Origin of the sequence: Xanthomonas sp. D-36-1, from assembly GCF_017746155.1 — a bacterium.
In the GTDB taxonomy this organism is placed as follows: Bacteria; Pseudomonadota; Gammaproteobacteria; order Xanthomonadales; family Xanthomonadaceae; genus Xanthomonas; species Xanthomonas cissicola.
Genome location: NZ_JAGHWR010000008.1, coordinates 57,185 through 114,855, shown reverse-complemented (window position 1 = coordinate 114,855; position 57,671 = coordinate 57,185). Strand labels below are relative to the sequence as shown.

At 65.7% G+C, this 57,671-nt stretch carries 42 protein-coding genes and 3 pseudogenes (1 of these 45 cut by a window edge); 20 read left to right on the top strand and 25 right to left on the bottom strand.

Annotation, left to right across the window (positions count from 1 at the left end):
* Window positions 1-1,056: the 3' portion of a phospholipase D family protein gene (locus tag J7367_RS03135; protein ID WP_057662387.1), read on the top strand. Its footprint begins 519 nt before the window's first position; 1,056 of the gene's 1,575 nt are visible here — the last part of the coding sequence; its start codon lies off the left edge, out of view; the stop codon is at window positions 1,054-1,056.
* 256 nt (window positions 1,057-1,312) lie between these two features.
* Here J7367_RS03135 and J7367_RS03130 read toward each other — a convergent pair whose 3' ends face one another.
* From J7367_RS03130 to rlmJ, 10 genes are all read right to left on the bottom strand, one after another.
* On the bottom strand, window positions 1,313-2,440 hold the full coding sequence (locus J7367_RS03130) for a chemotaxis response regulator protein-glutamate methylesterase (protein WP_033481043.1): 1,128 nt from the start codon (window positions 2,438-2,440) through the stop codon (window positions 1,313-1,315).
* Entirely contained in the window at window positions 2,437-3,243 is an 807-nt protein-coding gene (locus tag J7367_RS03125; protein WP_003488107.1) for a protein-glutamate O-methyltransferase CheR, read from the bottom strand. Before J7367_RS03125 ends, J7367_RS03130 begins: the two co-directional genes overlap by 4 nt.
* 4 nt (window positions 3,244-3,247) lie before the next feature.
* Complete coding sequence (locus J7367_RS03120) at window positions 3,248-4,531, bottom strand: EAL domain-containing response regulator (RefSeq protein WP_007971661.1); 1,284 nt, start codon at window positions 4,529-4,531, stop codon at window positions 3,248-3,250.
* Window positions 4,532-4,557: 26 nt separating this feature from the next.
* Entirely contained in the window at window positions 4,558-5,073 is a 516-nt protein-coding gene (locus tag J7367_RS03115; protein WP_005913227.1) for a chemotaxis protein CheW, read from the bottom strand.
* 10 nt (window positions 5,074-5,083) lie between these two features.
* Window positions 5,084-7,240 (bottom strand): methyl-accepting chemotaxis protein, encoded by a 2,157-nt coding sequence (locus tag J7367_RS03110; protein WP_057662391.1) that lies wholly within the window; start codon window positions 7,238-7,240, stop codon window positions 5,084-5,086.
* 66 nt (window positions 7,241-7,306) lie between these two features.
* Window positions 7,307-9,316, bottom strand: a complete 2,010-nt coding sequence (locus tag J7367_RS03105; protein WP_057662394.1) for a chemotaxis protein CheA — start codon at window positions 9,314-9,316, stop codon at window positions 7,307-7,309.
* Window positions 9,317-9,334: 18 nt separating this feature from the next.
* The gene (locus J7367_RS03100; protein ID WP_003488096.1) at window positions 9,335-9,664 is read right to left on the bottom strand and encodes an STAS domain-containing protein; all 330 of its coding nucleotides are present in this window, start codon (window positions 9,662-9,664) and stop codon (window positions 9,335-9,337) included.
* A 475-nt stretch (window positions 9,665-10,139) separates the two neighbouring features.
* A complete protein-coding gene (gene mfd / locus J7367_RS03095; protein ID WP_057662397.1) occupies window positions 10,140-13,604 on the bottom strand; it encodes a transcription-repair coupling factor in 3,465 nt (1,154 codons plus the stop codon).
* 646 nt (window positions 13,605-14,250) lie between these two features.
* The gene (locus J7367_RS03090; protein WP_003488532.1) at window positions 14,251-14,793 is read right to left on the bottom strand and encodes a GNAT family N-acetyltransferase; all 543 of its coding nucleotides are present in this window, start codon (window positions 14,791-14,793) and stop codon (window positions 14,251-14,253) included.
* A gap of 390 nt (window positions 14,794-15,183) precedes the next feature.
* Window positions 15,184-16,092: a 23S rRNA (adenine(2030)-N(6))-methyltransferase RlmJ gene (gene rlmJ, locus J7367_RS03085; RefSeq protein ID WP_057659985.1), complete on the bottom strand. Its 909-nt coding sequence runs from the start codon at window positions 16,090-16,092 to the stop codon at window positions 15,184-15,186.
* A 187-nt stretch (window positions 16,093-16,279) separates the two neighbouring features.
* Between rlmJ and creB the strand changes: the two genes are divergently transcribed.
* Both creB and creC read left to right on the top strand, forming a co-directional pair.
* Window positions 16,280-16,984: a two-component system response regulator CreB gene (gene creB, locus J7367_RS03080; RefSeq protein ID WP_007962840.1), complete on the top strand. Its 705-nt coding sequence runs from the start codon at window positions 16,280-16,282 to the stop codon at window positions 16,982-16,984.
* Between the two features lie 48 nt (window positions 16,985-17,032).
* Window positions 17,033-18,481: a two-component system sensor histidine kinase CreC gene (gene creC / locus J7367_RS03075; RefSeq protein ID WP_057659962.1), complete on the top strand. Its 1,449-nt coding sequence runs from the start codon at window positions 17,033-17,035 to the stop codon at window positions 18,479-18,481.
* 128 nt (window positions 18,482-18,609) lie between these two features.
* Here the strand turns inward: creC and J7367_RS03070 are convergent.
* A pseudogene (locus tag J7367_RS03070) lies at window positions 18,610-19,422 on the bottom strand (C1 family peptidase).
* Between the two features lie 421 nt (window positions 19,423-19,843).
* Between J7367_RS03070 and creD the strand changes: the two are divergent.
* The 7 genes and pseudogenes from creD to J7367_RS03035 form a co-directional block, all read left to right on the top strand.
* A pseudogene (gene creD / locus J7367_RS03065) lies at window positions 19,844-21,160 on the top strand (cell envelope integrity protein CreD); the annotation flags it as partial.
* 10 nt (window positions 21,161-21,170) lie between these two features.
* Window positions 21,171-21,590: a hypothetical protein gene (locus J7367_RS03060; RefSeq protein ID WP_007962836.1), complete on the top strand. Its 420-nt coding sequence runs from the start codon at window positions 21,171-21,173 to the stop codon at window positions 21,588-21,590.
* Entirely contained in the window at window positions 21,587-22,237 is a 651-nt protein-coding gene (locus J7367_RS03055) for a GNAT family N-acetyltransferase (protein WP_176214996.1), read from the top strand. Before J7367_RS03060 ends, J7367_RS03055 begins: the two co-directional genes overlap by 4 nt.
* A 124-nt stretch (window positions 22,238-22,361) precedes the next feature.
* Window positions 22,362-23,246 (top strand): carbon-nitrogen hydrolase family protein, encoded by an 885-nt coding sequence (locus tag J7367_RS03050; RefSeq protein ID WP_057659960.1) that lies wholly within the window; start codon window positions 22,362-22,364, stop codon window positions 23,244-23,246.
* Window positions 23,247-23,265: 19 nt separating this feature from the next.
* On the top strand, window positions 23,266-24,357 hold the full coding sequence (locus J7367_RS03045) for a DUF3616 domain-containing protein (protein ID WP_057659958.1): 1,092 nt from the start codon (window positions 23,266-23,268) through the stop codon (window positions 24,355-24,357).
* 68 nt (window positions 24,358-24,425) lie between these two features.
* Window positions 24,426-25,829, top strand: coding sequence for a glutamate--tRNA ligase (gltX, locus tag J7367_RS03040; protein WP_057659956.1), 1,404 nt, complete (start codon window positions 24,426-24,428; stop codon window positions 25,827-25,829).
* 13 nt (window positions 25,830-25,842) lie between these two features.
* The gene (locus tag J7367_RS03035) at window positions 25,843-26,349 is read left to right on the top strand and encodes a transcriptional repressor (protein ID WP_017157169.1); all 507 of its coding nucleotides are present in this window, start codon (window positions 25,843-25,845) and stop codon (window positions 26,347-26,349) included.
* 321 nt (window positions 26,350-26,670) lie between these two features.
* Here J7367_RS03035 and J7367_RS03030 read toward each other — a convergent pair whose 3' ends face one another.
* Complete coding sequence (locus J7367_RS03030) at window positions 26,671-27,312, bottom strand: TetR/AcrR family transcriptional regulator C-terminal domain-containing protein (RefSeq protein ID WP_057659954.1); 642 nt, start codon at window positions 27,310-27,312, stop codon at window positions 26,671-26,673.
* Between the two features lie 106 nt (window positions 27,313-27,418).
* On the opposite strand from J7367_RS03030, the gene J7367_RS03025 reads away from it, so the two are divergent.
* From J7367_RS03025 to J7367_RS03005, 5 genes and pseudogenes are all read left to right on the top strand, one after another.
* Window positions 27,419-28,639, top strand: a complete 1,221-nt coding sequence (locus J7367_RS03025; RefSeq protein ID WP_057659952.1) for an efflux RND transporter periplasmic adaptor subunit — start codon at window positions 27,419-27,421, stop codon at window positions 28,637-28,639.
* A gap of 14 nt (window positions 28,640-28,653) precedes the next feature.
* Window positions 28,654-31,797 (top strand): efflux RND transporter permease subunit, encoded by a 3,144-nt coding sequence (locus J7367_RS03020; RefSeq protein ID WP_057659950.1) that lies wholly within the window; start codon window positions 28,654-28,656, stop codon window positions 31,795-31,797.
* Between the two features lies 1 nt (window position 31,798).
* A complete protein-coding gene (locus J7367_RS03015; protein ID WP_057659947.1) occupies window positions 31,799-33,304 on the top strand; it encodes an efflux transporter outer membrane subunit in 1,506 nt (501 codons plus the stop codon).
* A pseudogene (locus J7367_RS03010) lies at window positions 33,297-33,972 on the top strand (TetR/AcrR family transcriptional regulator). The gene J7367_RS03015 and the pseudogene J7367_RS03010 overlap by 8 nt, the downstream one beginning before the upstream one ends.
* Before the next feature lie 96 nt (window positions 33,973-34,068).
* Window positions 34,069-34,539 (top strand): cupin domain-containing protein, encoded by a 471-nt coding sequence (locus J7367_RS03005; RefSeq protein WP_057659945.1) that lies wholly within the window; start codon window positions 34,069-34,071, stop codon window positions 34,537-34,539.
* A gap of 68 nt (window positions 34,540-34,607) precedes the next feature.
* On the opposite strand, the gene J7367_RS03000 is transcribed toward J7367_RS03005, so the two are convergent.
* Window positions 34,608-35,516, bottom strand: a complete 909-nt coding sequence (locus J7367_RS03000) for an AraC family transcriptional regulator (protein ID WP_057659943.1) — start codon at window positions 35,514-35,516, stop codon at window positions 34,608-34,610.
* 225 nt (window positions 35,517-35,741) lie between these two features.
* Between J7367_RS03000 and J7367_RS02995 the strand changes: the two genes are divergently transcribed.
* Window positions 35,742-35,945 (top strand): hypothetical protein, encoded by a 204-nt coding sequence (locus J7367_RS02995; protein WP_003488570.1) that lies wholly within the window; start codon window positions 35,742-35,744, stop codon window positions 35,943-35,945.
* A gap of 323 nt (window positions 35,946-36,268) precedes the next feature.
* Here the strand turns inward: J7367_RS02995 and J7367_RS02990 are convergent, their stop codons facing one another.
* Complete coding sequence (locus J7367_RS02990; protein ID WP_057659941.1) at window positions 36,269-37,183, bottom strand: LysR family transcriptional regulator; 915 nt, start codon at window positions 37,181-37,183, stop codon at window positions 36,269-36,271.
* 101 nt (window positions 37,184-37,284) lie between these two features.
* Between J7367_RS02990 and J7367_RS02985 the strand changes: the two genes are divergently transcribed.
* Both J7367_RS02985 and J7367_RS02980 read left to right on the top strand, forming a co-directional pair.
* On the top strand, window positions 37,285-38,502 hold the full coding sequence (locus tag J7367_RS02985; RefSeq protein WP_057659939.1) for an MFS transporter: 1,218 nt from the start codon (window positions 37,285-37,287) through the stop codon (window positions 38,500-38,502).
* A 155-nt stretch (window positions 38,503-38,657) separates the two neighbouring features.
* On the top strand, window positions 38,658-39,689 hold the full coding sequence (locus J7367_RS02980; protein ID WP_057659937.1) for an aldo/keto reductase: 1,032 nt from the start codon (window positions 38,658-38,660) through the stop codon (window positions 39,687-39,689).
* Between the two features lie 80 nt (window positions 39,690-39,769).
* On the opposite strand, the gene J7367_RS02975 is transcribed toward J7367_RS02980, so the two are convergent.
* From J7367_RS02975 to J7367_RS02950, 6 genes are all read right to left on the bottom strand, one after another.
* Complete coding sequence (locus J7367_RS02975; protein WP_057659936.1) at window positions 39,770-40,366, bottom strand: hypothetical protein; 597 nt, start codon at window positions 40,364-40,366, stop codon at window positions 39,770-39,772.
* A 1-nt stretch (window position 40,367) separates the two neighbouring features.
* Entirely contained in the window at window positions 40,368-42,188 is a 1,821-nt protein-coding gene (locus J7367_RS02970) for a S8 family serine peptidase (RefSeq protein ID WP_057659933.1), read from the bottom strand.
* Window positions 42,189-42,296: 108 nt separating this feature from the next.
* Window positions 42,297-42,905 (bottom strand): hypothetical protein, encoded by a 609-nt coding sequence (locus J7367_RS02965; RefSeq protein ID WP_057659931.1) that lies wholly within the window; start codon window positions 42,903-42,905, stop codon window positions 42,297-42,299.
* A 1-nt stretch (window position 42,906) separates the two neighbouring features.
* On the bottom strand, window positions 42,907-44,685 hold the full coding sequence (locus J7367_RS02960; protein WP_081027540.1) for a S8 family peptidase: 1,779 nt from the start codon (window positions 44,683-44,685) through the stop codon (window positions 42,907-42,909).
* A gap of 855 nt (window positions 44,686-45,540) precedes the next feature.
* The gene (locus J7367_RS02955) at window positions 45,541-47,922 is read right to left on the bottom strand and encodes a TonB-dependent receptor (protein ID WP_057659927.1); all 2,382 of its coding nucleotides are present in this window, start codon (window positions 47,920-47,922) and stop codon (window positions 45,541-45,543) included.
* Window positions 47,923-48,312: 390 nt separating this feature from the next.
* On the bottom strand, window positions 48,313-50,376 hold the full coding sequence (locus tag J7367_RS02950) for a TonB-dependent receptor (protein WP_057659925.1): 2,064 nt from the start codon (window positions 50,374-50,376) through the stop codon (window positions 48,313-48,315).
* Window positions 50,377-50,538: 162 nt separating this feature from the next.
* On the opposite strand from J7367_RS02950, the gene J7367_RS02945 reads away from it, so the two are divergent.
* Entirely contained in the window at window positions 50,539-50,955 is a 417-nt protein-coding gene (locus J7367_RS02945; RefSeq protein ID WP_057659922.1) for a MerC domain-containing protein, read from the top strand.
* Between the two features lie 295 nt (window positions 50,956-51,250).
* Complete coding sequence (locus J7367_RS02940; protein WP_008571876.1) at window positions 51,251-51,433, top strand: 30S ribosomal protein THX; 183 nt, start codon at window positions 51,251-51,253, stop codon at window positions 51,431-51,433.
* 125 nt (window positions 51,434-51,558) lie between these two features.
* Here the strand turns inward: J7367_RS02940 and J7367_RS02935 are convergent, their stop codons facing one another.
* The 5 genes from J7367_RS02935 to J7367_RS02915 form a co-directional block, all read right to left on the bottom strand.
* A complete protein-coding gene (locus J7367_RS02935) occupies window positions 51,559-52,599 on the bottom strand; it encodes a zinc-dependent alcohol dehydrogenase family protein (RefSeq protein WP_017158554.1) in 1,041 nt (346 codons plus the stop codon).
* 72 nt (window positions 52,600-52,671) lie between these two features.
* The gene (locus tag J7367_RS02930; RefSeq protein ID WP_057659920.1) at window positions 52,672-54,057 is read right to left on the bottom strand and encodes a chloride channel protein; all 1,386 of its coding nucleotides are present in this window, start codon (window positions 54,055-54,057) and stop codon (window positions 52,672-52,674) included.
* A 177-nt stretch (window positions 54,058-54,234) separates the two neighbouring features.
* Entirely contained in the window at window positions 54,235-55,533 is a 1,299-nt protein-coding gene (locus tag J7367_RS02925) for an ectonucleotide pyrophosphatase/phosphodiesterase (protein WP_057659917.1), read from the bottom strand.
* Window positions 55,534-55,569: 36 nt separating this feature from the next.
* Window positions 55,570-56,115: a methylated-DNA--[protein]-cysteine S-methyltransferase gene (locus J7367_RS02920; RefSeq protein WP_057659916.1), complete on the bottom strand. Its 546-nt coding sequence runs from the start codon at window positions 56,113-56,115 to the stop codon at window positions 55,570-55,572.
* On the bottom strand, window positions 56,112-57,575 hold the full coding sequence (locus tag J7367_RS02915; RefSeq protein WP_057659914.1) for a DNA-3-methyladenine glycosylase 2: 1,464 nt from the start codon (window positions 57,573-57,575) through the stop codon (window positions 56,112-56,114). The genes J7367_RS02920 and J7367_RS02915 overlap by 4 nt, the downstream gene beginning before the upstream one ends.
* Window positions 57,576-57,671 lie beyond the last annotated feature (96 nt).

Below are 57,671 nucleotides of genomic sequence, written 5' to 3'. Positions count from 1 at the left end.
GTGCTGCGCATGTTCAGCATCAACCGCCGCATGCACAACAAGGCCTGGATTGCCGATGGCCGCATCGCGGTGGTGGGTGGGCGCAACGTGGGCGACGAATATTTCGATGCGGCGCGCGACACCAATTTCATGGATATGGATGCGGCGCTGATGGGGCCAGCGGTGGGCCAGGCCGAGCAGGTATTCGATGCGTACTGGAATAGCCCCAATGCCTTGCCGCTGTCTGCGCTGGTTACCGCAAAACCGCAGGCACTGGAGGCCTTGCGTGGCAGCCTGGACGCCGGCATGGCATCGGTGCGCGCGCATCCGTATGTGGAGCGGCTCAAGCGCTCTCCAAGCGTGCGCGAACTGATGCAGGGCGACCGCCCGGTGCACTGGGTGTCGCAAGCGCGTATCGTCTCCGACCCGCCGGAAAAAGCCGAAGGTGCGCCGCCGCAAGCCGACTGGATGACGCCAGTGCTGATCGGCGAAATGGCGCACGCACAGCGCGGGCTGAAAGTGATTTCGCCGTATTTCGTGCCGGGCGACGAGGGCATGCGCTGGATCGGCAATCTGCGCCAGCGCAACGTGCGCGTGAGCATTCTGACCAATTCGCTGGCAGCCAACGACGTGGTGGCAGTGCACAGCGGTTACGCCGGTTATCGCGTGCCGCTCCTGCAGCAGGGCGTGCGCCTGCATGAGCTCAAGCCGATGGGCAAGCCGGACGGCAGCCTGTTCGGTTCCAGCGGCGCCAGCTTGCATACCAAGGCGTTTGTCGTGGACGACAGCAGCGGTTTCATCGGCTCGTTCAACCTGGACCCGCGTTCGATGAACCTCAATACCGAAATGGGCCTGTTGTTCAACGACCGTGTGGTCACCGCGGAGCTGGAGCGCCTGTACAACCACAAGGTCAGTGCGCCGGTGAGTTACCGCGTGACCCTGGACCAGGGCGAACTGCGTTGGCACGATGATGCCGCGCAGCCGCCCGAGGTGTGGTCGCGCGAGCCGGCCGCGAGCGTGTGGCGACGTGGTGCAGCAACGGTGATGGGCTGGCTGCCGCTTGAGTCGCAGCTGTAGGTCCGCTCAGGGTGTTGCCCTCATCCGCCCTTCGGGCACTTTCTCCCGCAGACCGGAGAAGGGAATGTGGAGATCTTCATGGACGGAAGAGATGCGCGCGTCGATCCTGCGCAGCGCAGTGGTTGCGTTGGAACAGACGCAGTGGTTGTGCCCAGCACAGGCACTGGCTCTGTCGAGCAGATGCGCAGGGTCTGTCGCGCAGAAGGTGCAGTGGTTCTGGCAGCACGTTTGGCGCGCGACGTGGACGTCTGTCGCGTTATTGCAGCTGCGTCACGATCTCGCGCGCCATCGCGCCCAGCGGCAGGATACGGTCCGCGCCGCCGCGCTTGATCGCTTCCTTGGGCATGCCGAACACGATGCTGGTGTGTTCGTCCTGCGCGACCGTGCGTGCGCCGGCCTGGCGCATTTCCAGCAGGCCGGCGGCACCATCGTCGCCCATGCCGGTCATGATGATGCCCAGCGCATTGCTGCCGGCCGCGCGCGCGGCCGAGCGGAACAGTACATCGACCGACGGGCGATGCCGGTTGACCGGTGGTCCTTCCAGCACTTCGACGAAATACTGCGCGCCGCTGCGACGCAGCAGCAGATGTTTGCCGCCGGGGGCGATCAATGCGCGGCCCGGCATCACGCGGTCGTTGTTGGCGGCTTCCTTGACGGCGATCTGGCACAGGCCGTTCAGACGTGCGGCGAAGGCAGCGGTGAATTTCTCCGGCATGTGCTGCACGATCACGATGCCCGGGCAGACGCGCGGCAGTGCCGTGAGCACTTCTTCCAGGGCCTGGGTGCCGCCGGTGGAGGTGCCGATCGCGACGATGCGTTCGGTGGTCTGCGCCAGCGCACGCCCGCTTTGCGCCGGCAGGATGACATCTGCTGTGTGCTTGACCTCCGCTTCCAGCGGCGCGGCAGTCACGCGCGCGGCCAGCCGCTTGACGTTGGCGCGCGCGGCGCTGCGCACGGTCGCCACCAGTTCGTCGGCAGAGTCGGTGAGAAATTGCTTCAGACCCAGGCGGGGTTTGGTCACCACCGCCACCGCGCCGGCGGCCAGCGCATCCATGGTGACGCGCGCGCCTTTTTCGGTGAGCGTGGAGCAGATCACCACCGGCGTGGGCCGCTCGCTCATGATCTTGCGCAGGAAGGTGATGCCGTCCATGCGCGGCATTTCCACGTCGAGCACGATCACATCCGGCCAGTGCTGGCGCATTTTTTCGATCGCCAGCAGCGGGTCCGCGGCGGTGGCGATGACGTCGATGCCGGGCGCGTCGTTGAGCACGCCCACCAGCACCTGGCGCACCACTGCCGAATCGTCGACCACCATGGCCTTGATGGGAGTGGGGTTGGCGGCGGGGCGATGGAGCGCTGTCGACACGGTGAACCCCTGGGTCATGCCTTGCGGAAAATCGAGGGTGCCACCTGGACCAGATCGATGTCGAGTTCGCTCAGGCTTTCCGAATGGCCGATGCAGAAGTGCCCGCCCGACTTGAGGTTGGACAGCACGCGCAGGATCACTTCGCGCTTGGTCTGGCCATTGAAATAGATCATCACATTGCGCAGAAAAATCGCATCGAAGCTGCCCAGTGCCGGCAACGCGGCATTGAGATTGGCGTGCACGAACTGCACGCGCTCGCGCAGTCGCCGCTCCACCAGCAAGGTGCCGTCGTACTCGCCCTGGCCACGCAGGCAGTAGCGTTTGAGATAGGCCTGCGGGATGCCGTCGATACGTTGCAGCGCGTAATGGCCGGTGCGTGCCTTGGCCAGCACGCGGGTGCTGATGTCGCTGCCTACCACTTCGAACGGGCGGCCCTGCAAGGTGTCGTCCAGCACCATGGCCATGCTGTAGGCTTCTTCGCCGCTGGAACTGGCAGCGCTCCAGCAGCGGAACGGCAGCCCGCCACGGTGTTCGCCGGCCAGCTTGCGCAGCAGCTCGAAATGCTTGGGCTCGCGGAAGAAATAGGTTTCGTTGGTGGTGAGCAGGTCGATCGCGGTCTGGATTTCCCTGCGGTCCTGGCGGCTTTCCAACAGCTGCAGGTACTGCGTGTAGGTGCTGAACTGATGTTCGCGCAGACGCTTGCCCAGGCGGCCGCACAGCATCGCCTTCTTGCCGGAGGAAATGGTAATGCCGGCCGCTTCGAAGATGAAGCGCTGGAAGCGGCCGAACTCCTGTTCGGTGATGGCGGTTGCTGTGCTCATTGGCTCAGGCCACGTCCGCATCGCTGTGGAACGTGCTGTCGCTCAGGCGTGCGATGCGCACGGCGTGTTCGCGCCACCACTCCGACAGCATCGGCCCGGGCATCGGCGATGCCATCAGATAGCCTTGTGCCAGATCGCAGCCAAGTTCGCGCAGCAGCCGCCAGTCGTCGGGCGTTTCCACGCCTTCCGCCACGGCGGTGAGTTCGAGCCGATGCGCCAGTTCCAGCGTGGATTCGAGCACGGTGCGCTGGCTGCGGCTGCGATGCGCCGCATGCACGAAGCTGCGGTCCAGCTTGAGTTCGGTGAAGGGAATGCTGGCCAGGCGCTGCAGCGAGGAGAAGCCGGTGCCGTAGTCGTCGATGGACAGGCCGAACCCGTGCAGGCGCAAACGCGCCAGCATGCTCAGCGCATTGGCCGGCTCCACGATGGCGCTTTCGGTGAGCTCCAGTACCAGATCGGCCGGGCTTAGGCCGTTCTCGCCCAGCTTGGTGCATAGCTCTTCGAGGAAATGGTCCTCGCCCAGCAGCCGGGGCGAGAGGTTCAGGGCCAGGCTCAGGTCGAGCCCTTCGGCGCGCCAGTCCACCAATTGCGCGATGGCCTTGTCGATGACCTGCTGCGTCAACGCGTGGATCAAGCCTTCGCGTTCGGCCAGCGGAATGAAACGGTCCGGGCCGATCATGTCGCCTTGCGGTCGGCGCCAACGTGCGAGCGCTTCCACGCCACGCAGGCGGCCGTCCTTCAGATCGAGCTTGGGTTGGTAGGCCACGCGGATCTCGCCGCGGCGCATGGCGCGATCCAGCCGCGAGGCGGCGGCGCCACCGCTGGACATCAGCGGCGAAATCGCCACCGGCGCGAACGCCGGTGCGTCGGCGGCCGGCTCCGGTTCGCACTCCAGTACGGTGGCCAGATCCTGCAGGTTCATCGGCTTTTCGATGCCGCCGAGCACGCGCACGCCGGCACTGCGGCTGAGTTGCATCACCGCATCGATCAAGGCACCGCCGCGTTGCGATACCACGACTACCGGCACGCTGTATTTGCCGCGCGCCAGGGCGTCGAGCAACTGCACACCGTCCATGCCCGGCATTTCCAGATCCACCAGCAGCAACGATGGCGCCTGGGCGCGCGTCAGCCACTCCAGGGCCGCGTTTCCGTCGACGGCACCGTCGACCACGCTTGCGCCGAGCTGGCGACATAGCGCCATGGCGTGTTCGCGCTGGACCACGCTGTCGTCCACGACCAGGACCGGGCCGGCCAGCGTGCAGTTGCAGGAGAGAAGGGCGGGGCGCATGGGAGTCCTTGAGTGCATGCGTGAGGTCAGGCCGCCAGCTCGGCGGCCGGCAGCTGGGCGAGCGTGTCGTTGCCCAGCACGGCATCGGCATCGAGCAGGATCACGAAGCGCTCGCCGATCTTGCCCATGGCGTGGATGAAGTCGCGCGCGATGCCGGCGCCGAAGCTGGGCGTGTCGACGATGTCGGAGGGCGCAATTTCCAGCACTTCGCTGACCGCATCCACCAATAGCCCAAGCACCTGATGCAGCTCACCATGCGCGATCTCCACGATCACGATGCAGCTGCGCTTGGTGATCGCGCTGGCGTTGCGGCCGAAACGTTGCTGCAGGTCGACCACCGGCACCACCGCGCCGCGCAGATTGATCACCCCGCGCAGCGCCGGCGGCATCATCGGCACATCGGTCGGCACGCGGTATTCGATGATTTCCTTGATGCCCAGGATGCCCAGGCCGAACATCTCCCGGCCCAGCAGAAAGGTCAGGTATTGCTGCGGTGCCGTCGATGACGGCATCTGGTGGTTGGTTGCGGGGCGCGCTTGCATCGTCGGCTCCTCAGAAGCTGGCGAATTGCGATTCGTCGATCGCATCGGCGGTGGCGGCCAACGCACTGATCTGGCGCACGTTGGTGCGTCGTGGCGGCGCGCTGTTCACAGTGGCAGGCGCATGCGCTGCGATCCTGCGCGGTCCTGGCCTGCGGCTGCCCGATGCGGCGCCACGGCTGCCATTGCCCAGCCGGAAGAAGCCCATCAGCTGCTGCAGCTGTTCGGCCTGCGCGCTCATCTCTTCCGAGGTGGCGGCCAGTTCTTCGGCATTGGCGGCGGCCGATTGGGTGGTCTGGTTCAACTGGCCCACCGCAGTATTGATCTGGCTGACGCCGGCGGTCTGTTCTTCGGAAGCGGCGGCGATTTCCTGCACCAGGTCGGAGGTGCGGCGGATCGAAGGCACCATCTCGCCGAGCACGCGGCCGGCGCTTTCGGCCAGTTCCACGCTGGATTCAGCCACTTCGCCGATTTCCTGCGCAGCGATCTGGCTGCGTTCGGCCAGCTTGCGCACTTCGGCGGCCACCACCGCAAAGCCCTTGCCGTGTTCGCCGGCGCGCGCCGCTTCGATGGCGGCATTGAGCGCCAGCAGGTTGGTCTGATACGCAATGTCGTCGATGATGCCGATCTTCTTGGCGATGTCCTTCATCGCCACCACGGTGGCGCGCACGGTATCGCCGCCGTCGGCCGCTTCGCTGGCCGCCTTGGCCGCCATGCTGTCGGTAACGCGCGCGTTTTCGGTGTTCTGTGCGATGGAGGCGGTCATCTGCTCCAGCGAGGCGCTGGTTTCTTCCACACCGGCCGCCTGTTCGCTGGCGGCCTGGGCCAGCGCCTGCGCGGTGGCGCTGACCTCTTCCGACGCACTGGCCAGGTTTTCGGCATTGCGGTTGACCTCATCGACGATCTCGGTCAGACGGCTCATGGTGGTGTTGACGTAGCGCTGCATGTCGGCGAATGCGCCTTCGTAGCGGCCTTCCACGGTGTGGGTGAGGTCGCCTTCGGCCATCGCGCCCATGACCTGGATCACTTCGGAAATGCTGCGCAGATTGCCGCGCGCGCGCTCCACGGTGTCGTTGATGAAGGCCTTCTTGCCCGGCAGCTGCGCCAGCGGTGCATCGAAGTTGCCGCGGCCGAATTCGGCCACCACGCCCATCGCCAGTTTCTTGACCGCGATATGCGCACCCACCATCTGGTTGATGCCCAGCGCCATGCTGCGGAAGTCGCCATCGAAGCGGCTGCTGTCGATGACCACGTCGATGTCGCCGGCCTCGTGTTCGTCCGACATGTGGTTGATCTCGGCGATCAGGCCGGTGAGGTTGCCGCGCACCTGTTCGATGGTGTCGTTGATGAAGCGCTTCTTGCCCGGCAGCAACGGCAGGTGTGCGGTGAAGTTGCCGCGGCCGAATTCGCTGACGCAGGCAATGGCCTGTTTCTTGACCGCGATATGGCTGGCCACCATCGCGTTGATGCCTTCGGCCATGCGACGGAAATCGCCGGTGAAGCGCTGGGTGTCGATGACCACATCGATATCGCCGGCATCGTGCTCGGCCGACATGCGATTGACCTCGGCGACCATGCCGGTGAGGTTGCCGCGGATCTGGTCCACCACCTCGTTGATGAAGGCCTTCTTGCCCGGCAGGCGCTCGAGTTCGGCGGAAAAATTGCCGCGACCGAACTCGGCCACGCACGCCATCGCCTGCTTTTTTACCGCGATATGGCTGGCCACCATGCGGTTGATGCCATCGCCCATGGTGCGGAAATCGCCATCGAAGCGCGCCACATCGATGCGCGCGTCGATCTCGCCGGCATCGTGTTCGCGCGAAACGCGGTTGATTTCCTCGTTGACGTGGCGGATGCCGCTCTGCACCTTGCGCAGCCCGCGCAGGACATCGCTGGCCTGGTCGTCGCGCACTTGCGGCAGCGCCACGTCGAAGTTGCCGCGCGAGAACGCGTCCAGCGTGGTGGTGGCCATCTCCAGCGACGCGCTGGCGATACGGATTGCCCAGACCAGCAAGGCACCGCTGATCAATGCTGCAACGATGCTGGTGCCCAGCAAGGCTGCGTGCGAGAGCGTCAGCGCAACGCCGGCGACGACCGCGACGACGGGCAGGGCGACGGCAAGCGCGGCGGTGAACCACAACTGCGTAGCGATCGGGAGACGGTGTGACATGACGGTAGCTTCCTGGGGTCAGGTAACGACAAACGATGGTTCGGGCCGGAGCGATGGCGCGGGCGTTCAGGCCGCCAGCGCGTCCTGGTTGGGATGCAACTGCTGAATCAGGCTGGGCACATCCAGAATCAGTGCGACATCGCCGCTTCCCAGAATGCTCGAGCCGCTGATGCCTTTGACCTGCGCGAACACCTTGGACAGCGGCTTGATCACCGTCTGCCATTCGCCGAGCAGGGTGTCCACCACCAGGCCGAAGCGCTGCGCGCCCTGTCGGATCACCACGATGCTTTCGCGCGAGGGCGTCTTGCCGCCCAGCGCGAACAGTTCGCGCAGGCGCACGTACGGCAACACGCTGCCGCGCAGGTCGATGTAATCGCTGGTGTAGTCGGGCGTGAACTCCACGCACTCTTCGACCACATCCAGCGGCACCACGAAGACCGATTTGCCCACTCCGACCTGGAAGCCGTTGATGATGGCCAGCGTCAGCGGCAGGCGTACCGAGATGGTGGTGCCCACGCCGGCGGCGCTGTCGATCTCGACCGTGCCGCGCAGTGCGGTGATGTTGCGCTTGACCACGTCCATGCCCACGCCGCGTCCGGACAGATTGGTGACCTTTTCGGCAGTGGAAAAACCCGGTTCGAAGATCATCGCGAATACGTCGCGGTCGCTGAGCTGGCGGCCGGGTTCGATCAGGCCGCGTTCGAGCGCCTTGGCCAGGATGCGGTCGCGGTTCAAGCCGCCGCCGTCGTCGGTGATCTGGATGACGATGCTGCCGGAGTCGTGATATGCGTTGAGCCCGACGGTGCCGCGCGCAGGCTTGCCGCGCGCCACGCGCACGTCCGCCGGCTCGATGCCGTGGTCCATCGCATTGCGCACCAGATGGGTGAGCGGGTCGCCGATCTTTTCCACCACCGACTTGTCCAGTTCGGTGTCTTCGCCGGCTACCACCAGCGCGATGTCCTTGCCCAGTTCGCGCGCCACATCGTGCACCACGCGCTGGAAGCGGCTGAAGGTGCCGCCGATCTTGACCATGCGTAGCTGCAGCGCACTTTCGCGCACGTCTTCGACCAGGCCAGCCAGGATCGAGGCCGATTCCAGTAGCTGCGCATCGCCGGTGCGTTGCGCATTGGCGTTGGTGCTGGAGACGGCAATGATGAGTTCGCCGACCAGATCGATCATGCGATCGAGCTTGTCGGCGTCCACGCGGATGGAACGCGCGTCGGCGTTGCGCGCGGCAGCGTCCGGCGCGGCGCGGCCTGGCGCCGAAGCGGCGCTGGGTACTGCAGCAAGCGGCTTGTTCGGCACGGGGCTGGCTGCCGCTTCGGCAGTGAGCAATTCAGCGGCATCGGATGGCGCCGGAACCGACACGATCTCCAGATCGCAATCTTCGCGGACGAATTCGAACACCTCTTCGATGGCGGCGCGGTCGGCATCGCTGCGCAGCAGGATCTGGAAGCCCAGGTAATTAGCTTCCGGATCCAGGTCGTCGAATGCCGGCAGTTGGCTGATATCGGTGTTGATCGATTCGACCGAACCCAGGCTGCGCAGGTTGCGAATCAGCTTGAGCGGCGAATTGCCAAAACGCAGTGCGTCGGCAAACAGTTTCAGGGTGATGCGCCAGTAACCGCTCTGCTTTTCCGGTGCGCCTTGCGCAACGGCGGTTGCAGTGACGCCGCAGGCGCTGCGTTGCAGATACGTCTGCAGTTGCGCCAGCAGCGGCTCGGCTTCGGCGGCCAGTGCGACCGGGTCGGCGTGGCTCGGGTCTGCGGCGGTTTCCACCAATGCATGGATATGGTCGCAGCACACCAGCAGCAGCCCGATCAGTTCCGAGCTCAAGCTCAACGCTTCGTCGCGTACCAGATCCAGCACGCTTTCCAGCACATGGGTGAAGCCGACCAGCTGCGGCAGATCGAACAGGCCACCGGAGCCCTTGATGGTGTGCGCGGCGCGGAAGATGGCATTGACCGCATCCGGCGACGGTTCGCCGCGCTCGGCTTCGAGCAGGTGACGTTCCATGTCTTCGAGCAGGTCCCGGCTCTCGGCCAGGAAGGTCTGCATCAGCTGGTTCATGTCCATGCGCGCGTCGCCAGTCCGTTAGTGAATTCGTTCGCCCAGGCCTGCAACCGCATGCGGGTACAGGGCCTCGAGCAGGCCGAGCAGCTCGATGACATCGACCACTGCGCGGCTGGAATCGGTCAGCGAGAACGGGCGGCCATCGGCCTGGATCGCCTGCTTGGTGGCCAGCAACAATTGCAGACCGGTGGTATCGATCTCGCTGACGGCGGCCAGGTCCAGATGCAATCCACCCGGATGCAGCAGGGCCGGCTGCAGCAACGGCTTGAGCTCGGCCGCGCGACGAATGGTCATCTCGCCTTCCAGGGCAAGGGTCAGCGGCGCGGGTAGATCGGACAATGGCGTGTTCATTGGTGCCTCAAGCGGTGCGATGGCGCACGGGTGCGTGCCATGGCCTGGGAAGGTCGCGACCGCCTGGACGAGTGTGCGCAGCGCTGCACACGGTCCATGCCGGTCTATGCAGGTATCGGCGCCTTCCGGAAATATTTAGGCAAAATTCAGTGCGATGATGGATTTGCGAAACCCGTCACCGACTGTGGATTAATTGCTCAGCTTTGTCGGAAGCAGGCTCAGGGGGGGGGGACTGTCCAGGCCTTTGCCCGTTGGACAGGTGGCCCCGGCCCTGCACGACGTGGCGGGCGCGGTTCCGGCTTGCTCGCGCGCGCAAACCACCGGTGGACTCTCTGTCCGCGCCGCATGCGCAGGGCTGGCTGCGGCAGTGATGACCGGCAAGCGCGATCAGTCAGGGGATTGCCCGCCTGCCTGCTCGCTCTTCACGTGCGATGGTCTCGCTCGGCGTGGTCGCCGCTACCGGCGCGGCAGTGCGTCAGCCCGGTGACAATGCCGCCAACAAGCCGCGTGCCGCATTGAAACGGTCGGCGCCTTCGGGCATCGGCAGCTTGATGCGCAGTTTGTCGGGGCCGTCCATCGTGTAGATCTTCGGCTGTTTCTGGATCATCTGGATGATGGTCATCGGGTCGATCGCCGGCTTGGCCTCGAACACCAGCCGCCCGCCGTTTTCGCCCAGATCCAGCTTGCGTACGCCCAATGCGTTGGCCTGCAGCTTGAGCTCGGCAATGGCGAACAGATGCTTGACCGGGTCCGGCAGCAGGCCGAAGCGGTCGATCATCTCCACCTGCAGTTCGCGTAGCGCATCGGTGTCGCGTGCGCTGGAAATGCGCTTGTACAAGGTCAGGCGCGTATGCACGTCGGGCAGATAATCCTCGGGAATCAGCGAGGCCACATGCAGCTCGACGTCGGCGCCGCGCACTTCTTCGCCGGCATCCAGGTCGGGCAGCTTGCCCTGGCGGATGCTGCGCACTGCGCGCTCGAGCAGTTCGGTATACAGGCTGAAACCGACCTCGGCCATCTGGCCGCTCTGGTCTTCGCCCAGCAATTCGCCGGCGCCGCGGATTTCCAGATCGTGCGTGGCCAGGGTGAAGCCGGCGCCGAGCTCGTCCATCGAGGCGATCGCTTCCAGGCGCTTTTCTGCATCGGAGGTCATCGAGCGCCGGTCCGGCACCACCAGGTACGCGTAGGCGCGGTGATGCGAGCGACCCACGCGGCCGCGCAACTGATGCAGCTGCGCCAGGCCGAAGCGGTCGGCGCGATTGATGATGATGGTGTTGGCATTGGGAATGTCGATGCCCGATTCGATGATCGTGGTCGACAGCAACACATTGAAGCGCTGCTTCTGGAAATCCAGCATCACCCGTTCCAGCTCGCGCTCGGGCATCTGCCCGTGCGCGATGCCGATGCGCGCTTCCGGCACCAGCTCGGACAGATCGCGCTGCATGCGCACGATGCTTTCCACATCGTTATGCAGGAAATACAGCTGCCCGCCGCGACTGAGTTCGCGCTGGAAGGCTTCGCGCAGCAGGGTGTTGTCCCACGCGGTAATGAAGGTCTGCACCGCCAGACGGTTCGGCGGCGGGGTCGCGATGATCGACAGATCGCGCAGGCCGGCCATGGCCATGTTGAGCGTGCGCGGGATCGGTGTGGCGGTGAGCGTGAGCAGATGCACGTTGGCACGCATCGCCTTGAGCGCTTCTTTCTGCCGCACGCCGAAGCGTTGTTCTTCGTCGACGACCACCAGCCCGAGATCCTTGAACTTCACGTCCGGCTGCAACAACCGGTGCGTGCCGATGATCACGTCGATGTCGCCGCTGGCGACCTTTTCCAGTTCTGCCTTGATTTCCTTGGTGCTCTTGAAGCGCGACAGCACTTCCACCTTCATCGGGTAATCGGCGAACCGGTCGCGGAAATTGCGGTAATGCTGTTCGGCCAGCAACGTGGTCGGCACCAGCACGGCGACCTGCTTGCCGGCGCTGGCGGCGGCGAAGGCGGCGCGCACCGCAACCTCGGTCTTGCCGAAACCGACGTCGCCGCAGACCACCCGGTCCATCGGCTGGCTGCTGCCCAGATCGCGCAGCGTCGCATCGATGGCGGCAAGCTGGTCGCCGGTTTCTTCGAACGGAAATCCGGCCGCGAACGGCTCGTACATCGCCCGGTCCACCTGCAACGCCAGACCCGCGCGCGCGCGTCGGCGCGCCTGGATTTCCAGCAATTCGGCGGCGACGTCGCGGACCTTTTCGGCCGCCTTGCGCTTGGCCTTGGTCCATTGCTCGCCGCCCAGTGAGTGCAGCGGCGCGGTCTCGGTCGAGGCGCCGGAATACCGGCTGATCAGGTGCAGCTGCGCCACCGGCACATACAGCCGGTCGCCCTTGGCGTATTCGATTTCCAGGAACTCGCCGGGCATGCCGCCGGCATCAAGCACGATCAGGCCGCGGTAGCGGCCCACGCCGTGGTCCTCGTGCACGATCGGCGCGCCTTCGGACAGCTCGCCCAGATCGCGGATGATCGCTTCCGGCTCGCGTCCGACCCGGCGCGCGCGGCGCGGCTGGTTGGCCCGTTCCGGGAACAGCTGGCGTTCGGTCAGCAGCGCAATCTGCGGCTGATCCAGTGCAAAGCCGTCTTCCAGCGGCGCCACGGTAATGCCGAACCGCAGCGTCCCGGCCAGGAAGGCCGGCACATCGGCGACCAGCTCCGGCTTCAACTGCGCGGCGGCCAGCACCTCCATCAAGGCTTCGCGGCGGCCGGCCGAATCGGCAGCGACCAGCACGCGGCCCGGGTAATGGCTCAGGAACGATGCCAGCGCCCGACCGGCCGGCGCGTCTTTGGCAGCCACCGGCAGTGGCGGCAACGCTTGGTCGCCGAGCGGGGCTGCCTCATCGATGCGCGCATGATCGCTGGCCCACACTTCGATACGCGCCAGCTTGTTGAGCCGCTCGCGCAGCGCATCCGGCGATTGATACAACTCGTCCGGCGGCAGCAGCGGGCGCTCGACATCATGGCGGCGCTGTTCGTAGCGGTTCTGCGCTTGCGCCCAGAAGGTATCGGCGGCGTTGGACACGCCGGTGGCGATCACCGGCAGCACGCGCTTGTCCAGATAATCGAAGAGTGTTGCGGTCTTGGCGAAGAACATCGGCAGGTAATACTCGATGCCCGACGGCGCCAGCCCGGATTTCAGGTCCTGGTACAGCGCGCTGCGCCGGGTATCCACGTCGAAGCGTTCGCGCAGGCAGGCCAGCACGCGCTCCACGCTGGCATCGTCCATCGGCACTTCGCGGCCCGGCAGCATCTTGACCGCGTCCACCTTGTCCAGCGAGCGTTGCGATTCCGGGTCGAACACGCGGATCGAATCGATGTCCTCATCCAGCAGCTCGACGCGCAATGGCGTGTCCGCGCCCATCGGAAACACGTCCAGCAGGCCGCCGCGCACCGCGAAATCGCCCGGGTCCATCACCTGCGGCACGTTGCGGTAGCCGGCGCTTTCCAGGCGGCGCTTTTCCGCATCCAGATCCAGCCGCTGGCCAACGGTGAGATCGAAGCTGCCACCGACGATGTAGCTCAGCGGCGCCAACTGCTGCAGCAAGGTCTGCACCGGCACGATCACCACGCCGCAGGTCAGGCCGGGCAGGCGGTGCAGGGCGGCCAGCCGCTGGCTGATGATTTCCGGGTGCGGGCTGAACTGGTCGTAGGGCAGGGTTTCCCAATCGGGAAACGGCACCACCGGCAGCGCCGCTTGCTCGCCGAGCAAGGCATGCAGGTCGGCTTCGATCTGGTGCGCGCTCTGGTTATCGCGCGCGATGACCAGCAGCGGGCCGGCATGCGCCTCGGCTGCCCGCGCAATCGACCATGCCAGCGCAGTCGGAGAGGACGGGGCGCGCCAGTAGGCGCGGAGCTGGCCAGACCTGGGCAGCGGCGGAGAGGGGAAGGTAGGCGACGGCATCAGCCGGCGATTTTATCAGAGCCCCCGCTGCGGCCGGTCCATCTGGTGTGAAAGGCCACCTCGGGCGGGCGCCGCGGGAGAGGGCATGACCTCATCCGTGCGGGCCTGGAACGTCCAACGCCGCTGGTCGAGTGCATGGCAGCTCATGGTACGAAGGCGGTGCGGCTTCCCGCCTGGGCGCTGCAAGCGGGTCGCGTCCCAAGTCATATAGCCAGCGAACATTGCCTGTCGCCTGCACTGACACGCCGACCATCTCGATTGGTCCTTGCCGGGCCACCGTCGCGGGACCCTTGGCGGCATGGATGCCGCCACGGAGCTTACAAGGACGTACTTGCACGTGTCCTGCGATGGTGGACCGGCAAGGACCCTGCAGAGACTCGCAGCGTCGTTGAGCGCGCGGTGCCCTTACCGTTCGCCGGACACGCCGTCACTCCATCCATGCCGCCAACGGTCCCGCAATCGATGAGGACACCGCACTAGACGGTTGGCGGGCGGCCCAATGAGAGCGGCTCATCGCACGTACAAGGATTTACTGGCAGCGCAGCCAGCGATGGTTGGTGGACAAAGGCAATTGAGTAATCCTCAGCAAGCCGACACGCGGCCGCTTTCAACGAATCTCAGATCCCGAATCCCCAATCCCCGCCCCTCAGGCATCCAACTCGAGAACCATCCGCACCAGCTCCGGCGACTCCGGATGCGCCTGCGGCTTGAAGCCCAGCGATTCTGCCAACTGCAGCATCGGCACATTGCTTTGCAGCACATCGCCAAACAGGCAATCCAGGTACTTGCGCCGCGCCCACTTGACCAGCTTGCGCATCAGCTGCCGTCCCAGCCCCTGGCCGGCGACGAAGCTGCTGACCAGGATGGTGTATTCGGCCTGGCGGGTGCCCGGTACCAGCGCGGCGCGCGCGACCGCGCCGACCAGCGCTTCGCCGGGCGGCAGTTGTTCGGCGGCGACCAGCACGATCTCGCTCTTGGGATTGGGATGGGTCAGGCGCTGCACCATCTCCGGGGTGATTTCGGTGGAGGAGCGCACAAAGCGCGCGCGAATTTCCTCCGGTCCCAACAGGCTGAAAGCTCCCTGCAGCGGCGGACCATCCTCGGGACGGATCGGGCGAAGCAGAAGGGTACGGCCATTGGGCAGGCTGAAGTTTTCATGCCAGGGAGGCATGCGATTGCGAATGGCCATGACCGGTGTTCCTTAAAGATCGGAAGATTCTGGCACCAGCCCGGCGCGCAACCGTGAATGAATCCGGTGTGCCGCCGGGGGCCGATAGGAGGTGGCAGTGCTTCCCACACCACTGTAACGAGCGGTGCCGTGAGCCGGTCGTGAGCGTGATGGGGCGCGCATTGCGGAAGCCGAGCGCAAGCAGCGGGGCCGCCGGAAGGCCTTTGTTACCCGGCCTGGCTTCCCGAGACATGCGTATCCGGTGCAGCGCCCGCTTGTCTGCGCTGCGCTGAAGGTGCTCGCGACAACGGCTATGTCGCCGACGCGGCGCGCGCGGCCCTGGCCATTGCAGCGGTGCAACGACAACGCCGGCCTACCCACCACGATGGGGAGGCGCACACCTCTGCCGGCTCAGCCGTCCTGGCGCAGCCACTCCAGCCGGGTCGAGGCGCCGGGCTCGCCGAGATGCTGCTTGAGCACCGGCAACGCCGGCGCCAGCACCTGGTCGAACTGCCAGGGCGCGTTGACGATCAGCAGCCCGCTGCCGGTCAGGCGCAGCGGCGAGTCGTCCGGGCGCACCTGCAGCTCGGTAACCAGCACCGACTTGGCCGGCAGCGCGGCGGCCTTGCGCATGAACGGCTGCAGGCTGCGGCGCAGCTTGATCGGGTACCACACCATGCAGATCGCCTGTGGCCAGCGCGCCAGCGCCTCGCGCACGCTGTGGATGATCTGCGGGTATTCGGCGTCCTGCGATTCGTAGGGCGGGTCGATCAGCACCAGCCCGCGGCCGATCTTGGTTTCGCCAGCCCGCGGCGGCAGGAAGGCGCGGATTGCCGCGTAGCCGTCGCCGGCGTGCACGCGTACCCGGCTGTCCCTGGCGAACAGGGCCTTGAGCGCCTCGGCTTCGTCGGTCTGCAGTTCGCAAAATGCCATGCGGTCCTGCTCGCGCAGCGCTTGCGCAGCCAGCAGCGGCGAGCCGGGGTAGTAGTTGAGCTGGATGCCGGCGGTGGGGCGGGTGGGCTTCTGGCCGGGCGTGGCGTGGCGGGCCGCGGACTGGTTGTCGGCCTGCACTGCGCGCAGATAGCGCTCGACCACCTCGGGCAAGCTGGCTTCTGCCATCAGCCGCATCACGCCAGCATCGGCCTCGTTGGTCTTGCGGCTCTCTTCGCCACCGAGTTGGTAGCGGCCGCGCCCGGCGTGGGTATCGAGCACGAAGAACGGGGTGTCCTTGCGCTTGAGGGTGTCGATCAGGGCAAGCAGGGCGATGTGCTTGAGCACGTCGGCATGGTTGCCGGCATGGAAGGCGTGGCGATAGTTCATCGCGGCAGTGTAGAGGCTGCGGCGCGATTTGTTGCCGCCCATTGCGGGCGACGCAGCGCAAGCGCACGGTGGCGACATCCAGAGGCTGCGCGATGCCGCGAGCAATGCGGCGTGTGCATCACGTCGTGCCACGCCATGCGTGGACCACCTCGACCTTTAGGTCTGTAGGCCGTGCCCGCATGCCGGTATGCTGCGCGGCATGTCCGAGTCTGCCGCCCGCGTGCTCGTCGTCGAAGACGAAGCCGCCATTGCCGATACCGTGCTCTACGCGCTGCGCAGCGAAGGCTACGCGCCCGAGCATTGCCTGCTGGGGCGCGATGCGCTGACGCGTCTGCGCGCCGATCCGGCCGATGTGGTGGTCCTCGACGTGGGCCTGCCGGACATCAACGGGTTCGAGGTGTGCCGCACGTTGCGCAGTTTCAGCGAGGTGCCGGTGATCTTCCTGACCGCGCGCAACGACGAGATCGACCGCGTGCTCGGCCTGGAGCTGGGCGCCGACGATTACATGGCCAAGCCGTTCTCGCCGCGCGAGCTGGTGGCGCGCGTGCGTGCGCGCCTGCGCCGACGCCATGCGGGCGCGGCGGCCGAATCGGGCTGGCAGCCGCACGGCGCGTTTGCGATCGACCGCGAGGGCAGCCGCATCCGCTACGGCGAGACCCTGCTGCCGCTGACACGCTACGAATACGCCCTGCTGGCAGCATTGTTGCAGCGCCCTGGGGCGATCCTGAGCCGTACGCAGCTGATGGACCGCGGCTGGGACGCCAGCGCCGACAGTGCCGACCGCACCGTCGACACCCACATCAAGACGCTGCGCGGCAAGCTGCGCCTGGCCGGCGTGCCGGCCGACCCGATCCGCACCCACCGTGGCCTTGGCTACGCGCTGGAAGTGTAGGCATGCGCCGGCACTTCCTTGGTGAACTGAGCCAGGCCGCGGGCTGACATGCGGCTTGGTCTCAAGCTGTTTCTGGGCTTCTTCCTGATCGTGGGCCTGGCCGCGTTCTTCGTGATGCGCGTGTTCGTCAACGAGGTCAAGCCGGGGGTGCGCCAGGCGATGGAATCCACGCTGGTGGATGCGGCCAACGTGCTGGCAGAAGTCGCCAGTAGCGAGTTGGCTGCCGGCACGCTTGCCGATGGCCGCTTCGCGCGCAACGTGGCCAGGGCCCAGCAGCGCGACCCCAAGGCATGGGTATGGCGCTTTCGCAAGAACACCGTGGATTACCGCGTGACCGTCACCGATGCGCGCGGCGTGGTGGTGTTCGATTCGCTGGGCCGCGATGTGGGCCGCGACAACTCGCGCTGGAACGATGTCTACCGCACGTTGCGCGGCGAATATGGCGCACGTTCCAGCCCGGAGACCGATGGCGACCCTGCCGCCACGGTGATGCACGTGGCTGCGCCAATCTACGCACCGGATGACCCCAGCCAACTGATCGGCGTGCTGACCCTGGCACAGCCCAATCGCAGCATCGACCCGTTTATCGAAGCCAGCCAGCGCAACATCCTGCAGCGCGGCGCCTGGTTGATCGGCATTTCCGCGTTGATCGGCATCTGGATGACCTGGTGGTTGATGCGCGGCATCGGCCGGCTCAATCGCTATGCGCAGGCGGTGAGCGCCGGCATCCCGGTACCGCCGCCCAAACCGCGTGGCGATGAAATCGGCGATCTGGGCCAGGCGCTGGAGAGCATGCGCCGCAAGCTGGAAGGCAAGGCGTACGTGGAGCAGTACGTGCAGTCGCTGACGCACGAGATGAAAAGCCCGCTGGCGGCCATTCGCGGTGCATCGGAGTTGTTGACTGAGCCATTGCCGGAAGCCGACCGCCAGCATTTCGTTGCCACCATCCGCGCGCAGGAACATCGGCTGACCGAAACCATCGACAAGCTGCTGGCACTGGCCGAGGTGGAGCAGCACGGCTGGCTGCAGAAGCGCGAGCGCATCGGTATCGATGGGCTGCTGCAGGCTGCTGCGGACGCGGTGGCGCTGCGCGCGGCGGCGGCGGGCGTATCTGTGGAGGTGGATGCGGGGGCGGGGACGTTAGGCGATCACCACGTACTTGGCGATGGTTTTCTGCTGAGACAGGCACTGATCAATCTGCTCGAAAACGCCATCGCGTTTTCGCCGCAAGACAGCCATGTTCGCCTGCATGCGCGGCAGCACGATGGACATTGGGAGTTGGGGGTCGAAGACCGTGGCAGTGGCGTGCCCGATTACGCGCTCGAGCGCGTCTTCGAGCGGTTCTATTCGCTGGCACGCCCGCAGACCGGCCAGCGCAGCTCCGGTCTTGGCTTGCCGTTCGTGCGCGAGGTTGCGCGCCTGCATGGCGGGGACGTGGCGCTGGGCAATCGCGACGGCGGCGGTGCGCGTGCGGTGTTGCGCCTGCCGATCGGCTGAGTCGCCGGGCAGGCAGTTGTCGCGGTTGGCTGGCGCGTGTGGCAGCCGTGCGTTCAAGGCTGCGGCATGCGCCAGAGCACATGCCGCGCCTGCGTCAATGGCAGCGTACGGCGCGTGGTTGCGCTGCCCTAGTACGCCACGTCGGCGACGATCACATCCTTGGCGACCTTCGACCAGGACAGTTTGCCGAAGCCCTTGTAGCCCCATTCGGTGCCCCAGCTGTTTTCCACGATCAGTCCTTCGCTGTCGTAGCCCAGCGCGATCACGGCATGCCCACCCAGAATCGGCGTCTTGACGTCGTAATCGACCTGGTTCTTGGTGGTCAGGTCTTCAAAGCCCTGGCGCACATAGAAGCCAATCGCCACCGGCGTGGAAGAGGCAAGGGCGAGCTTGATCTGTTGGATCAGGGCGCTTCCCCCATTGCCATTGCCCGAATACAGCACGGTGTAATGGCGATACGGCGTCGGGTTCTTGGCAGCGTTGGCCCTGTCGGCGGCAGTGGGTTGGTGTTTCCAGTCGTAGTTGCCCTACGAATAGTGCTGCTCGGTGTCGATGCCCTGCGCAAGCGCGATCTCCAGCGGCGCTTCCAGGGTGGAGCCTTCATCCACGCCGCCGTTGACCTGGCTGTACAGGTACATCGGGGCAAAGCGCGTCTGGGCCTGTTTGTTGGCATTGGCATACCAACCGGTCAGGGTATGAGCGGTCGCCCATGACGCGCAGGCATCGACCTGCCCTTGGTCGCCCGGCGTGATCGCCCATGCAGTCAGGTCGACACTGGCAGGCAGCGGTGTGCTCACGCTCTCGGTACCGAACAGCGGAGTGACAGGCTGCATCAACGACGAAGGCTTCAGGCCCATGCCGTGCCCTGCCGCCTGCGCGGTGGCAGCGGTCAGGCTCAGGGCGGCGAGCAGGCAAAGGGCGAGCGAACGGTGCGTGTTCATGGAAGACGGCTCCAGGTTGAGAGATGAATGCAGTCGTGCGCAGGTGCCGAATCACTGCCGAGTGGGCGTGCGGCCATGACAGCGCTGATGCAGCGCATGCGGCTCAGGACCGCATCGAACAACAGCGAACTGGAAGCCGCGACCAAACAAGAACGAGGGATTGGAGGCTGCGCACCTGCCCGTGCATCGTTACGCGTGAAGGCGAGGCGTGCGGCGGCAAGGCGAAGTGCTGCCGATCAAACAGAAGCCTGTGTTGGGTACGGGTGGCACTTTGCCGCGGTGAAAACCGTATTTCGTCAATGCGTCACAGTGCCGGTCGCCAACTGTCCGGGGCGCGCACTTCACCTTCGCTTCAAATTCGCCTCAAACCGCCAACACCGGCGCAGCGCACCCTGGCCACCTCCCAAGATGAGGATGGCCGATGAAATCCCTGAAACTGTTATTGCGGTTCGCCACCATCGGTGGGCTGATCCTGCTGTTGCTGATTCCGTTGCTGCTGATCCGTGGCGCGGTGCAGGACCGCGCGCGCTACCGCGACGAGGCGGTGGAGCGGGTGGCGCAGAGCAAGGCCGGCGAGCAGCAGTTCATCGCGCCGGTGCGGGTACTGCCGTATACCGAAGACGTGCAGGTCACCGAGCCGGACGAGCAGGGCAACCAGCGCAAGGTCTGGCGCAAGCGCGAAGGGACGCTGCTGCAAACGCCGCGTCGCCTGAAACTCAGCGGCGAGATGGTGCCCTCGGTGCGCGAGGTGGGCTTGTACCGGGTGCAGGTGTATTCCTGGAAGGCCACCTTGCATGCCGAATACAACCCCTTCGACTACGCGGCTGCGCCGACCCGTGTGTATGGCCAGCCGTACCTGGCAATCGGTATGTCCGACGTGCGCGGGTTGGTGGGCACGCCGCGGTTGCAGGTCGATGGCCGCACGTTGGCGCTGGAGAGCGGTGCAGGCGCACTGGCCGACCGTTCGGCGGGCATCCATGCCCAACTAGGTCAGCTGGCCGACACGGTCGCCGGCCGGCTGCAGGACGGCAACGTGGTGGACATGCAGTTCGTGCTGGACGGCACGCGCCGGCTGGCCATCGCGCCGATCGCCGACAACAACGAGATCGCCCTGCGCTCGACCTGGCAGCACCCGTCCTTCGGCGGCCGCTTCCTGCCGAATGCGCCGAGCATCGGACCGAAGGGCTTCGATGCGAGTTGGTCGCTGTCGTCGCTGGCCACCGGTGCGCAGACGCAGTTGCAGTCCAGTCATGCGGCGCTGGATACGCTGGAAGTGCGCCTGGTCGACCCGGTGGACGTGTATACCCAGGCCGACCGCGCCAGCAAGTACGGCATCTTGTTCGTGGTGCTGACCTTCGTGGCCTTCGTGCTGTTCGAGTTGATCAAGCGCCTGCCGATCCACCCCTTGCAGTACCTGTTGGTGGGCCTGGCGCTGGCGATCTTCTTCCTGCTGCTGCTCAGCCTTTCCGAACACATCGCGTTCTGGCAGGCCTATCTGGTGTCGGCGGCGGCGTGTATCGGCCTGCAGTCCTTCTATCTGTCCGGCGTGTTGCGCAGTTGGATCCGTGCGGCTGGCTTTTCGGTGATGCTCACCGCCTTGTACGCGGTGCTCTACAGCCTGTTGATCTCCGAGGACAACGCGCTGCTGATGGGATCGTTGCTGCTGTTCGGCATCCTGGCCAGCATCATGTGGGTCACCCGCAAGCTCGATTGGTACGAGCTTGGCAACAGCCTGCGCTTAGGCCGGCATGCTGGCGCAGGCACAATTGCACCGGCGCGCGCAGCGTTTGCTGCCCGCCGGCATCGACACGGTGGCGCTGCTTCCCGCAGCACTGCCGCACGCTTGGGAAAGCTCGGCGTTGTCGGCCCTGCCGCTGAACCGCGACAGGCGCCGCGGGGTGGTGGGCCTGCAGCTGCACGCACGCACCGCGCAGCACCTGCGCATCGGCGGGTATGCGTTCTTGCAGGCGGCAGCGCAGCACACCCGCGCCGGCAACCCATGGGCACGCAGCTATGGACCGTGGCAACGGCTGAGCAATGGCAGCTACTGGGCACGCAGCACCGATGCGCTGCTGGGGGTACTGCTGGCCACCGACGAAGCGGCGGTGTGGTTGCTGTGGCAACAGCCGCAGCCCCGCGTTTGGCACCACGGTCATTGGCTGCGTTGAAGCATGGCGTTGCAGCCACGTCTTGCTGGCTTACCATGGCCGGCATGACTGGCTCCTCGCTGATGGTGGAAACGGTGCGCGGCACGCAGGTGCTGCCGTATCTGGATGCGGTGGCGCAGCTGCGCATCAACGTGTTCGGCACCTGGCCGTATCTGTACCAAGGCGATGCCGCATACGAGCGCGACTATCTGGCGGCCTATGCGGCATCGCCAGAGAGCGTCTTCGTGCTGGCGCGCGATGGCGGTGCGGTGATCGGTGCATCGACCGGTTTGCCGCTGCTCGACGATAGCGACGCGTTCCACGCACCGTTTCGTGCGGCCGGCATCGATCCGGCCAGCGTGTTCTATTTTGGCGAATCGGTGCTGCTGCCGGCGTATCGCGGGCAAGGGATCGGTCATGCATTCTTCGACCGGCGCGAAGCGCATGCACGCGCGCTGGGCCGCTTTGCATTGGCCGCGTTCTGTTCGGTGGAACGGGCGCCCGACGACCCGCGCAAGCCAGCCGATTACCGCCCCAACGATGCGTTCTGGCGCAAACGTGGCTACGCCCCGCAGCCGGGCATGCGGGTGCACCTGCACTGGGCGGAGTTGCAACATGGCGAGATCGACCACAGCTTGTGTGTGTGGACACGTGCGCTGCCGCGGTGAGCGCGGCTGGCGCCCTACGGCCACTGACAAGCGTCGCGAGCAGTCTGCACGGTCGCTGCACACTGCATTCGCTGGCCGGTCTGATTGCTTCGCTACCTCGATCCAATAACCCAAAGGCCGCCAGATGAAAATTGCCGTTGCCAAATACCCCATCGGCAAGCCTGTCGATTTCGCCGCGTTTGCGGCACGCCAATCGGCCCTGATCGCCGAAGCCGCCGCAGCCGGTGCGCGGGTGGTGGTGCTGCCCGAATATCTGTCGCTGGAGCTGGGCGCAACGTTCGACACGCCTATTTCTGCCGGTCTGCCCGAATCGCTGGCAGCCATCCAGGCGCTACGCGCGCCGTGGCTGGAGCTGTTTGCCGGCTTGGCGCAGGAACATCGGTTGCACCTGATTGCCGGCAGTTTTCTGCTGGATATTGGCAATGGCCGTTACCGCAATCGCAGCGACTGGTTCACCCCGGAGGGCCTGCATGGCTGGCAGGACAAGTTGCAGCTCACCGGCTTCGAGAAGGCCACCGGGCTGATCGAGCCGGGCGATGCAGTGAAGGTGTTCGAACTGGACGGCATTCGCGCCGCGATCGCGATCTGCTACGACAGCGAGTTCCCGCTGCCGGTGCGTGCGCAATACGAGGCCGGTGCGCGGTTGTTGATCGTGCCCAGTTGCACCGACACCGCCGCCGGCGCCATGCGCGTGCGTGTCGGCTGCCTGGCGCGCGCGCTGGAAAATCGCATGTTCGTCGCGCAGTCGGTGACTGCGGGCGACGCGCCGTGGAGCCCGGCGTTGGACATCAATACCGGCGAGGCGGCGGTGTTTGCGCCGATGGATGTCGGCTTCCCCGCCGATGGCGTGCTGGCGCAGACGCAGGGCCAGACAGTGTGGGCACTGGCCGAATTGGATTTCGCGGCGTTCGAGGCCAGCCGCGCGCAGGCGCAGGTGGCCAACGACCGCGATTGGCCGGGGCAGTTGGCGCCCGATGTGACGCGTGCCAAGCTGGTTGCGTTCGGTTGATCCCTCGTCCCAGGTGCCCATGGCCAAGAAAACCCTGATTCCGCATAGCGTCCGGCTTGAATTCGCGCCCGGTGCGCTGGTGCACAGCAATCTGTCCGGCGCCGCCTTCACCGACGATTGGCTGTGGGTGGCCGGCGACGAAGCCTGCGCGGTGGACCGGCTGCGCAAGCTCGACCCCGTACAGCGCGAGACGCTGCGCTTCGGTCAAGGGCAGAGCTTTGCGTTGGCGGACCTGCTGGATCTGCCGGGAGAAGACGGCGAGGAGGCGGATCTGGAAGGTATGGGCCTGTCGGACGGATTTTTGTGGGTCATCGGTTCGCATGGCAGCAAACGCAAGAACGCCAAGCGCGGCCGCGACGACGCCGAAAACGCCAAACGCCTGACCAAGTTGAAGCTCGATGCCAATCGCCGCCTGCTGGCCTGCCTGCCCATCGACTATGCGCAAGACGGCACCCCGCAGCTGGTACGCGAAGCGGCCGACGGCCGCCGTGCGCTGCGCCTCAAGGGTGACGCCAAGCACAACCAGCTCACCGACCTGCTCGCCGACGACCCGCATTTCGGTCCGTTCCTGAAGATCCCCGGCAAGGACAATGGCTTCGATATCGAAGGCATCGTGGTCGATGGCCAACGCTTGCTATTGGGCCTGCGTGGGCCGGTGCTGCGTGGCTGGACGGCACTGCTGGAGATCCAGGTGCAAGCCCACGGCGACCACCTGCGCCTGGTTCCGCTGGACGAGGACGGCACCCTGCTGCGCAAGCACTTCCTGCAACTGGGCGGGCTGGGCGTACGCGACCTGCATTATTCCGGCGACGATCTGTATCTGTTGGCCGGACCAACCATGGTGCTGAACGGCGAAATCCGCCTGTTCAAATGGCCGGATGCGCGCACCGTGCTGGCCGCCAACCGCGCACCGGTGCGCTTTCAGCACGACCTGCTGGAATCGGCAGTGCTGCCGCATGGCAAGGACTGCGACCGCGCCGAGGCCATCTGCAACCTGCCCAGGCAACTGGCCGGCACGATTCCCACCTGGCTGGTGCTGTACGACGCTCCGGGCACGGCGCGTCGCGGCGGCGATTGCGTGGTGTACGGCGACCTGCTGCGCAACCGCTGAGCCACGGGCCGGGCAGGGTCACGCTGCGCAAGGTAAAATCGGGCGACTCCCGTTTTGCCGAGCGCTCCATGACCTGCCGCACCCGTTTCGCTCCCAGCCCCACCGGTTACCTGCACATCGGCGGCGCCCGCACCGCCCTGTATTGCTGGCTGGAGGCACGCCACCGCGGCGGGCAGTTCGTGCTGCGCATCGAAGACACCGACCGCGAGCGCAGCACCCAGGCGGCCATCGACGCCATCCTGGAAGCGATGGAGTGGCTGGGCCTGGGTTACGACGAAGGTCCGATCTACCAGACCCAGCGCATTGCCCGCTATCAAGAGGTTGCCGAGCAGTTGCTCGCGCAGGGCAAGGCGTATTACGCCTACGAAACCCGCGAAGAACTCGACGCCATGCGCGAGGCCGCCATGGCCAGGCAGGAAAAGCCGCGCTACAACGGCGCCACCCGCGAGCAGAACCTGCCGTATCGCGACGACCCCAATCGCGTCATCCGTTTCAAGAATCCCGTCGGCGGCACGGTGGTGTTCGACGACCTGATCAAGGGGCGCATCGAGATCGCCAACAGCGAGCTCGACGACATGGTGATCTTCCGCCCGGACGGGTTTCCCACCTACAACTTTGCAGTGGTGGTGGACGACTGGGACATGGGCATCACCGAGGTCATCCGCGGCGACGACCATATCAACAACACTCCGCGCCAGATCAATATCTATGAGGCACTGGGCGCACCGGTACCCAAGTTCGCGCACATGCCGATGATCCTGGACGAGCAGGGCGCCAAGCTGTCCAAGCGCACCGGCGCGGCCGACGTCATGCAGTACAAGGACGCCGGCTATCTGCCGCATGCATTGATCAATTATCTGGCGCGCCTGGGCTGGTCGCATGGCGACCAGGAGCTGTTCACCCAGCAGGAATTGCTGGACCTGTTCGACGTCAAGGACGTCAATTCCAAGGCCGCGCGCCTGGACATGGCCAAGCTCGGCTGGGTCAATCAGCATTATCTGAAGACCGACGACCCGGCCAGCATCGCCCCGCAGTTGGAGTACCAGCTTGCCAAGCTCGGGGTGGACATCGCTGCCGGCCCGGCCGCCGCCGATGTGGTGGTGGCGTTGCGCGAGCGCGTGCAGACCTTGAAGGAAATGGCCGAAAAAGCCGTGGTCTGGTACCGGCCGCTGGAAACCTATGACGAAGCGGCGGTGATGAAACACCTCAAGCTGGGCGCCGAGGTGCCGCTGGGCAAGGCGCGCGAGTTGCTGGCTGCGGTGGAGACGTGGAGCGTGGAGAGCGTCTCGGCGGCGCTGCACGACGCTGCTGCCGCGTTGGAACTGGGCATGGGCAAGATCGCCCAGCCGCTGCGCGTGGCCATCACCGGCACCCAGGTCAGCCCGGACATTTCGCAAACGGTGTACTTGGCCGGACGCGAGGGTGCCTTGAAACGCATCGATGCGGCACTCATCAAGATTGGAGCGGCCTGACGCCGGAGCCTGTATGACCAAGCATACCCACGCCCAAGACCTCGCCTGTACCGCACCGCATCACCACGTCGACGACGCCAACGGTTTCGTGCGCGCGGTGGAGCGTGCCTGCAGCGAACGCGGCCTGCGGCTGACGCCGATCCGCGCCAACGTGCTGCGGCTGATCGCCGACGCCGGCAAGCCGGTCAAGGCCTACGAACTGCTGGACTGGGTGCGCGAAGGCAAGGGCGTGGGCGCCGACGCCCCGCCCACGGTGTACCGCGCGCTCGATTTCCTGATGGCCAACGGCTTCGTGCACAAGCTCGAATCGGTCAATGCGTTCGTCGCCTGCCACCACCCCAACAGCGCCCAACACTCGGTGCCGTTCCTGATCTGCGACCGCTGCCACAGCGCGGTGGAGCTGGAAGATCGCGACGTGGTGTCGCAACTGGAAGCCCGCGCCAAGGCGCTCGGGTTCCAGCCGCAGGCACAGACGCTGGAAGTGCACGGCCTGTGCGCGAAATGCGCAGTGGCCGAGTGATCAGCGCCTAGGTCGCGCGTACACGCGGCCTGTTCCAAGGCGCTGGTGGCGCGATGCCCGGGTGGCAGCCTGCTTGCGATGGCAGCGTGTTGAAGCGCAATCGCAATACCGTCAATCGCAACCCCGCTCAATCGCCGCAGCGGCATGCTTGCGCCAACAATGTAGCATCGCTGCCTGGTCGAATCATGCGGTGATGACGACGCTGCCTTCTAGCCAGCGGGGCGGCGGCGTGGTTTAGACGTCTAAGTGGCTGCAGGCTTGGCGTCTGTACGTGCACTGCGCGTCCTCGCGCAGTGCAATGCAGTGACCTCGCAAGGGGCGTCACGCCGCTTTGCCGGCCTTGCCGCCATACGCGGCCAGAAACGTCTGCACCGCACGTCGCGTCGCGTCGTGCAGGAACTCGGGCGCGGGGTCCTTGAGTGCGCCAAACAGGCAGGGCATCAAGGTTTCCGATTCCAGCAAGGCAGCGTACTGGTGGGCGGCAAGCAGGGTGTCTTCGCAATGGAGCAGGCCGCAATCCACCTGTGCCTGCAGGTATTCGGCAAAGCGCTGGATGCCTTCCTCCTGCCCGGCGCTGAAATACAGCGCGCCGACCGCCGATCTGCCGGATACCCCGATGATGGTCTGCCAACTGGTGATATTGGGCGGGGCGCACAGGAACCGCAGCACATCCTCGCCGAAGCGCTGCAGTGCCTCATCGACCGGGCAGCTGCTTTGCGAAAGCGCATGCAGCAACGGATCGAAATAGCGGTCCGACATGTCCTTGGTAACGGCCACGAACAGCTCTTCCTTGGACGGGAAATAGCCATATAGCGTGCGCTTGGAGCCACCCACGCGGGTGGCGATCTGCGACATCGACGCGCCTTCGAAGCCCAGTTCGAGGAAGACCTCGCTGGCCGCCTGGACGATGGCCTCGCGCTTTTCTTCGGTTCTGACCCGCATCAGGTTCTCCCAATAATTCATAAGTATACCGACTGGGCAGAAATGCTTGACGGTTCCGGACGCGCTTATTAGGATACCAGACCGTACCGTTTAGATTTAATCATCACACCTCCGTTGGAGACTGCCCGTGCGTCCTCATGCCCCGTTTCGCCTGTCGTTGCTTGCTGTTGCTGTTGCTGTTGCCGCCACCGCCCTGCTCAGCGCCTGCGGCAGCCCGCCGGGAGGCCCGCCGCCGGAGGAAGGCACCCCGGAAATGGGTGTGCTGACCGTGAAGCAGCAACCGGTGACGCTCACTACCGAGTTGCCTGGGCGCACCGTCCCGTACCTGATCTCCGAAATTCGCCCGCAAGTGGGAGGCATCATCCAGTCGCGCCAGTTCACCGAAGGCGGCGACGTCAAGGCTGGCCAGACCCTGTACCAGATCGATCCGGCCCAGTACCGCGCCAGCTATGCCAGCGCCCAGGCATCCCTGGCCAAGGCCGAGGCAACCCTGCGCACCGCGCAGCTCAAGGCCGAGCGTTACAAGGAGCTGGCGCAGATCAAGGCGATCAGCCAGCAGGAAGGTGACGACACCGATGCCGCGCTAGGCCAGGCCAAGGCCGACGTGGCAGCCGGCAAGGCGAGCGTGGAGACCGCGCGCATCAACCTGGCGTTTGCGCGGCTTGACGCACCGATCTCCGGACGCATCGGCCGCTCCAGCGTGACCCCGGGTGCGCTGGTGACCGCCAACCAGGCCACTGCGCTGACCACCATCCAGCAGCTGGACCCGATCTACATCGACGTCACCCAGCCCAGCAGTGCGGTGTTGCGCCTGCGGCAGGCGATGGCACGCGGCGATCTGGAACAAGCCGGCGACGGTGCGGCCAAGGTGTCGCTGCTGCTGGAAGACGGCAGCACCTACCCGCTGCAGGGGCACCTGGCGTTCTCCGACGTGACTGTCGACCAGAACACCGGCTCGATCACCCTGCGCGCGGTCTTCCCCAATCCGAACGCCGAGCTGTTGCCGGGCATGTACGTGCGCGCGGTGCTGCAGGAAGGCGTCAAGGAGCGGGGCGTGCTGGTGCCGCAACAGGCGGTGTCGCGCAACGGCGCCGGCAGACCCACCGCCTTTGTCGTCGGCGCCGACCACAAGCTGCAGTTGCGTGTGCTGGAAACCGACCGCGAGGTGGGCGACCAGTGGCTGGTGCGCAGCGGCCTGAAGCCCGGCGAGCAAGTGGTCGTCGAAGGCGCGTCGCGCGCACGCGATGGCATCGTGGTCAAGACCGTGCCGTGGCAGCCCAAGGCCACGCCCGCTGCCGGGAATGCTGCCGGTCCTTCTGCCCCGACCGCACCGCGTGCGGCCAACTGAGGCGGGATCACGTCATGGCACGTTTCTTTATCGATCGTCCGATCTTCGCCTGGGTGTTGGCCATCATCGTGATGCTGGCCGGCATCCTCTCCATCGCCACCTTGCCGATTGCGCAATATCCCGCCATCGCACCGCCGGCTGTCGCCATCACCGCCAACTACCCGGGCGCCTCGGCGCAGACGCTGGAAGACACCGTCACCCAGGTCATCGAGCAGAAGATGAAGGGGCTGGATCACCTCAGCTACATGGCGTCCACCAGCGAATCCAGCGGGGCGGTGACCATCACCCTGACCTTCGAAAACGGCACCGACCCCGACACCGCGCAGGTGCAGGTGCAGAACAAGTTGTCGCTGGCCACGCCGTTGTTGCCGCAGGAAGTGCAGCAGCAGGGCGTCACGGTGACCAAGTCGGCCACCAACTTCCTCAACGTGCTGGCCTTTACGTCCGAAGACGGCAGCATGAGCGATTCGGACCTGTCCGATTACGTGGCCGCCAATGTGCAGGAAACCATCAGCCGCGTCGAAGGCGTGGGTGACACCACCTTGTTCGGTTCGCAGTACGCGATGCGGGTGTGGATGGACCCCAACAAGCTGAGCAATTTCAGCCTCACGCCCGTGGATGTGCGCAACGCGATCCAGGCGCAGAACGCGCAGATTTCCGCCGGCCAGTTGGGCGCGTTGCCGGCGGTGGCCAACCAGCAGCTCAACGCCACCATCACTGCACAGACCCGGCTAAAGACCGCCGAGCAATTCGAAAACATCCTGCTGCGCACGCAGTCCGATGGCTCGCAGGTGCGCTTGCGCGATGTGGCGCGGATCGAGCTTGGCAGCGAAAGCTACAACACGGTGGGCCGTTACAACGGCAGGCCGGCGGCCGGTCTGGCGATCAAGCTGGCCACCGGGGCCAATGCGCTGGATACGGTGCGCGCGATCGATAAAAGCCTGGAAGAGCAGGAAAAGTTCTTCCCGCCCGGCATGAAGGTGCAAAAGCCGTACGACACCACCCCGTTCGTGCGCATCTCCATCGAGCAGGTCGTGCACACGCTGGTGGAGGCGGTGGTGCTGGTGTTCCTGGTGATGTACCTGTTCCTGCAGAACTTCCGCGCCACCTTGATCCCGACCATTGCGGTGCCGGTGGTGCTGCTGGGCACCTTCGGTGTGCTTGCGGCGTTCGGCTTCACCATCAATACCTTGACCATGTTCGCGATGGTGCTGGCGATCGGTTTGCTGGTGGACGATGCGATCGTGGTGGTGGAAAACGTCGAACGCGTGATGGGCGAGGAACAGTTGTCGCCCAAGGACGCCACGCGTAAATCGATGGACCAGATTTCCGGCGCATTGATCGGCGTGGCGCTGGTGCTTGCGGCAGTGTTCGTGCCGATGGCGTTTTTCAGCGGATCCACCGGCGTGATCTACCGGCAGTTCTCGATCACGATCGTCTCGGCGATGACCTTGTCGGTACTGGTGGCGATGATCCTGACCCCGGCCTTGTGCGCCACCTTGCTCAAGCCCGTGCACAAGGGTCATGGCCTGGCGACCACCGGGTTCTTCGGTTGGTTCAACCGCCTGTTCGATCGCGGCAACACCGGCTACCAGGGCGTGGTGCGGCACATGCTCGGCAAGGGCTGGCGCTACATGCTCGCCTACGCGGCGTTGCTGGCCTTGGTGGTGTTCGGATTCATGAAGTTGCCGGTGGGATTCCTGCCGGACGAAGACCAGGGCACCTTGTTCGTGCTGGTGCAGTTGCCGCCCGGTGCCACCAATGCGCGCACCAGCGATGTGCTCAAGCAGGTGGAGCATCATTTCCTGGTCGACCAGAAGGATTCGGTTGCCGGTGTCTTCGCCGTGACCGGTTTCAGTTTTGCCGGTAGCGGACAGAACGTGGGCTTTGCCTTCGTCAAGTTGCGGCCTTGGGACGAGCGCACCGGCAAGGGCCAGAGCGTCACCGACGTGGCGGCCAAGGCCGGGGCATTTTTTGCCGGTATCCGCGATGCCAAGGTGTTTGCGTTCGCACCGCCTGCGGTGTCGGAGTTGGGTAATGCCACCGGCTTCGATCTGATGCTGCAGGACCGTGCCAATCTGGGTCACGCAGCGTTGATGCAGGCGCGTAATCAATTGTTGGCCGAACTGTCGCAGGACAAGCGTCTGGTGGCGGTACGTCCGAACGGCCAGGAAGACACGCCCGAGTTCAAGCTGGAAATCGATCCGCACAAGGCACAGGCGATGGGCGTGTCGATCTCCGACATCAACGACACCTTTTCCAGCGCGTGGGGCAGCACCTACGTCAACGACTTCATCGACAAGGGCCGGGTCAAGAAGGTGATGCTGCAGGCCGATGCGCCATACCGCATGAACCCGCAGGACATCGACCATTGGTTCGTGCGCAACAGCGCTGGCACCATGGTGCCGTTCAATGCCTTCGCCACGGCAAGCTGGCAATCCGGGTCGCCGCGCCTGGAGCGTTACAACAGCGTGCCGTCGATGGAGATCTTGGGCATGGCGTTGCCGGGTGCGGCCTCCAGTGGCGAGGCGATGCAGATCGTCGAAGCCGCAGCCGCCAAGCTGCCACCGGGCATCGGCTTCGAGTGGACCGGATTGTCGCGGCAGGAAAAAGCCTCGTCCGGCCAGACCGGCCTGTTGTACAGCGTCTCGATCCTGATCGTGTTCCTGTGCCTGGCCGCGTTGTACGAAAGCTGGGCGATTCCATTCTCGGTGATTCTGGTGGTGCCGCTGGGCGTGTTCGGCACGCTGCTGGCGGCCATGCTGACCTGGAAAATGAACGATGTGTACTTCCAGGTGGGCTTGCTCACCACCATTGGCCTGGCATCGAAGAACGCGATCTTGATCGTGGAGTTCGCAAGGGAATTGCACGAGAGCGGCAAGAGCCTGGTGGCCGCAGCACTGGAAGCGGCGCGCATGCGCTTGCGGCCGATCCTGATGACCTCGTTGGCCTTCATCCTCGGCGTGGTGCCGCTGGTATTGACCAGCGGTGCCGGCGCCGGCGCGCAGCACGCGCTGGGCACGGCCGTGATCGGCGGCATGGTCTCCGGCACGGTGCTGGCGATCTTCTTCGTGCCGCTGTTCTTCGTGCTGGTGTGCGGCCTGTTCCAGCGCCGTGCACAACCTGCCTCGCCCGCACCGCAACCCACAGGACACTGACATGACCGCGATTCGCATGACTCTTTGCGCGCTTGGCGTGGCCAGCGTGCTTTCCGGTTGCACGCTGATGCCGCGCTACACGCGGCCCGACGCACCGGTGCCCGCGCAATTTGCCGGCACGGATGTGTCGGCAGCCCCTCCGGCTGCCGCTGCCGATACCGGCAGCACCACCGACACGGCGTACATCGCCGACATCGGCTGGCGTGAGGTCTTCACCGATCCGGCGCTGCAGCAGGTGATTGCGCTGGCACTGGACAATAATCGCGACCTGCGCGTGGCCGCGCTCAATATCGAGGTCGCCCGCGCGCAATACCGGGTGGATCGCGCCGCGCTGCTGCCCGCCATCGAGGGCACCGGCACCGCCAACAATGCGCGCACGCCCTCGGAGCTAGCCATTCCCGGCCAGCCGCAGGTGTTCCGCACCTACAGCGCCAACATCGGCATTAGTGCCTACGAGCTGGACCTGTTCGGTCGCGTGCGCAGCCTGAAGGAACAGGCGTTGCAGCAATTCCTGTCCACCGCCGAGGCACGCCGCAGTACGCATATCAGCCTGGTGGCAGAAGTGGCCACCGCCTACCTGACCTTGGCGGCCGACCAGCAGTTGCTGCAGCTGGCGCAATCCACCCTGAGCAGCCAGAGCGACAGTTATCGTCTGCAGCAGCGCAGCTTCGAACTGGGCGCGGCTTCGCAACTGACCTTGCGTCAGGCGCAGACCACGGTGGAAACCGCACGTGTGGATGTGGAGCGCTACACCGCGCAGGTGGCGCAGGATCGCAATGCCCTGGTGCTGCTGGTCGGCAGGTCGGTGCCGGTGGAATTGCTGCCACATGCACTGCCCGACAACGCGAGCGTGGAAGGCAATGTGTTGGCCAGCGTGCCGGCCGGCCTGCCATCGCAGTTGCTGCAACGTCGCCCGGACATCCTGGAAGCCGAGCGCAACTTGCGTGCGGCCAACGCCAATATCGGTGCGGCGCGGGCAGCGTTCTTCCCCAGCATCAGCCTGACCGCGTCTACCGGTTCGTCCAGCAGCAGCCTGTCCAGGCTGTTCGACGCCGGCACGCGTGCCTGGAGTTTCGTGCCCACGCTGACCTTGCCGATCTTCAATGCCGGGCGCAATCGCGCCAATCTGGACATGGCCAAGGCCAACCGCGATATCGAAGTGGCGCGCTACGAAAAGTCGATCCAGAGCGCGTTCCGCGAGGTTTCCGACGCGTTGGCGCAGCGCGACACGCTGGGCAGGCAGCTGCAGGCCCAGCAAGCGCTGGTGGATGCCACTGCCGATAGCTACCGGCTGTCGCAGGCGCGTTTCGAACGCGGCATCGACAGCTATCTGCAGGCGCTGGATGCGCAGCGCTCGCTGTACAGCGCGCAGCAGACCTTGATCAACACCCAGCTGTCGCGCTTCACCAACCTGGTGACGTTCTACAAGGCCATGGGCGGAGGCTGGCTGCAAACCGCTGCGCCCACTGCCGCCGCGAGACCGGCAGTGGAGTCGCCGCGTGGATGATGACGCGCCGCCCATTGCACGTGCGCCACACGACAAGCGCGGCGCCATCCTGGCGGCGGCACGCGTGCTGTTTCAACAGCACGGCTTCGACAGGACCAGCATGGACACCATCGCCGAGCGTGCGATGGTGTCCAAGGCCACGGTGTATGCGCATTTTGCGTCCAAGGAGGTGCTGTTCCGCACCACCTTGGAAGCGCTGGCGCAGGCCTCGCCCAAATCGCTGGACGGCCTTGCTGGCGCTGCAGGGGCCGTTGGAGCAACGCCTGACTGCGGTGGCCGATGCAGTGCTGCGCGTGTCTGCCAGCAGCATGCGGGAGGATGTCGCGTATGGCCTGGTACGCCCGCCACTGCTGCCTAGCCAGATGCGCGAGGAAATGTGGACGCTATGCTTCGAGCGCTACGACACCATGATGCGCGCGTTGTTGGCGCGCGAGGTGCAACGCGGGGCATTGGTGATCGACAACGTGCCCGATGCATCGGTGCATTTTTTCGGGTTGATGACCGGGCGGCCGGCCACCGCTGCTGCCTGCGACGATGCGCCAGATGCGCGGTCGGTGCAGCTGGATGCGTATGTCAGCGGCGCGGTGGCGTTGTTCCTGCGGGCGTATCGACCGGACGCGGTGGTGCCAGGGGGAGATAGCAAGCGCGAGGTGCCCAGCGAATTCTAGGCCGGCCGGCGTGCGATGGAGCAGTCGTACGTGCCCAGGTCATCGCGGTGGGCCAGCGCGCTACAGTGCCAAGACTAGAAATGAAGGAGCGCTGCAATGAATCCTTTCGCGACCGCGATATCTGTCTCCATGATGGCCGCCGTGACGACGGATGAGGCTGCGCAGCCGATCAGGGTGAGCAGGGCGGGCGAGGCGCCATCGGTAGTGGGGGCGGCCGAGTATTTCACCGGCAAGGTGCGCATCGACGCACCGTTCCAGGCCGACGCGCCGGCACGCGTCGGCGGCGCCACCGTCACCTTCGAGCCGGGCGCGCGCACCGCATGGCATACCCATCCGCTGGGCCAGACGCTGATCGTCACAGCTGGCGCCGGGCGCGTGCAGGAGTGGGGCAAGCCGGCACAGCAGATCCGCCCGGGCGATATCGTGTGGATTCCGCCCGGCGTCAAGCATTGGCACGGCGCCAATGCCAACGTGGCGATGACGCATATCGCCATCGCCGAGTCGCAGGACGGCGCGCCCGTCACCTGGCTGGAGCAGGTGAGCGAGGCGCAGTATGCGGCGGAGTAGACAGCCGCGATGCCGATGCTGGCGCGGCGATGGCGCCGCCGCGCGGCCCGTGCTGGGCACGGCAGACCTCACGCCGCTTCGGTGGCGTCCTGCGCGTTGGCACGCAGCCGTTGCGCATCGCGCGCAGGCGAGATGCCGAGAATACGTGCGTAGTCGCGGCTGAACTGCGACGCGCTCTCGTAGCCAACCCGGAAGCCGGCGTCGGCAGCGGTCAGCGCCTCGGCCACCATCAGGCGGCGTGCTTCGTGCACGCGCAGCTGCGACCGGTATTCCAGCGGCGTCATCGTGGTCACCGCCTTGAAATGCGCATGGAAGGTGGAGCGGCTCATCGCCGACAGATCGGCGATCTGCTCGATGCTGAAGCGCTGCGCATAGTGTTCGCGCAACCACACGATGGCCCTGGAAATCTGGTTGAGCCGGCTGTCGGTGATGGCCATCTGGCGCACCGCCGCATTGGCCGGGTCGGCCATCAGGCGGTACAGCAGTTCGCGCACGATCAAGGGCGCGAGCGCGGCAATTTCATGCGGTTGGTCGAGCAGGCGCGCCAGCCGTAGCGCCGCGTCCTGCAACTGCGGCGTGCTGCGGTTGAGTAACAGCCCGGCCGATGCCGCATCGCGCTGCGTGTCCACCAATTCCGGATGGTTGATCGCCAGCTCGCTGAGCACCGAGGTGTCCAGGTCCAGGCAGAAGCATAGATACGGTTGCGCGCCGCTGGCTTCGATCACCGAGCCGACGATGGGCAGATCCACCGACGCCACCAGGTACATCTGCGGGTGATAGAAGTACGCCTGCGCGCCCAGCATTGCCTGCTTGCGGCCTTGCGCCACCAGGCACAGCATGGGTGTGTAGACAGTGGGCATGGCCACGGTCGGCGATGCGCTACGCATGATCTGCAACCCGGCGATCTGCGTGGGATGCATGCCGTCGCCAGGCGCATGACGCAGCAATATCGTGCTCAACTCGGTCAGCGAAGACATGCCAAAACCCGTCGACGATGCAATGCGGTCCAGCCGCGAAGGCACCGATCGTACAAGAGTGCAGGTGGTGCGGGCGGCAAGGTCCGCTGCGCGGGTTGCGGGCTTGCGCCCGCTCGAAGGCGCGGCAGCCGTCGTGGCCGCCTGCGCGTGAACTGCGCGTCGGCCTGATAGGGCGGTCACAGGCCGGCCGTATCATGGCGAGGTCTCTCGCATCCGCCTGCTGCCATGCCCGCAAAACGTTCCAGCTTTCCAACGCCGACCAGCCCCGCCGAGTGGAAGCGGCTCCAAGCCGCTGCCGCCACCGAATTGGCACGGCGCACCGCGCAGGCGCATCTGCAGATCCTGGGGCTGCTGCGGACGCATGGACATCTATTGAGCGCCGCGCAGCGGCGTAGCCTGCACAAACGCCTGCTGCGCGGCGGGCGTTGATCCGGGGCAGCGATTGCCTCGGCGGTTGCGCACGCAGCCGGCCTCAGCGTGTGGTCGTGCACGGTGAGGCCGAGAGCCGATGTAACAGCTGGCCAGCCCGTCATGCGGCCGAAGGCTGCGCGTTCGGGCTGCCAGCCAGTCGCGCAGTGGGCGCGCATGAGACGCCGCGTACAACTCATCGATGCCGTCGTTTCCAATGATGGCTGGCATGCCGCAGACCTCGACGTCCCCCGGCGTGCAGCACAGGCACGCGCGTTTGGCTGCGGGGCCATCCGCACGGCAACCGCCGATGCCGGCCGGTCCCATGCGCGCGGCAGCGGGCGCTATGTCGCCAGTTCCCACGGCGGCTGCTCGCCTAGCCGCTCCTGCAGGAAATCCACGAACGCGCGCACGCGCGGCGGTTGCAACCGCCGCGCCGGCATCACTGCGCTGATCTGCGAGGCCGGTGGCGGGTAATCGGGCATGACTTGGACCAGGCGGCCGCTGCGCAATTCGTCGGCGATGTGCCAATACGAATGCACCGCGATGCCCTGGCCGGCGACCACGGCGTCGCGCACCAGTTCGCCGAAGTTGCTTTCGAAGCGGCTCTGCATGCGCACGCGCACCAGCCCGCCGTCGGGCGTTTGCAGTGTCCACACGTCCTGGCGGCCGTCACGGCCCATCAGCAACACGCCGGCGTGCTGCGCAAGTTCGTCCGGCGTGCGCGGTGTGCCGTGACGCTGAAGGTAGGCGGGCGAGGCCGCCAGGGTACGGCGGTTGTCGGCGATACGCCGGGCCACCAGCCCGGAGTCCTCCAGTGGGCCGATCCGGATCGCCAGATCGAAGCCCTGTTTGACCAGGTCCACCAGGTCGTCGCTGAGGTGCGCGCTGATGCGCAGGCGCGGATGGCGGGCCTGGAATTCCGGCAGCAGCGGCGACACGTATTGCCGCCCGAACGAGGCGGACAGGGTCATGCGCAGCACGCCGCCCACATCGTGCGCGCTTTCGCGCAGATCCTCGGCCAGCGCGTCCAGATCTTCCACCAGTACGCGGCCACGTTCGGCCAGCCGCTGCCCCTCGGCAGTGGGATGCAGGCGGCGCGTGGTCCGGTGCAGCAGGCGCACGCCCAGCTCGCGTTCCAGGCGCTTGAGACGCTGGCTGGCCACCGCCACCGACAGATCCAGGCTGCGCGCGCCCGCGGTGATCGAGCCCAGGTCGAGCACGCGCAGGAACAGGGCAATATCGCCAAGACGGTCCATTGCGATTCTCAATGATTGATTGAAAGTGAATCAGCATAGCAGGGGTCATCGCGGGTAAACGTAGGGCGCAGGCTATGCGCAGTCTTCCCTGGCCCATGCCCATGTCCAACCTCACCTCTGCGCGTTCGTCGCGCTTTCCGCCGGCGTTGCTGGCACTGACCATCGGTGCCTTCGGCATTGGCACGACCGAATTCGTGATCATGGGGCTGCTGCAGCAGGTGGCCGCGGATCTGGGCGTTTCGCTCAGCGCGGCGGGCCTGTTGATCAGCGGTTACGCGCTGGGTGTGTTCGTCGGTGCGCCGGTGCTGACCCTGGCCAGCGCACGCCTGCCGCGCAAGGCGGTGCTGGTCGGGTTGATGCTGATCTTCACGGTCGGCAACGTGGCGTGCGCGCTGGCGCCGGACTACACCAGCCTGATGGTCGCGCGGGTGCTGACGTCGCTGGCCCACGGCACGTTCTTCGGCGTCGGCGCCGTGGTGGCGACCTCGCTGGTGCCGGCCGAACGCCGTGCGTCGGCCATCTCGCTGATGTTCGCCGGACTGACCGTGGCCACCTTGCTCGGCGTGCCGGCCGGTGCCTGGCTGGGTCTGCAACTGGGTTGGCGTGCGACCTTCTGGGCGGTGGCTGCGATCGGCGTGCTGGCCACTGCCGCGGTCGCGGTGTGGGTGCCGGCCGCGGCAGGTGCTGCCACGCCGGTGTCGTGGCGGCAGGAAGTGGCGGTGTTGCAGCGGGGGCAGGTGCTGCTGGCGCTGGCGATCACGGTGGTGGGCTACGCCGGCGAGTTCGCAGTGTTCACCTACATCCAGCCGCTGCTGCTGCAGGTCACCGGCTTTGCGCAATCGGCGGTGTCGCCGGTGCTGCTGGTGTTCGGCATGGGCATGATCGTCGGCAATCTGCTCGGTGGGCGGCTGGCGGACCGTCGTCCCACCGCGGCCCTGCTGGGCAGCCTGGCGGCCCTGGTGGTCGTGCTGGGCGCACTGGGATGTGTCCTGCACAGCAAGGCCGCCATGGTGACCTTGGTCGGGCTACTGGGTGTGGCTGCTTTCGCCACCGTGGCGCCACTGCAGTTGCGCGTGCTGGAACACGCACGCGGCGCCGGCCAGAACCTGGCCTCCAGCCTCAATATCGCCGCCTTCAACCTGGGCAATGCGCTGGGCGCATGGCTGGGTGGTGTGGTGATCGCCACCCAGGCGGGCCTGGTCGCAACGCCTTGGGTGGCCGCGCTGTTGAGTGCCATCGGGCTGGGTATCGTGCTGTGGAGCGTGCAGTTGCAACGCCGCCGCGCGGCTGCGCCATTGGCCTGTACACAGATGGGGTGAGTTGATTGCCCGCTGGTCATTGGCCACGTGGCGCAGTGCGCGTCAGGCGGCTCTCGATGTGCATAAACGCTGGTTTCGCCATCAACACTCCACAGGCGCTAGCGGCCGACGATAACGCAGCGCATCTCCCATTCAACGTTGCAAGGACTTCTTCGATGGAAACCCGTCTACTCGGCCGTTCCGGTTTCAAGGTGCCCGTGCTTGGCCTGGGTGCCGGCACGTTCGGCGGCAAGGGGCCGCTGTTTTCTGCATGGGGCGACACCGATGTGGCGCAGGCGCGGCGCATGGTCGAGGTGTGTTTGGAAGCAGGGCTCAACCTGTTCGATACCGCCGATGTGTATTCCGATGGTGCGTCCGAAGACATCCTTGGCCAGGCGCTGCAAGGCCGCCGCGATCAGGTGATTGTTTCGACCAAGACCGGCCTGCGCCTGGGCGATGGCCCCAACGATGCCGGCGCGTCGCGCTTCCGTTTGCTGCGTGCGGTGGAGGCATCGTTGCGACGCTTGCGCACCGACTACATCGATCTGCTGCAGCTGCACGCGTTCGATGCCATGACGCCGATGGAAGAAACCCTGTCCACGCTGGATGACCTGGTGCGCGCGGGCAAGGTGCGCTATCTGGGCGCGTCCAATTATTCCGGGTGGCAGTTGATGAAGTCGCAGGCGGTCGCCGATGCGCACGGCTGGAGCCGCTTCGTCGCCAACCAGACGTATTACTCGCTGGCCGGGCGCGACTACGAGTGGGAGCTGATGCCGCTGGGTATCGACCAAGGCATCGGGGCGGTGGTGTGGAGCCCGCTCGGTTGGGGGCGGCTGACCGGCAAGCTGCGGCGTGGCCAGCCATTGCCGCACCACAGCCGTCTGCATGCCACCGCCGCGGCCGGCCCGGCGATCGACGATGCGCGCTTGTTCGACATCGTCGATGCACTCGATGCCGTTGCCGCAGAGACCGGCCGCAGCGTGCCGCAGATCGCCATCAACTCGCTGCTGCAGCGGCCGACCGTGAGCACAGTGCTGATTGGCGCACGCAACGAAGCGCAACTGCGCGAAAACCTCGGTGCGGTGGGTTGGTCGTTGACTCACGACCAGCGTGCCCGCCTGGATCAGGCCAGCGCAGTGGAGCCGCCGTACCCGTACTACCCCTATTGGCGCGGGCAGTTCGCAGAGCGCAGCCCGCTGCCGCTGTAGGGCGGGCTGCGCCAAACGCGCCACGCGGCAACCCAATGCAGCGTGGCGCGCATGATTGCCGCGGTGCTAGTGCAGTTGCATCACAATGGCCGTGCCGCCGGAACGATCACTTCCGGCTTGATCGCTCCCACGCCGTTGCTGCCTTGCAGCTGGCGGCAATTGTCCAATGCCGTCATCGCCGAGGCGTAGCCGATCATCGCGCTGCCGTCGGTAGCGGAGGCATAGATCAGCCTGCCGCCCGTACGCGCAGCCAGTGCGCGGGCGATGGCTGGCGTGGTATCGAACAATTTGATCGAAGCACCGAGCAATGCCGGCTGGCCGCTACGCGTTTCCAGCGCGGCAACGACGCTCGCCGATGCTGCGCTGCGCGTGGTGCGCGCAACCGCGTCCGCGGCGCCGCTGGTGTCGAGGTAGATCGCGTAGCGATCGACGCGGGCAACCGGTGCCTTCGTGCTGGTTTGCGTGCTTCTTGGCGATTGCGTGGACGCAGTGCCGCGCGTGGCCTCGGCCAGCTGTACCACCGCTGCTGGCATCAGCCGGAAACTGGCGCGGTCCACCACAACGGTTTGTCCGGTTGCGGCAGCACGCAGGCGGGCGCGATCGAACACCTGTGCCGAGGCAGGTGCAGACATGCTGGCGGCAACGACGCACAACAGTGCGATCAGAGAAGTTTTCATGTCAGTGGCCCACCACGCGCATTTCGAATTCCTGCAGTTGTTGCTTGCCGTTGTCGGCGAGCATGTCGTCCACCTCCAATGTCCAGCGACCGGCTGACGCTTCGTCCAGGAACGCATTGCTGGAGGTCAGGAAGACCACGAAGCCATCGCCCGGATCGAGCGTGGAAAACGGCGTCATCACGGTGCTGCGGGTGCCGCTGGGCGAGACCAGCACGGCGCGCAACTGACGAGGATTCTTGTGCGTCCCTGCGAAGTACAGCTGGACGCCTTCCACCTTGAAGGACTGCTTGATGTCGATCGCCAATCGCGCTGGCGAGCTGATACCGCCGATGGTGCTGCTTTTTCCGTCATAGACGGTCCACTCGGTGTCTTGCATTGCAGGCAGCGGAGTGAAATGCACCGCACGCTCCACCGCCGCGGCTGCATCCACCAAGCCGAAGCCATACCAATTGCTGAAATGGTGGCCGGCCGCGTTGGTGATCCAGGCGGGCTCGATCACGGCGTCCTTGTAGAACGCCTTGGCTTGATGAGGATCGACCTGTACCGCCGTCGTTGCCAGGATGTATTTGACATCGCGCAGTGTCAGCTGCGGGTTGGCGCTCAGCATCAGCGCCGCGACGCCTGCAACTGTCGGCGCGGAGGCAGAGGTGCCATTCATGCGTGCGCTGTAGTTGCACGAGGCATCGATTTTCGAGTGGCTGGTATCCAGCGCGTTCTGCGGCGCGCGCGTGCGGTCGCGATTATTGCCTGCCGCGCAACCGCTCAGATCGGTGGTGACGATCGCCGGTGAGAAGAATGGCTGCGGACCCTGCGCAGCGAGCAGTGTATAGAGCGGGCTGAACGTCTCAGGGTGCGGATCGAAGCGACGCTGGAAGCCAAATTCGCCGGACAGCCCGGACACCCACAATGCCGATCCGGGCGATGAGTAGCTCGCGCGTACGCCGTTGGCATTGACTGCACCGACCACAATCATGGTGGTCAGGCTGTTGAGGTTGTCGATATTGGCGCTGCTGCAGGCGACACCGAGCTGCCGGGTCTGGTCGCTGCAGCGATCGATCAGCGTGCCCTGTGCATCCACATCGAGCAGCGTATTGAAATCGTTGCCAGCTGCCTTGACGTAGATGCCGCCCTTGCCGCCACGCTGGGCACGCATCATTTTTTCCAGGGAGCGCTGCTCGTCGAGATCGCTGAATGGATAGACCGCTGTCGAGATGCCGAAGCTGTTGTTGAACACGTCCATCGCACGGGCTTCCGGGCCATCGCCCCAGGAGTAGCGGATGTCGACGTATTGCTTGCTGCCGTCATTCTCGGAAATTGCGTTGAAGCCAGCCACATTCGCCTCCGGCGCGACGCCACGTCCACCCAGGCCATTCCATCCACGTGCGGCGATGATGCCGGCGACCGCGGTGCCGTGGTCATTGTCGATTTCATCCGCAGGCGGCGTCGGATCGTTGGAACCATTCAAGAAGTTGTGCGAGCCGCCGGCAACGATGTTGTCGACCAGATCCTCGTGCGCAATCTCAAGCCCGCCATCGATGACCGCCACCTTGACTCCAGCGCCACGGATGCCGAGCGTATGCAGGATGTCCACATCCAGATCGACTCCTGGCCGTGGACGTTGGTCGCCGAACACCGGCTGGCCTTGATTGAGCAGATGCCATTGGTAGCGGAACAACGGGTCGCTGGTTTGGTTTGTGTTCTGCGTCGTCCTGGTCGGCGCATCGACCCCGTTTGCTGCAGCAGCGGCTGTCAGCGAGAAGGGGCCCAGCGCCAGCAGGCAGGCGCAAGACAGCGGCAATCGCCGCGGGAGAGAGGTTGTCATGGCATGGTATCGGTCATGGTGGTGTACGCAGATGCAGGTGTCGGCCAGACCGGCCGGCCTGCTGCCCGCCGTGGAACGGCCGCAGGGGTCAGCCTGCGGCCGGTGTATTTACATCGGTTGCATGACCGCCTGCATGACCACCAGCGCCGCCTGCGCGACAACGCTGCTGCGCTGCAGGCCGGGTAGTGCACGCTGGGCGCTTTCCACAGATGCATAGGTGATCACTGCGCTGCCGTCTACCGTCGAGGTGTACGCAATGGTCCCGCCGGTGCTGGCCGCCAGCGATGTCGCCGTGGCCGGCGTCGTGCCGGTGAGTTTCACCTGCGGGTTGACCAGCACGACACGACCGTTGCGCTCATTGACCGCAGCGGCGATGGGGCGTTCGGTGTTGGTGGCGAGACTGCGCGCAGCACCTGCAGGCGCATCCAGTACCACCGCATACGGCCCGATACGCGCGGCGACCTTGTCGTTGGGGGCCACTGCACCTGTACTGCCGGCTTTGGCTGCCGATCGCTGCGCTGATGCTGCGTTCCGTGGCGGCATGTGCTCGCTCACCACCGTGCCCGGCAGCATGCGGAACGTGTCCGCTCCGGAGGTGAAACGCACGCCGGTCGCTGCCGCACGCAGGGCATTGGCGTCCATGTATTGCACTGCCTGGGCAGCACCGGTTGCGGCCATGGACAGCGTCAACACGCAAGCAAGAATGATCGGTTTCATATCAGTGCCCCACGATGCGAAGTTTGAAAGCGTTGAGTGCGACAGTGCTCCTGGGGTCGCTCATGTCGGTGACTTCCAGAGTCCAGATGCCGCGCGATTTTTCGTCCAGGAACGCATTGCTGGAGGTCAGGTCGATGTAGAACCCCGTCTGCGCATAAGCAGCCGGATCCAGGACGGAAAACGGCGTGGCGACCACGCTGCGCGTCCCGCTCGGCGACACCAGCACCACACGCAGGTTGGACGGCGTCTTGTGCGCCGACTGCAGCGACAGCTGCACCGCTTCCACCTTCATGGCCTGCTGCACCCGGATGCGCAGCTTGCCCGGTCGCGCCGGGCCACCGATCTGGCTGGCCACGTCGGTGGAGCTGACCCACTGGGTGTCGCGCATGGGCGGCAGCGGCGTGAAATAGCGCGCCTTGTAGACCGCGGCCGCGGCATCGGCCAGGCCGAAACCGTACCAGTTGCTGAAACGGTGCCCGGCTGCGTTGGTGATCCAACCCGGATCGATCACGCTGCCCTGGTAGACCACCCGCGGCTGGTACGGATCGATCTGGCGCGCGGTGGTCGCAAGAATATATTTGACGTCGCGTGCGCTCAGGCTCGTATTGGCACTGAGGATCAACGCAGCCACGCCAGACACGGTGGGCGCTGCAGCCGAGGTGCCATTCATGATCGCGTTGTAGTTGCACGACGCATCGATCTTCGAGTTGCTGCCATCCAATGCGTTGTAGACCACGTCGGGAGCTTCGACGTTCTCGCCCGCTGCGCAGCCGCTGAGATCGGTGGTGACGATCGCCGGGTCGTAGGCATAAGGCGCCGGATCCGGGGCAAAGGTCGACGCTGCGTTGGGATAGAACTTGCGTTGAAAGCCGAACTCGCCACCAAGGCCGGAGACCCACAACGCAGAGCCTGTGGACGAATACGAGGCATGGGTGCCCTTTGCATTCAGACTGGCCACGACGATGGTCCCGGGCAGATTTGCCAACGGGTCGATGTTGGCCAGCGAGCAGCCGACTTTCAATTCACGCGATTGTGCGCTGCAGATATTGACGGGGTTTCCGTTCTCGTCGGGCGCAAGGAACCGCTGGAAGCTATTGCCTGCAGATTTGACATAAATGCCGCCAAGGCCTCCACGTGTCGACCCCATCAATGCTTGCCAGGTGCGCTGGTCTTCCAGAGGAAAATCCAAATAGAACGGGGCAGCCGCCCCCCAGCTGTTGTTGAAGACATCGATATTGCGCGCCTCCGGACCATCGCCCCATGCATACCGGACGCTGGCACCAGTATTCGAAGAATCGCGTGCAAGAAAGTCGAATCCTGCCAGTTGCACTTCTGGCGCCACGCCGCGTCCGCCGCGGCCATTCCAACCCACCGCACCGATGATGCCGGCCACGGACGTGCCGTGACCGTTGCGCGGGTCGATCGGCGTGGTGTCGTGCGAGCCGTCGCCGAAATTGTGCGACCCGTTCGGCAGGATGTTGTCTGCCAGATCTTCATGGCCCAATTCGAGCCCAGTGTCTATTACGCCGACCCGCACGCCGCGTCCGCGAATGCCCAGGGCATGCAGGATGTCGACATCCATGTCCACGCCGGCGACCGGACGGCTGTCGCCGATCACGGCCTGCCCCTGATTGGAGAGATGCCACTGGTACCGCAGCAACGGGTCGTTGCCATTGGCCTTGGCCGTGGCGCTGGTAGTGGCCGGGGTGGTGGCAGCCGCTGCCTGCGCGGCAGCAAGTACCGACAGTGGTGTGCTGCCGGCGAGGAGGGCAACGATCAACAGCGCGAGAGGTCGCCTGCGAAAAGAGTTCATTCCGTCTGATTCCAGTCAAAGGGTGGGCGCCGTCGAAGTGACACAGTCCTCCGTCAGGCCAACCGCGCGATCGGCCCTTGCAACTGCTCCACTCCACGAAAGCTCGCGCCTGTGAAGCCGGTGTTGGTGGAGCCGGAAGGAGGAATGCGAGTGAAGGAACCGGCAGATGCCAGCCGGGTCCGGAAAGCCCCTCAGCCAACGTAACCTGCAAGCGGAGTTGCACCGCAGGCAGTCAGATGCCACGTGTCGATGCCCGGGGTGCGACATCGATGCAAAGAAGCAGCGACAAGCGCCATGTGCGTTTATCCCAGTTGAGTCACAAAAGCGCATTTGCGCCGATGCAAAGCTGCTGTCAGGTCCTGCGTCGGCTCCCCTGTGCGTGTCGACGCAGCCGATGTTGTCGATGCGTCTGCACCAACAACGCCTGGATTACAAAGGGGGACAGCATTGCCTGCAAGGCATGCACACGGCGAGATATTCGTGACACATCGCGCAATTTACGACGGGCGTGTCGGGTGATGCGTTGCATGCGAAGTTCTGCCGACGAAATTTGCAGAAAAACTTGGCGGGGGCGGTCATTTCGATCGAAATAAGCGATCACGATGCGTCGTTGTGCTTCGCATGCGAGCTGTTCGCCTCCGCCCCGTCATCACCGGGTTGCAGCGGCCGTCGCGCGTGGGAAAACGCATGGGTGCCGCAACGCCTGGCAACGCCGGTTTTGGTCCGGGCATGCCAGCGTCGCGAGACTGCGCATCGAGGCATGCGCTAGCGAGGTCCCGCGCAGCAGTCTCCGCTGCTGCGCGGCTCAGGTGTGGCGGCGGACTACCAGCGGTACGCCACCGAGAGTTGGTACTGCCGCCCGGCGATGGGGCGGCCCATGAAGACACCACCGGTGGCTGCGCCAGGCACGCGCACGTTGCCTTCGGTCAGGCCCAGCGTGTTGGTGACGTTGCTGCCGCTGGCCGTCACTTCCCAATGTTCGCCCACATGCAGGTTGGCGCCGATGTCCAGCATGTCGTACGCGGGCAGGCGCTGGCTGTTGGCCAGGTCTGCAAAGCGCTCGCCGATGTACGAATAGGTGGCAAACACCTTGAGGTCGCCGAACGGCAGCATCCAGTAATAGCTGGGCGTGATGCGGAACTGGCGCTTGGGTTGGCGCATCACCCGGTTGCCGGTGAACTCGCGATAGTTGCGATATTTCGCATCCAGCCATACCCCGGTGCCAGCCAGCTCGAACCCGCCGAACGGCCGGATCGCACCCTCCACTTCCAGGCCACGTGCGCGCGAATCGCCCACAGCGGTGAAGTTCTCGCCATTGGCCAGGAATGCCTGGAACGGCGAGTTCTTGAAGGTGTTGTAGAACGCGGTGAGATACAGGTCGTAGACGCTTGTGCCGGACTTCAAACCCAGCTCGTATTGATCCACATCCTGCACGCGGTTCTGCCCATCGCGCAGGTTGTCGAAGCCGGGAAACTTCACCCCGGAGTTGACCCGCGCAAACAGGCTGTTGTTCTGGTCCAGCGTGAAGTTCAGGCCAGCTGTCCACGAGAACGCTTCATCGTCCTGATCGATGCGCCGGGTGGTCGCCAATGCCAGCGAGGTGGCGTTGTCGTACAACGTGGCCGGGTTGCCATCCAGATCCACGGTCGTGGTGTCGTGCACATCGCCGGTGACGCTCTGGCGCTCGTAGCGTGCGCCCAGGTCCAGGCGCAGGCGTTCGCTCAGCTCCCATTCGTCGGCCACGAAGGCGGCGATGTTTTCGCCGTCGTACTTGGCGCGCAGGTTCAAGAACGCGGTACTGGTGAACCCCTGGCGCGTGGCCTGGCGGCCATCGTCCAACGTTACATCGATGCGGCGTGCGTTGTTTTGCGCGGTGAGCAGCATGGTGTTGCCCAGGTACCAGGTATCGGCAGACGAATACTTGGCGTAGTACGCGCCCACGGTGAGCGTATTGCCGGCAAACAGCTCGCGGCTCAGACGCAGGTCGTTGGTAAAGGAATTCAGGCGCTTGTCCACCGACCACCAACCGGCTTCGAGCACCTGCTGGTTCGGATCCACCGTACCCCCGCCATTGGTGTAGCTGGCGCTGCCGCCGCTGCCGTAACCGGCAATGAAATCGCCCAGGCGCTGTGGCGCATCGCCGGTAAAGAGCGCGTAGGTCGGCGCGCTGCCGCTGATCACGTTGAAGCGGTCGGCAACGGTCCAGCCGCCGCTTTCCCAGTTCCATTCGCCGCCGAACACGTCGATGTTGACGCCGCGCCCGTCGGCCAGATCGCGCCGCAACGTCTGGCCATCGGGCCCGACCAACAGCTCCACATTGCGGAAGTCGCGGCCGAGCAGGGTGCCGGTCTGCGCGTTCAAGCCGGGGAAACTGGAAAGATCGTTGCCGTTGTTGCGCGAGAGCAACGGAATCGCGGTGTAGAACGCGTTGTTATCGTCGGTGTGGCGTGCGTAGAACGACAGCTCGCCGCTGTCCCAGCGCTTGCTCAACGTGGCGCTGAACTGGCCGCCCTTGTCGGCGGAGAACTGCGGGTCGCGCACGCCGTCGGTTTTGCGAAAAAAGCCGCCCACGCTGTAGTACCAACCATTGCCCATCGGCCCGCTGTTGAACACATCGATGCGGCGCAAGGCGTTGTTGCCGCCGGTCAGGCGCACGCTGCCTTCGGGTTCGTCCTGGCCTTTTTTCTGGATGAAATTGACGGTCAGGCCGGACTGGCCGTTGGAGAAGATCGGACTGGAGCCGCCGCGCAGCACTTCCATGCGTTCGACAGTGTCATCGACACGGAACAGCGTGGAATTCTCCAGGAACGACAAGGTCGGCGGTGGAAACAGCGGTGAGCCATCCAGTTGCATGGTCACGAACGGCGCATCGCCTTCCGATGGCATGCCGCGCACGAAGATGTTGGCACCGGTGCCGCCACCGCTGGGCTCTGCCCACACGCCGGGCACGATCTTGAGCAGGTCGGCGGTGCTTTGCGGCACCGCCTGCTGAATCTGTTCCGGGCTGGCCGTGGTGATCGAAAAGCTGGCATCGCGCTTGGCCAGGCCCTTGAAGCGCGCGGTGCCGCTGACGATGACCGCATCCAGCGTCGTGGCCTCTTGATTGGCTGCTGCGGGCGTGGCGGTTTGCGTGCGGCCATCGGGTGCCAACAGCGCGGCAGCGACGGCGAGCGAGAGGGTGTAGCGGGGCGATGAAAAACGCATGCGCAAGGCTCCTTGTGTAGGTGCGAGAACGCTGCCGAGCCATGCGGCGGTGTGCAGGCATCGGCAGCCAGTGCACGCGCGCGCCCGCGCTATTGCGTCGCGTGCGCCCCCTGTCAGCGCAGTGCTAATGAAGTTTTAACCCCAGATGCGCCGCAGCCTGTTGTGCGACGCAGCAGCATGCGGCAGCGTTTTCTGTTGGGAACACGGCGGTACTTGCTTGCAGCGCGACGGTGCCCCCGTCCTGTGCGCCATGCAGCTCCGCACGATGGCGAACGCGACTGCAGCCCCGGTGCAGCGCGCTGCCGTATGCGCCGACCGGTCGGCAACGCCCATAAAAAAGGCCGCCCGAAGGCGGCCTTCCTTCCAGTCAGCAGGGGAGAGAGTCTGCTGTCAGAAGAACAGGCGCACGCCGAACGAGGCGCTGCGGCCAGGAAGCATCACATCGTCCTTGAGGAAGGAGGTGTGCACGCGTGCGTCCTGGTTGGTGAGGTTATTGCCGTCCAGGAACACTTCCCACGCCGTGCTGCCATGGTCCACGTGATACGCCAGGTGTGCATCGACGAAGGTGTAGCCGTCGGTCGGCGTTTCGTTCACTGCCACCTTGTCCTGCTTCATGGTGCGTGTGGCACCGACCGATGCGCGCCACTGCTGCGCATCCCAGCGCAGCTGCGCACCGAAGCGGCCCGGCGCGATCCGCGGCAGGTTGCCGCCATCGTTCAGGCGCGCACGTACGGTATCGCCGAACACGCGCAGGTCCCACGCACCGTTCTGGTTGTTGGCCAGGTGGAAGGTGGCCTCGCCTTCGAAACCGTGGAAGATCGCGTCGGCCTGCGTCCACTGGCGAATCGGCAGGAAGTCGTTGTCTTCTTCGTTGAACCACTGGCCGCCGGTGTCGACGATGTAGATGAAGTCGTTGTAGCGGTTGTAGTACGCCGCCACCTTGGCATCCACCCATGTGTTCTGGAAATTCAATCCCAGCTCGGCCTGGTTGGCCTTCTCGGTCTTCAGATCGGCGCCGCCGATCTCGAAGGCCAGGGTGGCGATGTGCGGGCCGTTGGCGAACAGTTCTTCCTCGGCCGGCGCGCGTTCGGCGTGGTCCAGGTTGGCGGTCAGGCGCCACTGCTCGTTGAAGCGGAAACCGCCGCTGGCCGAGAAGCTGGTCGGCGTGAAATCGCGGTCCACGCCGATATCGGTCTGGTACTTGACCTTGTCCACGCGCGCGCCGACTTCGGCGGTGACGCGCTCCCAACTGTTGCGTGCGACGGCGAAGGCGCCGAGCGAGCGGGTATCGGTCTTGGGCACGAAGGATTCTTCGCCGATCGCCTGGAAGGTGCTGTCGCTGCCCTGCAGGCCGAATGCGGTCTGCCAGCCGCTGCCAAACGTGAACGAGGCTTCCACGCGGCCTTCGTTGGCCCGCTTGGTGAACACGGTGCCGACTTCGGCGCCTTCGAATTCGGTATGCGCGTAATCGGTATGGCCGAAGCTGTAGCGCAGTGCGCTGCCGTCGCCCCACGGATCGGTCAGCCCGCCCTTGAGGTCGTAGCGGTCCTGCTGCAGTTTCAGCGACACGCCGCGCTCGCCGATGGACGGGTCGCCCGGTTCGCCCGGGTTGCCGTAGTTGTCGCGGAAACGCGATGCCGACAGGCCGACAAAACCCCAGTCGCCGGACAGCGATGCACCGATCGAGCCCACCTTGGAATCGATCCAGCTGTTGAGCTGGCGGCCCTTCGGCGTGTCGTAGTCGTTCTGGTTGCGATACACACCATCGGCATGGATCGACAGGCCGCTGCCATTACCGGCATCGACGCGGAACATGTCGGTGTTGCCGTCCTTGTCGCCGCCGTCGAAGCGCGCTTCGGCGCGCCCGCTGAAGCCGTCCACGGGAGTCTCGGCGATGCGCCCATCGACCACGTTGACCACGCCGCCGATGGCGCCGGAGCCGTACAACAGGGTGGACGGACCCTTCAGCACTTCGATTTGGTTGGCCAGGAACGGCTCGATCGCCGGGGAATGGTCCTGGCTGACGGTGGACACGTCCTGGGTGGACAGGCCGTCGCGCAGCACTGCAACGCGCGGGCCGTCCAGGCCGCGGATGATCGGACGGCCCACGCCGGGCCCGAAGTTGGAGCTCTGCACGCCCGGCAGGCTGGCCACGGTTTCGCCCAGGCTGGAACTGCGCACCTCGTCCAGGCGCTCGCCGGCCAGCACTTCCACCGGGCGGCTCAATTCACCGGCCGCATCGCGCAACGGGCTGGCGGTGACCACCACCTTGTCCAGATCCTTGATATGGCGCCCACTGGAGGGGCTGGCATCGTGGCGGGTGTCCGAATTGGGCGGGGTCTGCCCATCGGCAGCGACCGGAGCGTCCTCGGCCATGGCCAGGGCAGGGGTCAGCAGGCTGGCCAGGGCCAGCGAGAGCGCGGAACGGTGGAACGAGGGTGCAAATGGGGGCATGGTGGGCCGGACTCTGTAATTGTTACTGTGTATCAGTGGTAAGGCGCAGCTTGCCTGCTGCGCCGGCGGCGAGCCCGCATGGCTGCGCGATGCACTGATGCGGGGCTGGAACAGTAAGATGTTATATTATTCCACGTCGCCGCGAGTACCCTGCTGGACGTCATGCCTCTACCATCCCTTCGCCATCTTCTTGACCGCTTCGGCGCAACCGGCTCGCTGCTGTGCGCCGTGCACTGTGCGGTATTGCCACTGGTGCTGGCGCTGGCACCGTCGCTGGGCCTGTCGGTCTGGCTGGGCGACGGGGTGGAACGGGCCATCGTGGTGTTCGTGACGCTGCTGGGCCTGTTCAGCCTGGTGCTGGGGTATCGCCGGCATAAAGCGCTGCATGCGCTGGCGTTGCTGCTGCCCGGTCTGGGGTTGCTGTGGCTGGGCCTGCTGTACGACCCGCTCCATCATTCGGTGGTGCCGCATGCGGTGGTGATGACGCTGGGTGGCGCCCTGGTCGGTATCGCCCACCTGGTCAATCTGCGCCTGAATCACGGGCATGGGCATGTGCACGACGCCAGCTGCGCGCACTAAGCACCGCTACCGCTGCAGCGATGGCCCTTGGGCCGAGGGCTGCACGCAGAATCGAGACCTGCCGTTCGTCCATTCGGGCCGCTCTACGGCGTTCGCCTGATCACAGCGCGGCGCGCACAACGCACGCGGTGCGCCGCAGGCAGCCAGCTCGGCAGGGCGGCCAGGCGCTGCCCAGCTACGCGCGCCGGGGGCCGCCGTGATAGGCTTGTCGGCCTTGCGCGAGGGCGCCGCCGGTGAAACCTCGCCAGACCTGTGCCAGCACGGGAATTTGTATTCACATTCAGGAGTCGACGAAATGGGTAAGGGTGACCGTAAGACCGCCAAGGGCAAGCGCTACAACGCCAGCTACGGCAATTCGCGTTCGCACGCGGTGAGCAAGGTTGTCGTGGGTGCAGCTGCCCCGGTTGCCAAGAAGGGCGTGGTCAAGGCCCCGGCCAAGAAGGCCGTCGCCAAGAAGACTGTCGCCAAGGCCGGCTGATCCCAGCCAGCTTCGCGACACCAGAACGCGGCGCTTGCGCCGCGTTTTTCGTTTTGCAGGCGGTCGTTACGCTCCCGGCCCATCAACGTGCGCCCATATGCGCAGGATGCCGGCGGCGATCTGCGCTAGAAGCGATCAATGACGCTGATGCCGAGGTCGCGCATGGCGTCCATGCCGGTCAGCACCGCAATGGCCTCGTCCAGGTCCACCCGTTTCCCGATGAGCCGTTGTGGTGCGATCTTCCCGGCCTGGATCATCTCCAACATCGCATCGTACCGCCACGCCTGCATCCCGTGGCTGCCGTAGATCTCCAGTTCGTGGCCGATCACCTGCGCCATCGGGATCCTGGGCGTGGCGTGTTCGCCCAGCATCAGTCCCACCTGGACATGACGGCCGCGCCGCCGCAGGTTGCTGATGGAGTTGAAACAGGTCGCGGGGCTGCCGAGCGCATCGATGGAAACATGCGCGCCGCCCTTGGTGATCTCGCGAATCGCCTCCACCGTGTCGGCCGCTTTCGACGCGTTGACCGTTGCGACCGCGCCGCATTCAACGGCGAACGCCAGCTTGTCGTCGAAGATGTCCACTGCAATCACCTGCGCCCCCAGTGCCGCTGCGATCATCACTGCCGAAAGCCCGACGCCGCCGCAGCCATGTACCACGACCCATTCGCCAGGGCCGGTTCTGGCCTGATCGACCACGGCCCGAAACGAGGTGGCAAACCGGCATCCCAGGCTTGCCGCCGTCGCACTGTCGATGCTGTCCGGCAGTCTAACCAGATTCGTTTCGGCAAAGTCGATCGCGACATATTCGGCGAACGATCCCCATGCGGTGAAGCCGGGCTGGAACTGGTTCGAGCACACTTGCTGATGGCCGCCGTGGCACTGCGCACAGCGCCCGCACCCGGACACGAAGGGCACGGTGACCCTGGTGCCGATCGCAAAGCCCGAGATGTGTTTTCCCAAGGCGACCACTTCGCCGGCGAACTCATGTCCCGGCACGTGCGGCAATGCAATGTCCGGATCGTGCCCCATCCAGCCGTGCCAATCGCTGCGGCAGATGCCAGTGGCCGCCACTTTGATCACCACCCCGTCATCGGTTGGCGTCGGGTCCGGGAGCTGCAGAATTTTCGGAACATGTTCGAAACGCTCGAACTGCATTGCACGCATACATAACCTCAGGAAGCAGCACAACGAAGAGGGGATCTACCGCGCTGCACCGCTGGCGAGCGTTGCGGCAGCTTAGGTTCGTGGCGAGGCGTCGTCCTGGCTGCTGTTTCCGGCCAATGTCTGGGACTGCGACGTTGACGCATGCTCTGCAGCGGGCGCCGGCACCGGCAGCAATTGCTCGGCCAAGCCACGATAGATCGGCGTCTTGCAGACCAGCCCGGAGACTGCGCGCGCGATCAGCACGGTGGCCAGGATCGGCAGCAGCATCTGGCCGGTGTCGGTGAGTTCCAGCGAAATCACCGCCGAGGTCAGCGGCGCCTGGGTCACGCCGGTGAGATAGGCGCACATGCCCAACAGCACGAAGGTGCGCGGGTCCACGCTGGGCATCAGCACCGAGAGGTTGTGGCCGATGCCGGCACCCACTGCCAGCGCCGGCGAAAACAGTCCGCCCGGAATGCCGGCCAGATACGAGACCAGGTTGGCGATGAGTTTCATCAAGCCGAACTCGTGGCCGACCACCGCATGCCCCTGCACCAGGCTGCGCGCCTGTTCGTAGCCGGTGCCGAAGGCGCCTTGCCCGAACACCAGCGCCAGCCCGACCAGGGCAACGCCGCACAACGCGGCCAGCAGCACCGGATGCCGTTGGCGCAGCGCGCCCAACCAGCGCGGTTTGCCGCTGACGCTGGCCAGCACCATCCGCGCGAAAAGGCCGCCAAGTAACCCGGCCACGCTGCCGCACAAGGCGATCGCCAGCCAGGCCTGGCCCAACGGCAAGGCCACCGCCACTTTGCCGAAATAGGTGTAGTTGCCCAGCAGGCCTAATGACACCACTCCGCCGACGATCACCGCGGTGAGCAAGGTGCCGGAAAAGCGGTGCTCGAAACGCCCGCTCAGTTCTTCGATCGCAAACACCACGCCCGCCAGCGGGGTGTTGAACGCAGCCGCGATGCCGGCGGCGCCGCCGGCGAGCAGAAAATGCGAGAGCTCGCGTGGGTCGCGAAAACCGAACCAGCGCCCGAACACATGCATCAGGCTGGCGCCGACATGCACGGTGGGTCCTTCGCGTCCCACCGATGCGCCGCCGAGCAGCGACAAGGTGGTCAGCGCGAGCTTGCCAACCGATACGCGCAACGAGAGGTTGCTGTCGCGAAACGCCGGGTCCGGGTGCTCCAGCGCGGCGATCACCTGCGGGATGCCGCTGCCGCGCGTGGGCCGCAGCGCACCGGAGGTGAGCCAAGCGAGCAGGGCGAAGATGCCCGGCGTCAGCAGCAATGCCCACCAGATCGAGTGTGCGGTAATGCGTTGAAAGAGATGAAAAGCCGCGTCGCTGGCCTTGGCGAACACGATCGCCACCAGCGCCACCGCAATGGCGCCGCCCCACAGCGCAGCGCGACGACGCCAGCCTTCGCTGGACAACAGCGGCCGCGAGCGATGCGGCGGGGGATTGGAACCGGACATTGCGTCATTGTCGCACTGCCGGGCCGCAGCGGTGTCTACAGCGATCCGCATTTTTGCGCGCTCGCCAACACGCGCTGCGCGGTGGCGAGGTGGAGCGGGATCTTCCCTGCGTGCGCATTGTCGGCGTTGATGCGGCCCGCTTACGCACCGCGGCGGCGTTGCGGATGCCGGTCGCGATTACCGGGCGTCGGCTGCCGGCGGCATGCGCAGGGCCGGCAGCAAGGTTGCCGGGTTGCCATCGTTGGGTGCGGCCGCAATCCCCAGCAGCCGGATCATCAGCGCATAGACATCCACGTTGTCGAAGCCTGGCAGTGTCTTGCCCTGCGCCAGATCCGGGCCTTGCGCCAGGAACACCGCGCGCATCGACGGCAATGCCGGATCGAAACCGTGCGAGCCACGCATGCCTTGCCGCGCGCGCTTGGCAAGCTTGTCCGGGAAGAGCGCATCCCAGCCTTCGTGCATTTGGCAGACGATCGACGGAATGCGCGGGTGGCTGCCGTACTGCCAGCGTGCCGGCAGCTCGGCCTTGCGCCAGCAGTCGTAGTGGTCGTGCGCGCCAAGCACGCTGGCCTCGGCAGCGGCCTGTTGCCCGGGCAGTGGCTCCAAACCGATCACCTGGCCATCGGTGATTGCGGTGGCGATCTGCGGCGGCGCGATGTCTTCCACGCTGATCGCATGCCCTGGCGCCACCTCGGCCATGCCATGGTCGGAGACCACGATGATGTTGGTGCGCGCACGCGTGCCATCGCGTTGCATGCCTGTCAGCAGCCGGCCGATGGCCGCATCCACCGCGCGCACGGCGTCGGCGTATTCGCGCGATTCCGGGCCGTGGTCGTGGCCGGCTTCGTCCACGTGTTCGAAGTACAGCGTGACCAGGCGATTGCGCTGGGCACCGTCGGTTTTTAGCCAGCCCCGCACTGCGTCCACGCGCGTGTCCAGGCGCACGCCTTTTTGGTAATGGCGCCATTGCGACGGGCGCACGCCCTTGATCGCCGCCTCGCTGCCTGGCCACGACCAGGTGGCCGCATGCTGGCCCGATTTTTCTACGCCCACCCACACCGGTTCGCCGCCCCACCAGCGCGCATCGCCCACCGCGTCGGACTTGCTCAACCAGAATCTCCCAAGCGTCGGGTCGCGCATGCTGTTGTGCACGATGCCGTGGTGGTCCGGGCGCAGCCCAGTGACCAGGGTGTAGTGATTGGGGAAGGTCAGCGACGGATACGAGGGCGTCATCCAGCGCGCACGTACGCCTTCGCGTGCCAGTTGCGACAGGTTCGGCGTGATGCCGCGATCGAGCATGTCCGCGCGCAGGCCGTCGATGGAGATCAGCAGCAATGCGTGCGGGATGCTGGCCGATGCGGTAGTCGCCGCTGCAGTCGGCAACTGCGTGGGCGCGCTGCGCGCAGATGGGGGGCTGCTACAGGCCGCAAGCAAGGCAAGCGCCGCTGCGGCAACTCCAAAACGTCGGTCGATCATGGCGTAAGTTTACGGCGCAGCGATGACTCCGCGAAGTCAGCCAGTGCGCGCTGCCGAGGCAGGTGCGAACAGATCGTCGGCGCGCGCGGCGCTGCGCGGCGACCAGCCTTCCAGCTGCAACAACGCCTGCTTGGTCGGCAGGCCGCCGCCGAAGCCGGTCAACGCACCATTGGCGCCGATCACGCGATGGCAGGGCAGCACGATCGGCAGCGGGTTGCGTCCGTTGGCAGCGCCCACCGCGCGACTGGCGGCCGGCTTGCCGACTGCCTGCGCTAGTTGCGCATAACTCCAGGTCTGCCCGAACGGAATCTGCGCCAGCGTGCGCCAGACCATCAGCTGAAACGGTGTGCCGACTGGCGCCAGCGGCAGATCGAAACTGCGTCGCCCGCCATGCAGGTAATCGAGCAATTGTTCGCGTGCTTGTCGCACCAGCGGCGCATCGGGGGCGCGCAACCAGCGCGCACGGCCGATGGCGTCGTAGCGGTTCTGCGCAAACAGGATGTGGTGCACGCCGGTGTCGTCGGCGGCCACGCTGAGCGCGCCGATCGGCGAGGGAAAGGTGTCGTAGTGCAGTGTGCTCATGCGCGGGTGTCCTTGCGGTCGTTGGCCAGATGCCACAGGTGCAGCACGGCGTAGGCGCGCCACGGTCGCCATGCCTGCGAACGGGCGTCGGTGGCGCGTTCGCTCAGGCGCTCGGGTGCGCCGAGCACCTGCTGCAGGATCAAATCGCCAGCAGGGAACGCATCCGGATGCGACAACGCGCGCATGGCCACGTAATGCGCGGTCCATGGGCCGATCCCTGGCAAGGCGGTGAAGGCGGCGATGAAGTCGGGCAGGCGCTGTCCGGCGCCGAAGTGCAGCCGGCCTTGCGCGCAGGCCGATGCCAGCGCACGCAGCGTGGCGGCACGCGCACGCGGCAGCCCGAGCTGTTCCAGCGGCGCGTCGGCCAACTGTTCGGGCGTGGGGAAACTGCGATCCAGTCCGGGGGGCATGTCGGCATGCTGGCCGCCGTGGCGGTCGACCAGCCGCGCTGCCAGCGTTGCCGCGCCGGCCACGCTGATCTGCTGCCCCAGTACCGCACGCACCGCCACTTCGAAGCCGTCCCAGCCACCGGGCACGCGCAGGCCGGGTCGGCGTGCGATTGCCTCGGCCAGCAGGGGTTCCGGCGCGAGCGTGGCGTGCACGGCCTGCAGGTCTGCATCCAGATCGAACAGCCGGCGCACGCGCCGCACGATCTGCGGAACCTGGCGCGGGTCGGTGGCGCCGATGCGCAGCAGCAGTTCCGGGCGCTGCGGTGCCGCGCTGACCTCGATCACGCTGGCCTTGCCCGGCGCGCCGATCACGCGCCGGTAACCGTTGGCGTCGACCTGCTCGATGCCCGGAATCGCGCGGCGCTGCAGGAAGGCCAGCATCGCCGGCAGATCCAGCGGCGGGCGATAGCCCAGGCGCAATGTCAGTTCGCCGCCCGGCACCTCGGCACGCTGCTTGCGCAGTGCAGAGGGCGGCATGCCGCAGCCCTGCAGGAAGGCCGCATTGAAGCGGCGCAGGCTGTTGAAGCCGGCTGCGAGCGCGACCTCGGTGACCGGCAGGGCGGTTTCGGTCAGCAGTTGCTTGGCCAGCAGCAGCCGATGCGTGCCGTGCACCTGGATCGGCGTGGCACCCAGCTGCTGCACGAATTGCCGCTGCAGCTGGCGCGCGCTCACGCCCACCGCATCGGCCAGCGTCTGCACCGGCTGCGCCTGCAGCGCGCCGTCGGCAATCATCGCCAGCGCACGCTGCACGCTTTCTTCGCCAAGATGCTGCTGCGCCTGCGGCGACAGCTCCGGCCGGCAGCGCAGACATGGCCGGTAGCCGGCGGCGCTGGCCGCCGCGGCAGTGGGGTAGTAACTGATATTGGACGGATTCGGCGGCGGCGCCGGACACACCGGGCGGCAATAGATGCCGGTGCTGCGCACGGCGGTGAAAAACAGCCCGTCGAAGCGTGCATCGCGTGCCAGCCGGGCGCGGTCGCATTGGGTTCGGTCGGGCGTTGCGGTCTGCATGTCGCCAGTCTATGCGCTCGCACCAGCGCCGGCTGGCCGTTTTCGGACGCGGTTGCGGCGGGCCTGCGCGTTCATGGCCGGGTCAACCCATCGATC

Bases quoted from the DNA above. Each gene is read 5' to 3' on its own strand.
- J7367_RS02955 (WP_057659927.1), bottom strand. From the start codon at position 47,922: ATGCGTTTTTCATCGCCCCGCTACACCCTCTCGCTCGCCGTCGCTGCC.
- J7367_RS02925 (WP_057659917.1), bottom strand. From the start codon at position 55,533: ATGATCGACCGACGTTTTGGAGTTGCCGCAGCGGCGCTTGCCTTGCTT.
- J7367_RS03105 (WP_057662394.1), bottom strand. From the start codon at position 9,316: ATGGACATGAACCAGCTGATGCAGACCTTCCTGGCCGAGAGCCGGGAC.
- gltX (WP_057659956.1), top strand. From the start codon at position 24,426: ATGACCTGCCGCACCCGTTTCGCTCCCAGCCCCACCGGTTACCTGCAC.
- J7367_RS03060 (WP_007962836.1), top strand. From the start codon at position 21,171: ATGCTGGCGCAGGCACAATTGCACCGGCGCGCGCAGCGTTTGCTGCCC.
- J7367_RS03130 (WP_033481043.1), bottom strand. From the start codon at position 2,440: ATGACCCAGGGGTTCACCGTGTCGACAGCGCTCCATCGCCCCGCCGCC.
- rlmJ (WP_057659985.1), bottom strand. From the start codon at position 16,092: ATGAACTATCGCCACGCCTTCCATGCCGGCAACCATGCCGACGTGCTC.
- J7367_RS02990 (WP_057659941.1), bottom strand. From the start codon at position 37,183: ATGGACCGTCTTGGCGATATTGCCCTGTTCCTGCGCGTGCTCGACCTG.
- J7367_RS02930 (WP_057659920.1), bottom strand. From the start codon at position 54,057: ATGTCCGGTTCCAATCCCCCGCCGCATCGCTCGCGGCCGCTGTTGTCC.
- J7367_RS03100 (WP_003488096.1), bottom strand. From the start codon at position 9,664: ATGAACACGCCATTGTCCGATCTACCCGCGCCGCTGACCCTTGCCCTG.
- mfd (WP_057662397.1), bottom strand. From the start codon at position 13,604: ATGCCGTCGCCTACCTTCCCCTCTCCGCCGCTGCCCAGGTCTGGCCAG.
- J7367_RS02950 (WP_057659925.1), bottom strand. From the start codon at position 50,376: ATGCCCCCATTTGCACCCTCGTTCCACCGTTCCGCGCTCTCGCTGGCC.
- J7367_RS03090 (WP_003488532.1), bottom strand. From the start codon at position 14,793: ATGGCCATTCGCAATCGCATGCCTCCCTGGCATGAAAACTTCAGCCTG.
- J7367_RS03125 (WP_003488107.1), bottom strand. From the start codon at position 3,243: ATGAGCACAGCAACCGCCATCACCGAACAGGAGTTCGGCCGCTTCCAG.
- J7367_RS02995 (WP_003488570.1), top strand. From the start codon at position 35,742: ATGCCCGCAAAACGTTCCAGCTTTCCAACGCCGACCAGCCCCGCCGAG.
- J7367_RS02975 (WP_057659936.1), bottom strand. From the start codon at position 40,366: ATGAAAACTTCTCTGATCGCACTGTTGTGCGTCGTTGCCGCCAGCATG.
- J7367_RS03045 (WP_057659958.1), top strand. From the start codon at position 23,266: ATGGCCAAGAAAACCCTGATTCCGCATAGCGTCCGGCTTGAATTCGCG.
- J7367_RS03035 (WP_017157169.1), top strand. From the start codon at position 25,843: ATGACCAAGCATACCCACGCCCAAGACCTCGCCTGTACCGCACCGCAT.
- J7367_RS02940 (WP_008571876.1), top strand. From the start codon at position 51,251: ATGGGTAAGGGTGACCGTAAGACCGCCAAGGGCAAGCGCTACAACGCC.
- J7367_RS02920 (WP_057659916.1), bottom strand. From the start codon at position 56,115: ATGAGCACACTGCACTACGACACCTTTCCCTCGCCGATCGGCGCGCTC.
- J7367_RS02915 (WP_057659914.1), bottom strand. From the start codon at position 57,575: ATGCAGACCGCAACGCCCGACCGAACCCAATGCGACCGCGCCCGGCTG.
- J7367_RS02985 (WP_057659939.1), top strand. From the start codon at position 37,285: ATGTCCAACCTCACCTCTGCGCGTTCGTCGCGCTTTCCGCCGGCGTTG.
- J7367_RS03030 (WP_057659954.1), bottom strand. From the start codon at position 27,312: ATGAATTATTGGGAGAACCTGATGCGGGTCAGAACCGAAGAAAAGCGC.
- J7367_RS03050 (WP_057659960.1), top strand. From the start codon at position 22,362: ATGAAAATTGCCGTTGCCAAATACCCCATCGGCAAGCCTGTCGATTTC.
- J7367_RS03020 (WP_057659950.1), top strand. From the start codon at position 28,654: ATGGCACGTTTCTTTATCGATCGTCCGATCTTCGCCTGGGTGTTGGCC.
- J7367_RS03015 (WP_057659947.1), top strand. From the start codon at position 31,799: ATGACCGCGATTCGCATGACTCTTTGCGCGCTTGGCGTGGCCAGCGTG.
- J7367_RS02970 (WP_057659933.1), bottom strand. From the start codon at position 42,188: ATGACAACCTCTCTCCCGCGGCGATTGCCGCTGTCTTGCGCCTGCCTG.
- J7367_RS02965 (WP_057659931.1), bottom strand. From the start codon at position 42,905: ATGAAACCGATCATTCTTGCTTGCGTGTTGACGCTGTCCATGGCCGCA.
- creB (WP_007962840.1), top strand. From the start codon at position 16,280: ATGCTGCGCGGCATGTCCGAGTCTGCCGCCCGCGTGCTCGTCGTCGAA.
- creC (WP_057659962.1), top strand. From the start codon at position 17,033: ATGCGGCTTGGTCTCAAGCTGTTTCTGGGCTTCTTCCTGATCGTGGGC.
- J7367_RS03115 (WP_005913227.1), bottom strand. From the start codon at position 5,073: ATGCAAGCGCGCCCCGCAACCAACCACCAGATGCCGTCATCGACGGCA.
- J7367_RS03110 (WP_057662391.1), bottom strand. From the start codon at position 7,240: ATGTCACACCGTCTCCCGATCGCTACGCAGTTGTGGTTCACCGCCGCG.
- J7367_RS03120 (WP_007971661.1), bottom strand. From the start codon at position 4,531: ATGCGCCCCGCCCTTCTCTCCTGCAACTGCACGCTGGCCGGCCCGGTC.
- J7367_RS02945 (WP_057659922.1), top strand. From the start codon at position 50,539: ATGCCTCTACCATCCCTTCGCCATCTTCTTGACCGCTTCGGCGCAACC.
- J7367_RS03005 (WP_057659945.1), top strand. From the start codon at position 34,069: ATGAATCCTTTCGCGACCGCGATATCTGTCTCCATGATGGCCGCCGTG.
- J7367_RS02980 (WP_057659937.1), top strand. From the start codon at position 38,658: ATGGAAACCCGTCTACTCGGCCGTTCCGGTTTCAAGGTGCCCGTGCTT.
- J7367_RS02935 (WP_017158554.1), bottom strand. From the start codon at position 52,599: ATGCGTGCAATGCAGTTCGAGCGTTTCGAACATGTTCCGAAAATTCTG.
- J7367_RS03000 (WP_057659943.1), bottom strand. From the start codon at position 35,516: ATGTCTTCGCTGACCGAGTTGAGCACGATATTGCTGCGTCATGCGCCT.